Source organism: Bilifractor sp. HCP3S3_D3, assembly GCF_052063915.1.
Taxonomy (GTDB): Bacteria; Bacillota; Clostridia; order Lachnospirales; family Lachnospiraceae; genus Bilifractor.
This window is the reverse complement of the sequence record NZ_JBQHWP010000008.1, coordinates 1-57671: the sequence shown is the minus strand read 5'-3', so window position 1 is coordinate 57671 and position 57671 is coordinate 1. Positions and strand designations below refer to the sequence as shown.

The window sequence follows — 57671 nt, the reverse complement described above, 5'->3', positions numbered from 1 at the left end:
CATAAACAACACGCTGTTCATCGATCATGACAAATTCTTTATTGCCCTTAATCATAGAAGCAATAGAATCCTGAAGGCTTTTTGATGGTCTTATCGTTCCGCGATCAACAAGATAAAGAACTTTTTCTTTGTCTCCTGTTTTTACGCACTTTTTTATAAATGCTCTTAAATCAGGCACCTGTCCCTTTGTAAAAACCGGTGCTTCAGACGTATATGCAGCATACTGTCTATCATCGACGGGATCGTCATCCTTTCGGATATAATTATGAAGATAGGCACATGGTATAAGATGTACATTTTGATCCTGCACTGCAGAATTATAATCCGCTATTAATCGGGCATAGGACCAAGCCTGATACGAAGGATGAACCACCTTCCGTTCCGCATTTCCGGTATAAGTCTCAACAAGAGCATTACTATTGTGCACTTTATTCAGCTTGCTCCATTGTTTTAATTCGATTATGACCATTCCAGGCCTTTTATTGATATCATATCCGGAAATCATGAAGTCAACTCGCTTTGCTGTCTGCGGGATATTATACTCAATGGCAATTCCTGCATCAGATGGAATTTCAGGATCATTCATGACCTTATACATGTATTCCATCGAGTTAACCCATGACATCCTTTCATTGGCCACCGTATGTCTTCCCATCTTCTGTAAGATTAATTGTTCAATCTTGTCAGCGATGGTGTCATCCTCAACATTTTCCAGAAAGTCACTCTTTATGCCCTCGTAAACGATCATACTTTTCCCTTTCCAGACGATAAATATGCCGTATATTTATCCGATTTTCCATATGCTTTATCCACCGGATATTTTCTTTTGTTTGTATCAATCTTTTGTTCTACGATCTCAGATATATCAAATCCAAGATCATGCCCCATGAGCAGAGAATAAATCAGCACATCCGCAAGTTCTTCTTTAATCTTAGATACTTTATTCTCTGTATCAGCCTCAACATCTTCTCCAGACCATTGAAAGACCTCTAAAAGTTCTGCGGCTTCAAGAGATATTGAAATTGCCATATCTTTAGAATTGTGAAACTTTTTCCAGTCTCTGGCATCTCTGAATGCTACGATTTCATCTGTTAGTTCTTTTATCGAATCGTTCATTTCGCTTTACCCATTCTGTTATGATCATATCTGAAATTTTTACCTTACGAAGTTCTTTAATCATATTATAATACCAGTTTTAATCCTTCAACAGTTGATGAACCTTCTTTTACCGTCACCAGAGAGAATCCTAATACTGATACAATCGCAGCAATGAATGAGTATTATAAGATGAAGGCTCATCCTGAGAAATATAAAAAATACTCTTCGTTTCGCAGTGCAATGAACGATGTGCTGGAGGACAACGATGCTTGATGTTATTCTCTCCAACCGCTTCAAAAAAGACCTGAAAGTGATCTCTAAGCGAGGCTATGATCTTGATCTTTTAGACGATGTCGTAAACAAATTAGCCAGGATGGAACCGCTTCCGGCAAAGAATCTCGAGGTATCAAGGCCGGACATCTCCACCGCACCCATGAACCCAGCGGCCTGCTCGGCAGAAAACCCCATCGACTGGAACTGGATTCTTTTAATGCGATCTGCCATGTGTTCTCACCTCCTGAAAAACGGCATGAAAAAAGCACTGGCCATATTGGTCAGTGCTTGCAACTAAATGACTTTTTTCTTCTATTGCAAAACCATTTCTGGAATTCCCATTCGTATTGCATATCCCATTCGGGTATTCCTTCCTAGAAATCAGAGAGATCAATAGCAGCGGAAACCTTCCCTTTTTTAAAGTTTGCGATTGCCCTGTCCATGTCTCTCATGGTCTCTTGCGAAATACCTTCTGGAACAGTCAGTTCCCGCGGCTCCAAAATGATGCATCCATTCTGGTATTCCTTGACATTATAATATTGGTACTGTGCACCTCTAAGCGTAACTCTCTTCTTGCTATCGATATGCACCGTATAATCTTTGGTCGCCTCCATAGTATTCATCTCCAAGCAATATGTGGGATATCCCACCTATCTCTATACTACTCTCAGCAAACCATCTTGTCAACATGACCTCTTTATTATCTCTGTTTGATACTTACATCTGCTGGAAGATGAGCTAACAAACGTTCAATCCGCTTAAAACGAATCGAAATCCTGTTGTGTCGCCACCTGCCGGTATTCATCATCACAGAGGTCGTTTCCAGACTCGATTTAAATAATTTAGTCATCCATATATTCATTTAAGGCATCTGTATCAATTGCCTTTACTTCAAATGTTTTTCTTACGGATACACAGAAATTATATTCGATCATCAGCTTTGCTCTGTCAGAGTTCCTCCGTATCATCACTATTGAGAATGAGGCCGGACAAACCTCTCAGATAGGCATTTGGCTCACGGCTGGACGGATCCGTATAGGAAGCCCTGATGACAATACTGCAATTGCCGCTCCACTGACCTGCCTGCCGCAAAGACTCTATGGCTGTCCGGATCTTTCTGGCAATGTTTCTGACTTCTTCCTTGCTGGTAAATCTCATGATCAGGTAAAAATAACTTTCCTGGGTTCTGCCAATGACACAATTCCTGCCAGCGCAGTCTTTCAGAATACAGCCAACTTTCTGCAGAAGACGATCGCCAGAGCTGTCTCCATAAAGCTTTTTTACTTCCCGGTATTCCGGCACATACACCTCGATCATCGCAACATTCATGCCTGTCCGCCAGCGCTCAATGAGGAAGGAATAGACACCATCCGAAACACCACGGGCATTGGCAAGTCCGGTCACTGGATCAACAGATGAAAGCCTCCTGCTTTCTGCAATGGACTGCTGCTCTTCTGCAGCATCAATCACCGTTCCCAGAATTCCTATGATTCTGCCATCACGATAGACCGGAACCTTACTGACAACAATATGCTGATTAGAGCCATTGATAATACAGTCCCCATTGCGCAGATAAAACTTCCTGCCCTTCCTGAGAACTTCTTCCTCATCCCTTCTGAATGGCCCCGGATGAATATGCCATCCCATATCCTCATCGGTTTTGCCAATGATCTCTTTTTCAGACTGAATGCCAAAATATTGAAGAAAGCTCTTGCTTGCCCCAACGAACCTGCGCCTGTCATCCTTCCAGAAATACATGCGTTTTGCATTCATGATCAAATTCTTCCAGAGAATATCCCCGCTCATCTCCACATGCGTATGATCCTTGTATTCCTGGTGATACAAAGCCACAATCTCCTGAATATCTGCCTCTGGCAGGACGGCACTTACCGTCACGTGCAATACTTTATTAAAATCTGATCTCTGCACGGGAATCAGGATATGCAGAAACCATTGATATTCTCCCGATGCCGTCATACTCCGGAAAAAATCCATCAGTGCATGATTCCTGCTTTTCTCCAGACGTGCTTTCATAGTAGTGACATCCAGAAAATCTGCCAGCCGCTCCTGATCAGGCAGATAGCAGTAATTCATCCTCCAGGCATGAATCACCGCATCAATATGATGAAGCTCTGTGCCAACCCCCATCGGCTGATCCGACAGAGAAGACTTAATGCCCAGAACCGTATCATTTTCAAGGTCATAGATTGCAATATCATTGCACAAATAGTACAGATCGCTCATCGCGCCAAGCGATGCCTGCTGGAGATCCGCAACATTTACCTTCACATACTGTATATGAACGGTATACAGATAATGACTGCCCTGTCTGGCCACCACAGATGCTGTCAATTGCATATAGTGATCACCGGAAGGATAGGCTGCTGTCTGCGGTCCTTCTTTCCTTCTGAGCTGCTGATCCACAAACTGCCGATGAAAGATGTGGATCGGATCACCGGGCATATTGATCCTGTGCTCCCATTCAGTCAGATTATGCACATTATCCCTTGCCAGGATCTCTTTGTAAGCCTTATTCGCAAAGAGAATCTTCAGTGTTTCACCATCATCATCCACAACACACAAAGACTCATCCGTCAGATAGTCAATGCGGCTCAGTCTGGTCAGATAAGATCTCCAGATCGCCTTTTCAGGCTCCAGACCGCGCTGCTGAAAATACGATTTCAGTTTCTCTTCCGGCATCGGAGGCGCAAAGAAATACCCCTGTATGTTTTCACATCCGATTTCCCGCAAAAAGAGAAACTGTTCTTCTGTTTCAACTCCTTCGGCCAGAGTAGAAATATCCAGCTTCTTTGCCATGCGCACAATAGCCGTAATAATCTGCCGGGACTTCTCATCAAAATCCCTCAGGAAAGACATATCAAGCTTCAGCTTGTCAAAAGAATAGTTTTTCAATACCCCCAGCGATGAGTATCCGGATCCAAAATCATCCATCCACACCTTGTAGCCCATCTGATGAAAGCGCTGAATGAACCGGTCCACTTTATCAACATTTTTGATAAAAAAGCTTTCTGTAACTTCCAGATTGGTGAACTCTCTGGGCACCCCATACTTCTTTGAAATCCGGTCAATCGCATCCGGAAGGTCATCATGCAGAAAGTCATTTCTGGACAGATTCACAGATGCCGGAATCGGAATGATTCCTTCTTTCATAGCCTCTGCATAGTCTTTGCAAACCTGTTCAAACACATAAAGATCCAGCTGACAGATCTGACCGCTTTCCTCCAGAATCGGAATAAACTGAGCCGGAGAAATCATGCCATAAACAGGATCAATCCACCGTGTCAGTGCCTCACAATTGCACACTGTTCTGGTCATGGTGCGAATGATCGGCTGATAATAGATATGAATCCAGCCATTTTCCAATGCCTTGTCAAAATTCCGCATAATATGGAATTTCATCGCATTGTTTTTCTGAATATCGGCATCAAACCATGCATATGCAGAGACCGTTGTCCGGGAAAGGGATTCACAGGCCAGTCTGGCTTTGTCACAGGCATCTGTCAGTCTGGTATCAGGATTATCATACTTAAAGATGCCGGTCTTCACCGTCAGATTATTGCCATCACCAAGCTCATTCATCCTGGCAAACAAGTCATGCAGCTTTTCTTCAATCCGGTCATTTTCTGCATAGACGGCAAAGTGGTCACTTTCAAACCGAGAAGCCCTCTCCCTGCCAAAATACGTTTTGATCAGTTCACCAAGAGCCCTGATCTGCCGGTCCCCAACCTCAAGGCCATACCTGCTGTTATATTCCTTCAATCCACTCAGATCAAAATACATGATGACAGGTACCTGATTCTTTGCCCGGATCTTCGCAATGCCGGATACGGCATCATCGAAAAAATGCGTCATATTCTGCAGTCCGGTCAGACTGTCATAATGCTTTGCAAATTCTGTACTTTCAGAAGGCGTATACTTGTCAGACAGAGATGTCAGCACTGCCGTAAGCAACTGATCACTGCCCGTATCTGCCGTCTCATCTGCATACGTGATAAAAGCAATATCAGCACCATCTACCGTAATATGTCTGCCTGTCGCATGAATCAGATGATAGTCCTCCTGATCCTGGCGGCGGTTTCTGAACACAACATCATAGTCATGCTTATGCATGGCAAAGTCGTAAGCACACTTCTCCATCCGTGCAATATCATCCGGATGCACATCCCGGTAGAGATCTCTGCCAAGACCATACACCGCTTCCTCACTGCTGCTGTATCCAAAAAGATCTAGATATGCCCTGGAAACAAGAAGAGGCCTGATCTGTTCATCAATGTACTGATACACCGCAATCGGAATCGGTACATTCTCAATAAATGCACGTGTATCATCAGAAAACGCATAGGCTTTCATAACCTCTTCCTCCCTTCTCATTTCCTGCTTTCCGGCAGACTGATAACTGACACACTTCTTTTTCAGAATACAACATCATAAGGAATACAGGGACTCTACCCCCCCCCGCAAATTTTCAACACCGTACCAGTCACTGTAAAACACCTCCTTGCGCACATCATTTACACCCTTGTCTGATCCTTTTCATCACAATGTTCTTCCGCACTCTGACTGATCTGGCCATCCACGGCAAAGATCTGATTTCTTCCGTTTTTCTTTGCCGCATACAACGCATCATCCGCACATTTATAGATTGCCCCCGCGCTCTCGCTTTCCCTGATCTGCACACATCCAATCGAACAGGTAATCCCGCTGCCGTCAGGAAGCCTGACCGTACGAATCGCTTCGGCGGCAAGCCTCACTCTCGCCATCGGATCACGGCCTGAAAGAAGAATGGCAAACTCATCGCCGCCAATCCGTCCTGTCGCAACCTTAGCTTTATCAAAACCATTATTTGTCAATTTATAATCGCACTCATAGGAAGCACCGGGATTATCAATAAATGCCTGTTTTCCTGCCGGGAATAAATCATTGACAACATCCGTGCACGATTCCGGAGCACTCTGCAGCAAAGACCACAGCATATTTGTAGCAACCGCACGAATACAATAATCGCCAACCTGATGCCCGAACCGGTCATTGATCTCCTTGAAGTGATCAATGTCGATCACCGCAAAGACATACTCCGCATCAGGCATGCCGGAAAGAATCCGATCCGCTTCGGCAAAGAAATACTGATGATTTAGCAGACCGGTCAGGCTGTCAATATTTGCCATGAAGTGATAGTGATTACTGATGAGATAGTGATGAATCCTCTCCCTGTGAAAGAAATAGGCAATAAAACCGCAAACCAGGAAGAAGGAAAAGGCATTGAGCACATCCCCGGAAGCAATGGCAGGAGCCTTGACAAGATAAGAGCTGATATCAAAAATCAGCATGCAGCCAAGCTCAAAGAGCATCAGATAACCAAGTGAATAATTCAGAAACAGAGCTACCAGGGTCTGCATTACCAGGAAGGATGTTGCTACCTGATGAGGATCCACAATGGACGCAACAATCCCGAAAAACATCAGGCCGGCACAGGCAGAACCAATATCGATACGCGCTGCCCGGACATTGCCAGCCTTCCTGTGATGCGGCATCGCGAACTGTACCTCCACAAGGATTGTATAGACCAGGCAGAGCTCATAGCAAGGCGCAAAAGAACGATTGATCACGCCAGACAAAGACAGAATGGCATAAACAAACATCATGACCATCAGAATATGATTAAGAATCCGCGCCGATTTCCAGTTCTCCGCCGCAATCTGTTCTTTGCAGGAGTCATACTGATCTGACTCAAATCCATAGCAATTGAATCGACGTATACACTTTCCAACCATAGGCCCCCCACTTCTCATATATCATGAGACTGCTTTTCCCTTTCAGTCATCCCATGAATTGAAAAACGCTTTATTTTGGTGGAATTTCTATCAACATATGCACATGGTCTGGACACACTTCGGCTTCCAATATATTCACTCCCTTCCACTTACATAGCTGCCTTATTATTGATCCAATTTCCACTCTCTTTTCCCCATAGAATATCTTTCTTCTATATTTCGGTGCGAAGACAACATGGTACTTACAATTCCATGTTGCCACGGAGATTGATCCGTCCATCCGTAATCCTCGTCTCCATGGTGATGTTGACGCCATTCACCCACCCACTCCGGTTGATGGCAGGCGTGATGTAATTGAGCTTGATATCCTCCTCGGTCATCTGTTTTTTATCATCAAGAATCATAGCAGCAGTCCCCCGCGTGTAAAAAATGATTGAATAAAATCAGTATACCATGAACGCCGGTCGTTGAGCTCTGAAAAATGAACATGTGTAAGGAAATCTGATGATACAGAAAAAGCGATGCAGTCATTCATCCTGCACCGCTCTTCTCCATGCATTCAATCATCGTGTGCTCTGCTAAGGCACTCTATAGATAGTCTTCCCTTTCAGCGCAGAATTACTGGTTGTATCCACCCGACTATTATTTCCATTCTTAAGACTGACTTTCTTGTTATTATCATCCAGATAATACCAGTTTCCTTCAATATAGAACTTCAACCCGTCCTGATCCGGAAGCACTACTTCTTTCAGTTTTGTCACTCCATATTTTGATAAATTCAGCAGATCAATCTGGCCGATGGTGATTCCGGAAAAATCAATTTTTTCAAGATTTGTATAATCCCTCAATGGAGTTTTGTCATCTCTTTCAAAGAGAATTCCCTTATTTGTATCGCCATTGTTCAGTGGATTGTCCTCATTTTGAAAAAGATTATTCTTACCAAACACAATGGATGTAATTTTATTTTTATCCTTTACGCTCTTCAATATTGCGCCATCTTTAATATTGACGTATGAAAGCCTTCCCGGTTTAAACTGCAGGCTGTATGTGCCGTCCTCGTTCTTGACCACATAATCATTTACATTGTCTGCATTAACTTCTACCCATCCCTGAAACTCCCATTCTGCCGACTGAGTTCCATCTGCTTTGATCGTAACAGCAACAACGCCGCTGGCCTTTCCGGTATTGGGCCGACCTGATGCACCGTCTTTATCTTGGGCAAAAGGATGATGTGATTTTCCGTAGCCTTTGATGTTACCTCTTGCTGCTTGAAGATTCATCACTGTGCCCGTAGCAGCATCATAATAATACGTTCTGCTCTCCGTCATGTCGGTATTCATATACTCAGCCGCCGCAGCAGCCTTGGCGCTTCTCACATTTGCCAAATCAACCGCTTTTCTGCTCTTTTCCAGCTGACTGCTGAAAATCGGAATGGATATCGCAACGAGCACAGCAATGATGGCAACAATGATCAAAAGTTCCGCCAGTGTGAAGCCTTTCTTGTTCTTTGTCCACATGAGATCACACCTCCTATGATTACTGAAAAACCCGAAACAAGCGGGCTGGATTGTCCGTTTATTCCGGGTCTCATAGGTGTCATTGGTACAGGTAGAGTCTCTGCACCGCTCATTCAGTATCGTGATACGGCATCCATTACTTGATATTGTGCTTGTTCATCTTCTCTTTGAAGATATCCGTGATGATCGTTCGAAGCTCTTCACGCTCTTTTTCCGGCAGTTCTCCTGGGTTCTTTGCGACTGCATACAGCTCAGGATATTGATTGGCGATCCGCTCGATGGTTTTCGTCGTTGCGTGCTTTCTCACGAAGAAGGGGATCTTCTTGATCCACTCCTGTGGGACGAGAGCAAGGATCTTGTCAGCTGCCTCTTTATCACTGATCTCAGCGGTGGAAAGGCCGGCGTTGATTTGTTTCTGTTCTTTATCTGTAAAATCGTTGAGTTCCATTATTTTGTAATTCCTTTATGTATTTATTCTGATGAACATCGTGTTTATCCTTCAAATATAACAATACGTTCTGGAACATCTTGCATCTGTTGGTTGAAAAAACATTTGTGAATATCCGTTCAAATTGCTAGTTCCAATTGATATATAGAAGTTAAAAAAACACAGTATTTACGTCCAGAGTATCGAAGCAGCACTATATAAAATAGTAAGCGCAGTCAATGAATGATTATTACTGATTCCAGTGATCCATCTCCATCACTATATGAAAAAGTGACATGTGCTGTACTAGCTACACCCGTATCACTCCCTGGACTGTTATTACCAGTTATCTTAGAATAAAAAGGAAGATTGTTCCCCAATTCACTCCAGTTATTTCTCTTCTTGCTTTTAAGCACCACGCCGTAGACTGTTACACTCTTCACGCTTCCATCGGGATAGAACACCAATGCAATGTGATGAGTGCTATCAGTATAGCCGCCTTTGCTCGCGCTTGGACTCAGCACCTCGGTCTGAGCTTCCGCATAAGCAGATCTCAAATTTGCCACCGATGTTGCATCCCTTGCCTTCTCCAGTTGCTTACTGAAGATCGGGATGGATATTGCAACGAGTACTCCAATTATGGCTACCACGATTAAAAGTTCCGCAAGAGTGAATCCTTTGTTGTCTTCTCTTCTCATGTTGTGTTCACCTCCGATCGCTATCTTGTTATAATCTTGCTTCTATATACTCTCCCCCTATTTTCATTCTTGCTTTCCTAGACTGATTATTGAAAATCAGGATGCTGATAACGGCAAGCATTTCGATGATGGCGACCACGATGAGGAGCTCTGCAAGGGTGAAGCCTTTCCTATTCTGTTTCATTGGGCATCACTCCCCTCTCATAATAACGCCCACAGGTTCTTAAAATTGCGGAAAACGGCATCATTATGCGCAAATGTGCACGTTGAAAATTGCAGGTCAGGTGGTCCATCCCGGTCGTCTCCCTATGGGCTGATAAACTACATTCTTATATTACGCCCGCAGGTTCTGAAATCTGCGGAAAATGGCCTTATTCTGCGCAATAGTCTAGGACCATAACAAGCGATGGACAGGCGCGCGTAATAGTGCAGAGCAGGTCACGAATACATGCCTCAGGGGTGTTCTGGTGGCGATCTCCATTCCGATCTTCACATCACAGCTCGAGAAAGCGAGAGAGGCTGTCGATATGGCTAACATCCGGTCTGCGTATGCAGAAGTATCCGCCGCAATTCTTACAGATGACAAGAAGGATTCTGCAGACAGAATTGTGAAGTACAAAGAAGGAACCTATTCAGCAACAGTAAGTACAACCGGAAAACCAGCCGGCTGGTCTAGTGCTATCGCAGCAACGGAGTCCATCAATATTGGCGGGTTACAGGTGAAACCTTCACAGAACGGATGGACTATTAGCAGATCAGTAGCCACTGAAAAGGTCACGATTGAGCCAGCGGCTTGAAATTAATAATGCACGTTTTTGAGCCATGTTATTGTCGTCTCTCATCCTCGTGATGAGGAATTTTCCATATGATAAAACCCTCCAGATTGCTCCGGAGGGCATTCATAAGATTGTTATTTAGCTGAATTCTGTTTCAATGTTACTGTATTTTGATTGATGCATCTCCAGTAGCCTTCACAGTTATAGTTGCTGTGCCAGTATTAAAGTCAGCGCTCTTGATTTCAACACCACCAATTGTAACACTCGTTCCATTCGAAAGGCCATTAACTTTCTGCGTCATGGTATAGGTTGCAGTTGCGTCTGTGACCTCACCAGAAGCATCCTTGTTGACTGTGATCTTTGTATCATCACTGGATCCTGTCAACACGGCTGCAGAGCACTCTGCATACAAAGATCGGATATTTGCCTCATCCGTCGCCTCTCTAGCCTTCTCCAGCTGTGCTGTGAAGATCGGAATCGAGATAGCCACCAGAACACCAATGATTGCTACAACAATGAGCAGCTCAGCAAGTGTGAATCCCTTCTTGCTGTTTTTTAATTTTTTCAACATTTTTCAGGTCCTCCTCTTAAATATCATTTCCTCTTAACTAAGGAAATAAAAATTATTACTGATATTATAATATATGCTTTTTCGTCATTTGACAAGTCTAGTCATGTGAATTACTGCCCAAATTTTGCCGATTATTTTAATCAATCTAGACGAAATTAGAGAATCGGCGGAATTTTATGGGCTTCATTCAGTATGATGCAGCGGAACTTGAAGTGGTGTCGTCTGTCTGGCTTTCGTCGGATGAACTATCGACGATGATGCCGCTGGTGTCTGTCGCTCCCTGGAGTGTCTCAAAGAAGGTCACCTTCATGGACACGCTGACCGGTCCGCTCTGCAGAACGCCGCTGTCGCTGCCGGCTGCGATGTCGAGATCGCTGATCAGGCAGCGGTATCTGCAGGAGTACAGGCTGCTGATGATTTTTTCCGCCTCCGCATAGCTGTTGGAGGTGAAGGTGATGTTGATATTTCTGCGAACCGTATTGTCTGTCGCCTCCGGCTCCGCGAAATCGAAGTTGTAGACGGAGGTTCCGGAGAAGATGTTGTTCAGCTCCGTCATCTCATTGCTGAGGTTGTTGTAAGTGGCAACCTCGCCGGAATATGCCACTGTGCCGTTGGCGATGTCCTGCTTCATCTGGCTGATCATTGCCGCTCTCTTCTGCTCCAGTGTGATCTGGCTGTCAAGATCCGCGGTGTCATAACTGCGGAGCTGTGACTCGAGGTAATCATAGGTGAAAAAATAATAGATGAATCCCAGCAGGGCAAAGGTCAGTATCAGGATGAGGACAGTTTCTTTTTTGGAAAATTTACGATTGAGTTTCATTGATTTTCCATTCCCTCGCTTTCTGCTTCCTGCTTCTTGGCCGCAAGCTGATCCGTCAGCGATGGCTCCCCGTCACCGGACGAACTGGATACGGCACCGGTCGGGGAGGTAAAGGTGATGGTGATCTCCGCCGTCACAACGCCTGTGTCTGTGCTGTCATCTCCTGTGGATGCGGTAGAAGGCGAGACATACTGTACGATATCGCTGCTCTGGAGTGCCTGGACTACGTCGGAGACTTCCGACAGTGTAGTCCGCTCGATGGTCAGCGTCGCAGTGTTGCCGGTAATCGATATGCTCTTGATTCCGCTGTCGACCTGAACATCCTGGTCAATCACCTGCATCATTTTTGCCCGGTCCTGCATGGCCAGCTCATCGGAATTCATGTATCCGGTTCCGTAGTGGCTGTACTGACCGCTCACATCGTCATAGACGCTGTTAGACGATACAAGTTCCTTGAGCTGTTCCTGCTTCGCGCCGTATTCCGCCTGTGCGGTATTGATCTCGTTCAGCTTGTCCAGCACCATGAACTTGGTGAAGATCCCGAGTGCCACGAGAAAAATGCCAAAGACCACCAGATCGAAGGCGATGCGTTTTCCGTTGTTCTCGTGGAAGACCAGATTGATGCTTGTCTTTGTCGGGTATTTTCCTTTTCCCCGTGCGCCGGTGCTGCTCTTCTGCGGCTTTTTGCCGCTGCCGGAAGCGCCGGGGCCGATTTCCATACTTAACAGATCCTTCAGGCTCAATGCTTATTCCTCCCCTTAGAGCATGGTGATTTCAGGCTCAATGCTTATTCCGCCCTCAGAGCATGGTGATTCCGAGCGACTGCGGCCCGAGGATCATGCTCTCGTCAAACTCCGGTTTCGTCTCGATGAGGTCGGCGATGCTGATCTGAGGCAGCTCGACGTTCTCCGCAATTTCCTTCATGAGGCCGTCAATTCTCGACCCGCCACCGCAGTAGTACAGCTTGTCGATGTTGTTGTTCGGATTATTGAAGCTGTAAAAATTGAGCACACGCATGATCTGAACAGCCATGCTGTTGTACAGATCCTGAATCTGCTGGTCATCCTGGATGATGTCCTTCTGATCGTCCAGACTGCTCATATCGATATTTTTCACCGTTTTCTCATTCAGGCCGACCGCTTCCGCGTAAGCTTTCGCCAGTTCGTGACATCCCGGCTCCATGCTTCGTGTGATTTCGTACTCTCCCTTCGGAAAAAAATGAAGATTGATGGTACGGTCGCCGGCGTCGAGGATGACATAGTCTCTGCTTCCTTTTTCGATGCTGTGCCGTTTCTCGAAATCCTGAATAATCGTGCGGAAGGCGATTACCTCCGGAGCGATGATTTCGAGTCTGAGGCCGGCTCTTCTGCACATGGCGGTGTAGTTCTGAATCAGATCTTTACTGGCAGCCACCGCAAGGAGCTCCATTTTCTTCTCGTTTCGACCAATTACCGCATAATCGTAGATATATTTGTCGAGATCCTCTGTGATGTAATCGTGAAATTCAAAGGGTAGGTTAACCTTCAGCTGACTGATCGTCATCAGCGGAAGTTCCATCCGCCGGATATAGGCTGTGTTCTCCGGCATCGCGACAGCCGCTGTCCGGCAGCTGATGCCGTTTGCCTTCATCAGTTCCTTGATGAAATCTCCTGCCGCGTCCCAGGACGTGACGCGTCCGTCCTTTACGAGGTGCTCTGGCACCCGCTCGCTCACAAATCGGACCGGGACATTGTTCTGGCACAGCGTCATCTTGATCCGGTAATTCCCGATATCGATTCCCAGTATCTTATTCTTTGGCATAGCACGCCCTCATTCCCGTTATGTTTTTTTGCCTCGTGATACAGACTATTCTCTATTATAGCAGACAAGATCAAGTTCATATACCCTTCTGTTTGTCATATCGCACAGATCAGGTACTTCCTATTGTGGAACGATTCGAAAAACGTTTATGAATTTCTTCTGTAAATCTTACCGCACGGATCAGGTACTTCCTGTCAGAACAGGCTCAGGTACCACCCGGTTACGGCTTGGCCGAACAGGATGCTGATCCAGCTTGCGATGGAGATTGCCGGGCCGAAGGGGATTCTGTGTTCTCTGCGGATCACGGCAAAAATGAGTCCAATGATGCAGGACAGGATCAGATTGAACAGTCCGGTTACCGGTCCGGTGAAGAGCCCTACCATAAAGAAAAGCTTGATGTCTCCGCCTCCGAGTCCTTCCTTGCCGGTGACCCTGTCAAAGAGAAGGGAAAGCAGAAGCAATGCCCCTGCAATGACGGCTCCGCCCAGAAGGCCCGAGATCAGCTGGTCTTTGATTTTTTCCCCGGTGAAGGGAAGGGTAACCGCCCACAGCACAATACCTGCCATGATGAACCCGTTCGGAATTTCAAAGGTATCCAGGTCGGTCAGGGAAAGTCCGAGAAGGATACAGGACAGGATCATGTACCGAATCGTGAGAATGCTGATCCCGTATCGGAGATATACACCTGTGAAGGCGCAGGCGAGAATTAGCTCCGCGATCATGTACCGCGGGGAAATCTTCTTATGGCAGTACCGGCATCTGCCCTTCAGGAACAGGTAGCTGAAGATCGGCACCAGGTCCGCCGCGGACAGCGGATGGCCGCAGACCGCACAGTGGCTTCTGCCCTTCAGCACGCTCTCGCCGTGCACAATCCGCCACGCAAGGCAGTTGATAAAGCTGCCGAAGACGGCACCGAAGACGAAGCTGACGACTCCGCCGTATATTGTCAGAAATAGAGTTGGTTCCACCTCGATTCCCCTTCTTATCAAATGCACAGTTCAAATACACAGCTCAAATGCACAGCTCAACTTCATGAAGATGCAGTCACGCTGAGACCGGCGATTTTCGTCCCGGTTTTCGCGGCATCTTTCTCGATCTGATCCTTCTGCTCTGTGTTCAGCCGGCGTCTTTCACTGACGGTCATGAGGGTGTAGTCGTAGGCGGTCAGTGTATGTCCCTGCCATCTTGGGTGAACCACCGTCCCGCTGTCCTCCACGGATAGCGCGAGAAGCTGCCCGCCGTTCTTTCCTCCGAGGTTCGGAATACCGAGCGCTCCTGTCTCCCCGTTCGCGTTGTGCCTGCGGTCGGAGCGCCCGTAACCCTCGATCTGACTGATCTCATCCCAACCGAGCATCCGGCTGTTGACAGAGTCGAAATAGTAGGTGACATCACCGCCAAACCCGTCTTCCATGTACTGGACCTTTGCTGCCTTGATGGCATTCTCGACCTGGTTCCGGTCGAAGGTCATCTTCGCGTCGTTCAGGTGGCGGATATACATTCGGACCGCAAACATGCCGCAGAAAAAAATCACCGCGATCAGAAGAACTGCGGTCAGGTTCGCGATTCCCCGCTTATTTCTGATTATCGATCGATTTCGCTTCCCCATTCTTGCCGTTCCTCTGTTTCAGTTCATTCTCTGATCTGCCGTTCCTCTCTTACATCAGGTTGTACATCGTGAACATCGGCAGGTAGACGGAGATGACGATAAACCCGGCAAAGAAGGCAAGGAAAATCAGAAGCGTCGGCTCCAGCTTTGCCAGTGCCTGTTTTATCCGATAGTCTGCTTCGTTGTTGTAGTACTCGCCGATTGTCTGCAGGGTATCCTCCAGCGAACCGGTTTCCTCTCCGATCGCGGTCATCTGTTTCAGGTTGTCCGGAAAATAGGCGCTCGCCTCGATGCATTTGCCGAGGGGCTGTCCTTCCTCAATCTTCGGCTGCATGGCCGCTACATCGCGCCGGAACAGCTCATTGTCCATGACCTTTGCCGTTACCGCCACGGCATTGTTGACCGTAAGGCCGGATGCCAGAAGCACAGACATTGTATCCGCGAACTGAGCAGCACTGTTGGCTGTGTTGATTTTTCCCATGACAGGCATCCGAAGCTGAAGTTTTCCCTTCACAAGCGCGCCTTTATCGGTCCGGAAGTATACGGACAGTCCGATCACGGCTCCCAGAATGACAATCACAAAAAGCGCCCACCACCTTGCGAAGAAATTCGAAATCGCGATAGTGATCTGTGTCATCATGGGAAGATTGCCGCCGAGTGACTCAAAGGTGCTCGTAAGCGTCGGGATAACCTTCGCCATGATGATGATCAGGACAATGATCGCTACGATGACGACAAAGATCGGATAGGTCATTGCCGCCTTGATCTTCTCCTGATTTTTGCTTGCGTTTTCATAATAGATCTGCATTTTGGAGAAGGAATTCTCGATGGTACCTGACTGCTCACCTGCCCGGATTGTTTCAATAAAGGTCGATGGAAAAACGCCTTTCCCGTTTCGTTCGAGGCTTGACGCAAGGCTGCTTCCATCCTCAACATCAGCAGCGACCTCCTGCAGCATCTTCTTCATTTTTTTGTCCTCGGTCTGTTCGGCGATCATTGAGATGCACCGCCCGACCGGCATACCCGATCTCAGCATTACGGCGAACTGGGAGCAGAGAACGGAAAGAATCTTGACGTTTACCTTTGGTTTCCCGCCGAACTCCATGGACAGCACATTACGGGATTCTTTCACCGCGGAAATTTCAGTGATGATCGGGCAGCTCTGCCGGATCTTCTGCACCGCTGAATACTCATCCGGCGCCTGCACGACACCACGGATTGATTTGCCATCGGTATCAATGGCGCGGTACTGGTATGTAGTCATATGCTATTTCCCTCTCAGAACATGAATTTCTTCTTCATATAGTCGGCATCGTTGCACGCCTCCAGTGCGGTCTCCGGCGTGATCTTGCGGTCCGCGGCGAGCTCGAGGAGGAAGTTGTCCATCGTAACGCTGCCCTCCGCTGCGGATGTGAGCATCGCGGAATGCATCTGCGGTGTTTTGCCCTCGCGGATCAGATTTCGTATGGAAGTCGTAACGATCATGACTTCCGCCGCAAGAATCCGGCCCTTGCCGCCTGCTCTGGGCAGAAGCTGCTGCGAGAGAACCGCGTTCAATGTGGTTGACAGCTCCATACGGATCTGAGGCTGTCTCTCTTCCGGAAAAACGCCGACCATGCGGTCGATGGAATCGACGGCTGAGTTCGTGTGCAGCGTCGCGAAGACGAGGTGACCGGTCTCTGCTGCCGTCAGTGCTGTCTCGATTGTGGTCAGATCACGCATCTCGCCGATCAGAATGACATCGGGGTCTTCCCGCAGTACCGCCCGGAGGCCGTCCTCGTAGCTTCTGGTGTCTGTTCCGATCTCTCTCTGATTGATGATGCTCTTCTTCGGCTCGTACAGATACTCGATCGGATCCTCCAGCGTTACAATATGCTCGGCACGGGTCTCGTTGATCCGGTTCAACAGAGCCGCGAGTGTTGTGGATTTTCCGGAACCGGTCTCGCCGGTGACGAGCACGATGCCTTTCCGGTAATTGGCGAACTTCTCTGCCGCCTTCGGAAGCCCCAGCTCCTCGACCTCCGGGATATGATTGCTCAGGATACGCAGTGCTGCTGAGATATGGCCTCTCTGGTGAAACAGGTTGATACGGACACGCTCGCCGCCGATGGACGCCGCCATGTCCAGTTCTCCGATATCACGAATGGAATCGTAATGCTCTCCCGCCAGCTTTTCGGCTATTTTTTTGCAGTCATCATCGGTCAGAATATCACTTGTCAGATCCTGAAGTATTCCGTCCACACGAATTTTCGGCGGAAGTCCGCAGATCAGGTGGATATCTGATGCGCGCATCGCTGCTGCTGTCATAACCATTTGGTCGACCTTCATAAATTAAATCCTTTCGTTTGTCATAGGCGGAAACCCACTACCTTCAGGTGGTGGGAGGAGCCTGGTTGTGGTATAATTGACACTGAGCCACCTATACAAGAGAAAACCGTTAGTTCCGGCTCAGAACGAGGCACTCTTTGTTCCTTGAAAAGTATATATGAGGTTTTAATGTGAAATCCTAGCATTATGTAAAATATACTAAGGTTTAACATGTTTGTACTGCACGGGAAGTTTTAGTACCTGATACAGACAGTAACTACGAAATCGTAGTTACGGCAGAGCAAGCTCTGCCGTAAAGGGTGCTGTCAATCACCCCATGATGTAACACCACTCTAGATAGCAGTATCTATTGGGGTTAAAGGTCGGAGACGTAAGTCGTTAGTACGACTGGGCAGTTACAAGCCCATGACCTTTAGGTCGTGGGTAGTTGACCATTTCTTTATGCCTCTCATTTTCCGAACCGCTCTTTTCATGTCAACTGTCCCTGCAATCATAAATAGATCCCGGATTTCAAATAAGCTTATGAACTCCTGGGTTGCTGCAAAGCAGACCGTCTTCACATCCATTACTTAATCTGTAATACTTATCGTACGAATGATTTCATCGACTGTTGTGATTCCGTCTTCTACCAGTTTATCTGCATGTTCCAGCATTGTCACGTAGTTTGTTTTTTCTGCCAGCTTCGTGAACTCCTGTTTGTCACCGCCGGAGGTGATGCAGTGACGGAGCTCGTCGTTCATCATCAGGATCTCGAATACGCCGATTCGCCCGCGGTAGCCGGAATGGTAGCAGTTATCGCAGCCTTTTCCGTGGTAGAACTTTCTTCCGGGGTAATTGTGGATTCTGGCCAGGGAAAGCGACGCCGCCTCGGGCGTGTATTCTTCCTTGCAGGCGGGGCAGATTCTCCGCAGAAGTCTCTGAGAGATGATGCCTCGAAGGCCGGCGGAAATCAGGTACGGAGCGACGCCCATATCCTTCAGACGGTCAATGGCCGATACCGCGTCCTCGGTATGAATGGTCGTGATCACGAGATGGCCGGTCATCGCGGCGCGCATCGCAATCTCTGCAGTCTCGCCGTCACGGATCTCGCCGACACAGATGATGTCGGGGTCCTGTCGCAGAATCGAACGAAGTCCGCTGGCGAATGTCAGTCCGACTTTTTCGTTGATCTGCACCTGAGTGGCGCCCTCGATGTGATACTCCACCGGATCCTCCAGCGTGATCAGGTTCGTGTACTCACTTAACAGCTCCTGCATCAGGGCGTACATCGTCGAGGATTTACCACTTCCGGTTGGCCCTACGATCATAATTACCCCGCTGGTATTCTTGAGCAGCCGGTCTATCTTTGCATTCTCGTCCTGCGGAATTCCGATTCCCTCGCGGGTCAGCATGGAGCCCTCTGTACCGAGAATTCGGATTACGATTTTTTCTCCATAGATCGTCGGAAGCGTGGACATACGCATATCGACATCGTTCTGTTTTAGTTTCAGAACCGCCCGGCCGTCCTGCGGGATTCTTTTCTCAACGATATTCAGATGTGCCATGACCTTCAGTCTTGATGTTACCGATCCCATCAGGTCGCCGGGGATCGTCATGATCCTGTGAAGCCGCCCGTCCACACGAAGGCGGATAACCATTTCCGTCTCGGTCGGCTCAAAGTGAATATCGGATGCCTTCTCATTGTAGGCGCGCTCGATGATAGAATTCACCAGACGGATCGTCGGAGCGTCCTCGACGTCCTCTTCCTCCGGCGTCTTGATCTCGTCCTTTGTCAGCCCGGCATCCGCCATCATCTGCGCCATTGCCTCGGCGGCGCCCTCGTTGCTGTAGAGTACATTGATCGCATGCTCCACGGCAGCCTGCGAAGCGATCATCGGAATGATCTTCTTCTTCGATGTATCATGCGCCTCCTCCAGCGCCATGAAGTTCAGCGGATCCGCCATCGCGAGGAACAGCGAGTCCTTGGAAACGGAAACCGGAACGATCAACGCTTTCTTCGCCAGCGACTTCGGAATATATTTTGACATCGTCGGATCAATATCGGCCTTGCCCAGATCGATGTAATCGATACCAAGCTGAATACGAAGGGTATCGATCAGCTGTGCCTCCGTAATGAATCCGTTATCGATGAGAACCTGTCCGAGCCGCTTCTTCTGCTCCTTTTGCATCCGAAGCGCCTGATTCAGCTGATCCTCAGTAATTACATGCGACGAGACGAGCATATCTCCCAGTCGTTTATTCTTCATAAACAAAGTCCTTTCGTTTGCTGCAGGCGGAAAACTACTACCTTCAGGTGTTGGGCAGTTGACTCCACATTTCCTCTATCGCCAATACTCTTTATCTCATATATTCATCATACCAAAAACTAAACCCAAATATACAACAAACCCAAAATACTGTCAATTTCAGCGGACGCCACGATCCCCCCACGATGACCTGTGCCACGATGAGATGCGCGTTAATAAGCTGCGCGACAATGAGCTGTACCACGATGGCCTGTGCCACGATGAGATGCGCGTTAATAGGCTGCGCGACAATGAGCTGCGTCACGATGAGCTGCACGACAGGTCGCTATTGCTCTGTTTTGCCGCAGGGGATTCCGAGCGTCTCCAGCAGAGCCTTGAAAGTATCCTGACCGTCAAGGCAAGTGTCTGTCAACCATCCTTTTTCCTGTTTCCAGTTCGCCAAGCCGCGATAGTAGAAAGCTTTTTTGCTGTTCTCAATGAGAAATGGCACAATGTTGTAACGAAGGCACTCTTTTAATGCCACAAGTCTTCCAACTCTTCCGTTCCCGTCCTGAAACGGGTGAATGTATTCAAACTCCGCATGGAAGGCAATTATGTCATCCATCGTTACCCGCCTTACCTGTTCGATTCCGTTATAACGGTGAAGAAGATCGCTGATCCGTTTATGCACCTCCTCCGGTCTTGCCGTCTCGTGTCCTCCGACCATATTGGGGCGTTTCTTGTAATCCCCGACAGCAAACCAGTTCAGCGCGGCGTCCCTTGTATCATATTTCAGAATATAATGCAGTTGTCGGATAATCTCCTCTGTCAGTTTTTCCTCTGAATGATCAATCACATAATTAATTGCCCGAAAGTGATGTATGGTTTCCATAATATCATCCACAAGTACGCCTTCACCCGCATCAATCGTATTCGTCTCGAAAATCAGCCTTGTCTGATCTTCCGTCAGCCTGCTGCCCTCGATATGGTTGGAGTTATAAGTCATGCGAACCTGAAGCTCGTGGTAGAGACCGCCGGAAATCTTCGCCTCTTTCTCATCCCTGAGTGTCTGAAGAATGATGTTATCAGAAACCTCCCGCATAAGTTCTGCCGAATCACATCGGAGATAATCCGCAATTCTCTGCAGGGTTCTCCCTGAAAGTTTCTCCCCCTTCCCGATCTTTGCAATCGTCCGGCTGGAGAGACCGATGCGCGCTCTCAGATCAGTTTTTGTAACTCCCTTCTCTTTCAGTTTTCGGTTCAGTCCATCATAATTGAACACCGGAAATTCGAACCTCCTTTTAAATGCTTTACTTATTTTAGCATGATCCCGGAATATTAGTAAAGTTTTCTGGCCGTTCGATGTTCCAAAAGTAAAGCATCGGCCACTATTCTGCCTGCACTGTACGTAATCCGTGTGCTTCCTATTATATGGCATATGGCCTTCGCGCCATATCATCACTCACAAGCAAGGCCGGTGAAATGGATGCAAGGATGATAAGCTATAGTAAAAAAACAATATCTGGCTGCAGATAAAAGAAATGCCGCCGCCCGAAACCGGGCGACGGCATTTCAATTACATTCAGAGTCAAGTTCTCAGGCTATTCAGTTGTTATTCTTATTATGTCTCTTCTTTTCAAATGCCAGAAGTCCAAGACTCATCGATGTAATCAACATGAGTACCCATCCGGCCATCGGCGTATTGTCGCCACTCTGAACGGGCTTACTATTGCTTGTTGAAACCGAATGAATCACCGGTGCTGTACTTGTATTTGACGTTGGATTATTGTTCGGCGTTGCTGTATTATTCGGTGCCGAATTATTATTTGGTATCGAATTATTGTCTGATGACGAATTATCGTTCGGCGTTGAATTATGATTCGTCGTCGAGTGATCGTCCGGTTTATCGTTTGGTTTCGGTTTATCGTTTGGTTTCGGTTTATCGCCCGGCGTTGGCTTGTTGTTCGGTGTTTCATTTGTTTCGGGTTTGGAATACGTATTCTTGATCGTAAGGCTGTCTGCGCCGTCATACTTCACTGACGCAACAGAAAGCGCATTCGTCGTCTCGTCTTTGATTACCGTTACCTCTACCTCGTGACTTGTGGAATCGTAGGTGATATGACTGATTCCGCCGTTTTCCTCCGTGATGGTATAGCGGTATGTTCCTGCCTTATCAAATTGAATTTCACCAAACTCAGCTGTTCTATGATCTTGCGTTGCTTCTGCTACAGCTCCGGCTTCATCCTCCGGCATCGGGGAATCTCCCTCTGCCTTCAAGTCGAACTTAAATCCGGAAGCCTTGCTCCAGTCATTGAAATCCTTGGTAACCTTGAGCACAGCTTTTGCAGAAGTGAATGTATTCGTGATCTCCAAATTTTTCTGCCCATCGTAGGTGATCGAAGCGGAGAGCGCGTTTGTCTTGTCATCTGTCTTGGTCACAGTAACAACCACCTTGTGAACCTTCGGATTTCCTGTGCTGTTGGTATCATAGTCGACGCCATCCAGGCCGCCGTTTACTTCCTGAAGTGTATATTCATAAGTTCCGGCTCTGTCAAAGGTCATCTCCGGGAATGCCGGTGAAGGATTCTCTTTCGTCGCTGTTATAACCGCCTCTGTTACCGAAGTATTGTCTTTCGAAGCATCCGCCTTCGATGTGTCTGATTTTGCAGTTTCCGGCATCGGTGCGTCCTTCGTAACAGGTTTCAGCACAAAATCGAACGAAGCTTTGTCGAAGAAATCTCCGTACTTTGCAGAATCTGTCCATCCATTGAAGTTCTTGTGAATTCCATCAGCCGCAATCCTTACCGGAGTAAAGGTGTTCTGAATAGTAAGTGAACTCTTGTCTTCCGGTACGGTGTCATTCTTGTCCGCCGCCTCATAGGTAACCGTCGCTGTCAGTTTGTTCGTTGCATCAGATGCTTTCTTTACGGTCACGGTTACCTTATGCTTGTTGCTGTCATAGCTTACGCCATCCCTGCCGTCGTTCTTCTCTGTAATTACATAATTGTAAACACCTGCGTACTCGAAGGTCATATCATCGAAGACTGCTGTCTGTTTTTTCTCCGTTACGCTCTGTTCTGTCACCTCTCTTCCATCTTTATTCTTCGGCATCGGATTTACAACCGGATTACCATCTATGTCTTTTGCCGTATTGCCGTCAGCTGCAATTTCGAAGGTAAAGCTGTCCGCTTTCGACCAGTCATTGAAGTCCTTTGTAACCTCTGCGTGAGCGGTCACTGGAGTATACGTATTCTTCACCGTCAGGCTGTCCACGGACTTTACCGAGAGCTGATTCGTATCCTTATCTTTTTCAATTACAACTTTCACTTCATGAGCTGCCGGTTTCTGATACTTGCTGTTCTCGGTGTAATCGACACCATCCTCGCCGCCATTTTGTTCGGTAATCGTATACGTGTAAGTACCTGCTTTGTCGAACTCAATCTTACCGAATGTGGCGGTCGGTCTGCCGTTTTCATCCTTCTCACTGTCGCTGCTGATTTCTACAGTCGTTCCATCCGCCGGCATCGGAGCGTTATCCTTTGCCGCCAGGTTAAAGATAAAACTCTTTGCCTTCGTCCAGTCGTTGAAATCCTTGGAGACACTGAGGCTCTGGTAAACAGGGGTAAATGTATTCGTGATCATAAGACCTGTCTTGTCATCCTCTGCCACCTTTACGCCGTCAAACAGAACCTCTGAGCTCAGCCTGTTTGTCGCATCGTTTGACTTAGTAACCTTTATAACAGCCTTATGCGCATTTGTGTCATAGGCGATGCCATCGATTCCATCATTAACTTCTGTAATTTCATACTCATAAGTGCCTTTGCCTACTTCCCAGAATTCGATGTTCTTAAACGAAGCCGTTCTTTCCTTCTCTGTTGCCTTTGCGGTCAGATTCGTCGGCATCGGCGCACCCTCTGTAATAGCCTTTATCCGGAAGGTGAAGCTGTCGGCCTTACTCCAGTCATTGAAGTTCTTTGTCACATGCAGCGGCGGGTCTGCCGGAGTGAAGGTATTCGTGATCTCCAAATTTTTCTGCCCATCGTAGGTGATCGAAGCGGAGAGCGCGTTTGTCTCGTCATCTGTCTTGGTCACAGTAACAACCACCTTGTGAACCTTCGGATTTCCTGTGCTGTCGGTATCGTAGTCGACGCCATCCAGTCCGCCGTTTACTTCCTGAAGTGTATACTCATAAGTTTCGGCTCTGTCAAAGGTCATCTCCGGGAATGCCGGTGAAGGATTCTCCTTCGTCGCTGTTATAATCGCCTCTGTTACCGGAGTATTGTCTTTCGAAGCATCCGCCTTCGATGTGTCTGCTTTCACAGTTTCCGGCATCGGTGCGTCCTTCGTAACAGGTTTCAGCACAAAATCGAACGAAGCTTTGTCGAAGAAATCTCCATACTTCTCAGAATCTGTCCATCCATTGAAGTTCTTGTGGATTCCATCCGCCGCAATCTTTACCGGAGTAAAGGTGTTCTGAATAATAAGTGAACTCTTGTCTTCCGGTACGGTGTCATTCTTGTCCGCCGCCTCATAGGTAACCGTCGCTGTCAGTTTGTTCGTTGCATCAGATGCTTTCTTTACGGTCACGGTTACCTTATGCTTGTTGCTGTCATAGCTTACGCCATCCCTGCCGTCGTTCTTCTCTGTAATTACATAGTTGTAAACACCTGCGTACTCGAAGGTCATATCATCGAAGACTGCTGTCTGTTTTTTCTCCGTTACGCTCTGTTCTGTCACCTCTCTTCCATCTTTATTCTTCGGCATCGGATTGACAACCAGATTACCATCTGCGTCTTTTGCCGTATTGCCTTCAGCTGCAATTTCGAAGGTAAAGCTGTCCGCTTTCGACCAATCATTGAAGTCCTTTGTAACCTCTGCGTGAGCGGTCACTGGAGTATACGTATTCTTCACCGTCAGGCTGTCCACGGACTTTACCGAGAGCTGATTCGTATCCTTATCTTTTTCAATGACAACTTTCACTTCATGCGCTGCCGGTTTCTTATCCTTGCTGTTCTCGGTGTAATCGACACCATCCTCGCCGCCATTTTGTTCGGTAATCGTATACGTGTAAGTACCTGCTCTGTCGAACTCAATGTTACCGAATGCGGCGGTCGGTCTGCCGTTTGCATCCTTCTCGCTGTCTCTGCTGATTTCTACAGTCGTTCCATCCGCAGGTACCGGAGCGTTATCCTTTGCCGCCAGGTCAAAGGTAAATCCCTTCGCCTTCGTCCAGTCGTTGAAATCCTTGGAGACACTGAGTCTCTGGTGCACCGGAATGAAGGTATTCGTTATGGTAAGAGAAGTCTTGCCGTCATACTTCACAACCGCGCTTAGTGTATTTGTATTATTCTCCGGCGTTACAGAAACCAGTACGTTATGACTTGTCGTATCGTAGGAAACACCATCCAGATGATCATTTCTCTCTGTGATCTGATACTCGTAGGTTCCTGCCTTCGTGTAGGTAATCTCACCAAAGACTGCCTCCGGGGACTTCTTTGAAGCCGTTGCCTTGTCGCCGTTTTCTCCTGCCGGCATCGGTGCACCCGCTGATACCGGTGTCAGCGTGAATGTAAACTTGTCATCATTGAAAAGATCCCAGTCATTCCATCCGTTGAAGGATTTCTTCACCTTCAGCGTCTGTTTCAGCGGCGTGTAGGTGTTGCTGATGGTAAGAGATGTCTTGGCATCCTTCGGTACTGTCCCCTCATCATTCTTTGTTACATCATAGTAAACTTTTGCAGACAGCGCATTGTTGTTCGAATCTTTCGAGACAACTACCGCCACCGTGTGTCGAGCAGCGTCATAGCTGACCCCGTCAACCTGGCCGTTGCGTTCCGTCACCGTATAGTAATACGTTCCGGCCTTGCTGAAGGTGATATCGCCAAAGCTTACTTCCGGCTGATCCTTTGTTGCCGTGAGTGCTGTAACCTCCGGCATCGGATTCTTCGCAACACCTGCTGTGTTCGAATCCGCCTTAAGATCGAACGTGAAGCTCGTATCTACCGGCCAGTTTTCCTTCGTCTCCGGATTCGTGAAGCTCTTGGTAAGACCGATATCTGCCTTTGTTGCTGTGAATGTATTCTGAATGGTCAGACTGTCCTGAATGTTGTCATATTTCACATCCGCGGTCAGTGCATTCTTCCGGTCTGTCCCTTTGGTCACTGTTACGGTTACCTTGTGCTTTGTTGTGTCGTAGCTTACGCCGTCCTTACCATCATTTCTTTCAGTAATTGTGTAGTGATACGTTCCTGCCTTCTTGTACGTGATGGCGCCGAAATCTACATTCGGTGCACCAGAAGTTGCTGTTCCGGAAATGGCTCCGTCTTTTGCGCCTTCCGGCATCGGAACCGCCAGATCATTACTCGGCTCCGTTTCACCAGGTTTGCAATAATTCTCCGCCTTCAGTGTAAACGTAAAATTGCTCGCTGAATGGTTCCAGTCGTTGAAGTCTTTCTTGACCTGGATGTGCGCCGTTTCAGAGTCAACTGCATTGGTGATTGTCAGGCTCTTCTGGCCATCGTAGGTGACTTCCGCTGTTAGAGCATTTGTTTCTGAATCCTTCGTTGAATCCTTCGTTACCTCAACGATAACCTGATGTTCCTTGGCCTTCGTTGAATCATTGTCCGCTGTATCATAGGTAATTCCGTCTTCGCCGCCATTTTCCTCTGTAATCGTGTAATTATACCTGCCAGCCTTCTTATAGGTGATCGTTCCGAAGACAGCAGTTGCGTTTTTTGCATTTTCAGCTTTTGCTGTCATCGAACTCTTTCCATCTGCTTCGGCTGGCATCGGTGTGGCAATGGCCTGTCCATCCTCACCGTTTCCTGCATTGTTGTCTTTTGCCGTCAGCGTAAAGGTAAAGCCCTTTTCCGTTCTGGTCCAGTCGCTGAAGCTCTTGGTTACCTGAATTGGAGCAGTAGTCACAGCCGGTGTATAGGTGTTGGTGATCGTCAGACTGTTATGCGTATCGTCGTTTGTCGCATCGCTATTCGTAGCATCGTACTTGATTGATGTAACTTTCAGCGCATTATTATTACTGTCCTTTGATACTTGAACCGTCACCGTATGCGTGTTTCCATCGTAGCTGATGCCGTCCTTGTGATCGTTCTTCTCGGTTATGTTGTAAGTATAGGTCCCTTCCTGCACAAATGTGATCGGTTTGAATGCCGCCGTCTGTGTCGTCTTGCTTGCTTCTGCAGTCTGAACATTCTTTCCGTCTTCTGCTGGAAGCGGAGCGCCTTCTGTCACTGGCGAGATGTTGAACGTAAACTTTGTATTGTCAAAGTAATTGCCATACGCCGAATCCGTCCAGCCATTGAAGACCTTGGTGACCGCAATGTGAGCCTGAACCGATTTAAATGTATTGGTAATTACAAGCGCATCCTTTGTCTCATCGTCATATGTGATTCCAGTGACAAAAAGCTTATTATTCTTTGTATCCTTCTCTACTTTTACAACTGCCTTGTGCGTCTGAGTGTCATACTGAACACCGGACGCCGTACCCCTTTCCTCAGTAATATGGTAGGTATAGGTACCTGCCTTCTCAAACGTAATGTTGCCAAAGCCTGCTGCCGAACCATTTGTTACAGTTACAGACTTCTTTCCATCCTTTGTATCTGCCGGCATCGGTGCATTCTCTACCGGTGTCAGGTCAAATGTAAAGCTGCCTGCCTTTGTCCAGTCGTTGAAGTTCTTCTGAACCTTCAGTTCGCCAATGGTCGAAGTAAAGGTATTGGTCACAGTAAGGCCATCATTTAGTTCCTCCCCGTCCTTCCCGTAATACTTTACTGCCGCGCTAAGCTTGTTGGAGGCGTTTTCAGCCTTTGTTACAACAACCTCAACTTTGTAAGGTGTCGCATCGTAGGTGATGCCATCCTCGTCGCCTGCAGTTTCCTGAACCGTATAGGTGTATGTACCGGTCTTCTCGTAGTTGATACTGCCAAAATCTACCGTCCTCTGTTCAGACGTTGCTGTCCTTAAAACAGCTCCATTAACAGCACCCGCCGGCATCGGAGTGACAATATCCTGCCCATCCGCGCTCTTTCCGGCCGTGTTGCTTCCTGCCGTTAATGTAAAGGTAAATCCCTTTTGTGCCTTCGACCAGTCAGCAAACTTCTTCGTCACTTTGATGTTGGCTTGAACAGGATTGAAAGTATTCTTCACAATAAGACTATCTTGACCATCATATTTCACAGAAGCTGCCAGCGTATTATCGCTGTTCGGGCTTACTGTCACTATAACGCTGTGCGTCCGCTGTAAATTATTACTGTCATCCCAGTCATAGGCAACACCGTCCACACCTCCGTTGTTCTCGGTCAGTGTGTAATGATATTCGCCAATATGAGTATATTGTATTTCTCCAAAATTAGCAGTCGGATTCTCCTGCGTTGCAATTGCGGTTGTTCTACCAGGCATTGGAACCTTAACTGCAGTACTGGCAACTTTCTCCCCAAGTTTGTAGTAATTGCCCGCTTGCAGCGTAAAGCTGAATCCATTCGGAGCCTTCGCCTTCCAGTCATTATTCCCAAAATCCTTGGTTACGCTGATGGAAGCTGTTACCGGGGTCAGCCTGTTCGTGATGGTCGTCCCGCTTACATACTTCGTGTAACCGCTTGGAACGTTCATTTCATCTACCGTGTATGTATAGTTTCTCCCCAGAGCATCCTGTCTCGGAAGGTTCTGGAACGTATAAGTAGACGTTTCAGCAGTCGTACCACTCGTCTTCAGTTCAATCAGCGCTTTTTCCTGATACAGAACCTCATCCTTTATTGCAGTTCCGTTCTGATACAGCTGAACCTCAATGTTCTGGCGCTGTCCGTTGAAGTTGTTGTCATCCACCCACTTCTTCGTTACCGTAACTGAAGTCGTGTTGAGGGTGTTTTCAAGAGACACGGTAGAGTTCTTGACAACACCTTTTTCATCGGTCCCGGTAACAGCCGAAGTGGCTTTCGTCCCATCATTGTTGTAATCGAGAACCTTGCTCTCTAGTACACGATATTGCAGAGCCACCCGACGATATTGCAGAGCCCCCCGCTGGTCTTTTACTCGTGCATATACCGGAAGGTTATGCCAGGTAGCAGCAGCCGCATTGACAGATCCATCAGTAGTGTTTACATCCAGCGTCTTTCCAGCTGCATCGGTCGAATAACCGGCCGTCACGTCCTCCGCGTAGGCTTTCGCGTAATCCTTATTCTCAACACTGGTTGGTCTCTTGACCGGATTCCAGTTGCTTCCGTCCGTGCTGTACTGAAGCGTTACCGTGATATTGTTCGGACGTTCGTTGTAGAAGTTGTTAAAATCATTCCAAGTCTTCTCCAACGTCAGATCAAATACGGAGATGTCATGTTTATTGGTGATCACGACATTATCAGCTTCAACGGATTCCGCATTATCCGCATTATCCGCATTATTCGAAGAAAGACTTACCGTTGCTGCATTCTCCGTTTTTGAAAAATTATAATTTTCTTTGTATTTGTCCTTGTTTGTAAATTCCCCCTCTGAAATCTTGTAGGCCAGCTTATTTCTATTGCTATCATACTGGTCAACGATAAAGCTGTACGAGTACTCGTCTTCCTCCGAGCTGATAGTTTTCGTCGAGGATGTCGGATCATTATTATTGCTATCTGTCCGGGTATGTTTATCCGCATCTTTATTGCCCGATACGCAGGAAATCGTCAGTTCGTCCGGTCTGTAAGCCTCACGGTTAGCGCCGTCCTGGAACTTTTTGGTTACATTGACGGTGGTACGTTTGATGTTTGTAACCGTTTCCGTTATCCCTTTATTATCGTTAGAAAATTTATACACTGCCCGGAACATGCCTGTAGAAAGATTGAAGTCCCGAACTCCATCTGTCGAAGAAACAGCCGTTCCATTATCCGTCAAGTCTATAGCATTTCCGTCCCTGTCAAGCTCTACGGCTCTATAATAACGTTCGGAACCATCCTTCCCTCGTTTCGGTAGATTACTGATAGTTGCTTCCCAATTATTATCCGTATCCAGGGTTATTATCTCATTCTTGAACGGTGTCCATTTATTCTTTGTCGTCAGGTCCTGATACTCAATCTGGAACTTAACAGTTGTCTTACCATCATCCGAAAACCAATTCTTTTTAACCGTCAGAGAAGTTGAATTCTGTTCAGAATTCGGATCCAGTGTATTGGTGATGACTGTATTTGATCGATAGTCGCCGCCAATCGATTCTGTTGTCTCCGTACCGGTATAGGAGATATTTCCATTATCTGCATGTACTGTAACACCGCTGACATTGTCCTCTGTTCCATCTGCTCCTTCTGCCTTTTCCGTAAAACGATAGGTATACTGCTTGCCATTTGCATCTTGTCTCGGAAGTGTATCTGGCTCATTGTGCAACCAGTTGTCTGCAGCTGTGATAGTAACGGTATATAGCGAGTCGTGTGATGTGTGTTTAACATATTGCCATGTTCCATCCTTGATTCTTCTCTGCAGATATAAGGTCAGGCTGTCCGGACGTGCGAGATATTTATTGTCCTCATCTTTCCATATTTTCTGGACACTCACAGATGCCGGAAGAAGATTGTTGCGAACTGTAGAGATCGTTACATTACTGTCTGGATAATAATGATCTGTTGAACTGTCTTCATCATATTTATATGAAGCCGCGACATTATTATCCATGGCATCTTCGCCGATGGCGGTTTCAACGACCCTGTAGTAACACATCTCACCCTTCTCATACAGCGGCAGATTAATGAATGTCAGACAGTTTGTCCATGCTTTGTTCTGGTCCTGTACTCCCTCCTTTAATGTGTATGTGACACCACCTGGCTCATTTTCTGTGATTTCTCCTCTGCCGGTGTCACAGCCCACATCGTATGTACTTCTTCGCAAAAAATTAGCGTTTACATCATACCACTGCTTACTGTCTGTACTGTACTGCAGCTTAACTGTGATGCTTCTCGGACGCATATCATTCTTATTCGCGTTATCGCCCCACTGCTTGGTGACAACCAGAGATGTACGGCCATAAACATTCTGGATCGTGCCAAGATTCAGTGAATTCTCCTGAGAAGCAGCGCTGGACCAAGCCTGAACATAATGTCCGCCGGTTGCACAGTTGAAGTTCTCCAATGCGCCCCCTACTTTCCAGATAGGCGTGCTGGTATCTTCCGTAATGCGATACAGATATGGCTCACCCTGGGACGTGTAGCGACGGAACTTCATCGGATTTCCATCATTATCATAAATGGTAAACCCACTATCATCCTTCGCATTATCCCATTTGATCTTAAAGTCGGTTCCCTGCGCGTAGCTTACGTTATCAACATTGTTTCCTGAGGCATTGACATATCCATCTACATGGAACGTAAGTTCGCTGTTTTTCACCGTACTTTTCAGTGAAGTAAGGATATTTTCTGGAGACCACGTCTTGTTCGCGCCGATGGTGATGAAGTTTTCTTCTTGATAGTCATTTTTAAAGGTGACTTGATCGTAAACCTTATTCCCATCCTTGCTCTGCATAGCAGCCGTATCCGTCTGTTCCCATTCCGAGCCTGTATCACTTGTGTCAGAACTTCCTATAGAACAGCTTGTGGTATATCCATTGATCGGTTTTTCAACCACATAGTAAGCAAAGCGCTGCCCACTCGGTGTCAGATCATAGAGGTTATCAAAGGTGATGGTAGCAGTACCTTTGCCGGCCTCGAACTGAGTCCCGGATATCGTCGTTGTCTTCAGTTTCTGGCTGTCAGCTTTTGTATATGTGTCTCCAGGCTTCACCCGGTAAAGCGTGAACTCGACATCCGGATATCGTCCTGCCTTTTTCTCATCTTCCGTCCAGCCTGTCGTATCGAAGGTCTTGGTCACCTGAATGTTGCGTCTCTTTGCAATGTACTTGTTCGTCACCTGAAGATCTCTGGAGACATGTGTCATCTCAAAGACCTGATCAAACGAAGTCGCCGCATCATCCGGGAAGGACTCTGTTACGCTGTAGGTATATGGATCGCCCTCTTCGTCATACTTCGGAAGCCGCAGGGTCTTGCCGGCATGATCCTTGAATGTGAAGGTGAAGGAGCTGCCCTTTACCTCCAGCTCCGCCGTCGCCTGCTGCTTTCCGTCAACCAGATACGGCTGTCCGTTCTGCGTCAGCTTAAAGATGATGGAACCGTTTTTCGGCATGACAATCGGATCTCTTTCCATGTCATACGGTACGCTGCTGAATACCTTCGTGCCGCTGGCCACCATCGTCGCATGCATGGTATTGGTGAAAGTAGAGCCGTTTGCGAGGTAGGTCTTCTCTCCGGATGTAACGGCTGTGGTTCCATCTGCCGGCGTGTCTTTCTCCTTATATTTGTCCGCACCGTCACCGGTCATCGTCTCGGAAGCATAATAGGTAACCTCGGCACCGATATCGTCATCTGTCAGCGCATCGTTCGAGGCATTGACCAGATCCTTCGTGACATACTTCGGCATACTCTGTGCAAAGGTATATCTATAAGTATTCGTTTTTCCGGATACGGCTTCCGTGTAGGTATCGCCGGAAATCGGGATCAGGTCAAGCTTGTCCTCCTCTCCACCTGCCTTCTGAATCTGACTTGCACTCTTCACCCTGGCTGCCAGGTTCAGCGTGACCTCCGGACGGATGTTTTCGCTGTTGCTGTTATCCTTCCAGATCTTTGTGTAGGAAATCTTCTCAGACTGGTCCACGCGACGGTTTCTGAAGCTTGTCGTGATCTTCAGGTTCTCCTTATTTTTGCCGGCAGCACCAGTTGTTGTCCTCGGGAATCCGGGATCAAGCGGGCTGTTATTGATGTAGCCGCTCTCAGAAGGCAGACTTTCCGTGCAGGCATACTCATACCTTGTCCCCGCATCCACGTTATACAGCGGGAAATTATCGAAGGTAAGCGTATAATCATTGAAACTTTCGCCCTGCCCAAGCTTAAAGGTATAATCTTTCTCTTCTACGGCATCCTTCCCGTCGATGGTGACCTTCGTCGAGACCTTGCCATCATCGTCTACAGTCACCACGCAAGTCGCATAAGGATTTCCGTCTCGGGTAATGTTGAAGGTTACATCCGGGCGTCCCTTCAGGTAGTGGCCGTCATACCATTTCGAATTGATCTCGTAGACAACACTGCCCTGCTTGACGTTCTTCACTTCGCTGTCGTTCTTGCCGGTGTAGGTAACCTTATATTTCTGTGTGACCTCAATACCGTTTCCAGCGCTCAGCCTGGTGGTATAGCTGTCATAGCTGCAGTTTTCGCCTTCAAGAACATCCGTATCTCCGACCTTCACCTCGCGGTAAACAATATCGTTCTGAAGAAGGTTGTCAAATGTGCGTGTGTTTCCATTTTCGTCAGTAAGGGTTCTTACCCCATTCTTTTCGCTGCCGAAATAGGTTGTCAACTGTTTTTCACTGAAGCCAAACAGGTTGGTGACATGCCAACCATTATCGGCAGAGAGCGTGTAGACGCCAATATTCTCCTTATCCCATTCTGCCGGACGGTCTATCTTTCCGGCTTTATCTTTGCGGAAGACCTTGATCACCACCGGACGGCGCGTGGAAGTATCACCGCCGTCGACCCAGGTCTTATAAAGATCCACATCCATGTTCTGGCCATCGCCGCTAGCGTTGGCATTGTTGTTCGTCATCGCAACGGATTCAACGAGGTCTGCCCTGCCGGTATCATCCTTCGTAAGAGTATAGTCAAAGTAATGGCGGGATTTATCATTCACCTCGTCGACAAAATAGGTATAACGAGACGAATTCTCATCATACAGTGGCAGAACAATGTTTGTATCCGTGGTGCCCCAGTCTCTCTTGTCTGCGGCGCCCTTCAGCTCACCCGTATAAATCTCTTTTGCGTTTGCCAGGGCAACCCATGTTTTACCGTCATGATCCAGAACCTCTTCTTTTCCATACGGATCCACACGGTGAATCGCATACTGAACCGAAGATTTATTCGGCGCAACAGCCCACTTTTTGCTCAATACAAACCGGATCGTGCCGCCCAGCGTATTCGTGATCTCCGCGACTCTGGTTGTTTTCATTGGTCTGGAGCAATCCGCGGAAGTAACATTTGTGACCTGATACGTGTCATATTCACCGTTGCTGTCCTTGATGGTAAAGGCATCTCCTTGATCCAGCGTACCATCCTCAGCTCCTGTGGCGATATAGCTGCTTTCGCTGACTTCGTACGGCACATAGGTGTAGAAGTTGCCGTCTTTGTCGGTCATCGGCAGATCACTGAAGGTCGTGCCTGAAGTCAGATCATTATAATCAGCAAATCCGGAGATATTTTTCACAACCGGATTCCCGTTGACATCTTTTACAATTTCTGCGTTTTCCGGATTATTATTCGTGTATCGTTTCAGTCCGACACGCACGGTATAGCCTGCGACTTTTAAGGTTGTACCTTTGGCAACCCAATGTTTCCTGACATAAATGCTGGTTGTATTTTTTACATTTTTATTCAGAATTATACCACCATTCGGGCAGCCAACTGCGCTTTCCTTTCCAGTAGCATCCTGATAAATTGCCTTATAATTTCCATTATCCGACGCAGGAATAGTCTCCTTTACAACGTAAGTATACTGGTTTCCGTTTTTGTCATAGGCATCCAGATTCTGAAATCTAACCGGGTAATCATTTTTTCCTTCAATCCCTTCATTTGGCGTAGCTGTTACAGACACCAGCTCCATGTTCTGTGGGTTCGAGGTATACCGGTACAGTCCAAGCTGTGCCTTCGGACGCAGAGTCGGGAAGAGATCCTCCCATATCTTCTTCGCTGAAAAATCCATCTTCTTGGATATGGTACAGGTGATCGTTGCGCCGTTCCAGGCATCCAGGCTGTTCTCGTGAACGCCGGATTTATTGGAAATCACCGTTGAATATTGAACATTCTGACCAGAAGACGCCTCCTTAATATCAAACGCCTTGATATAGTAGGTGTTCGGGCTGTCCATGGAACCGTTATAGGATGGCAGACCATGAACAGAGACGGTATACGTTCCATCCTTATTGTCAGTAACGACGATATTATTTAGGCCTACTGAAACAGGTTCTTGAGTTGAGTTTTCTCCATTACAAACTTGTATGAGTTTCTGGATCTCATCTGCAGCTGGTCTTACACCTTCCGCGTTATTGGAATCCTTCCAATTGATCGTGGCCTGCAGCGTATATTCCTTCGTGTTGACAAGGTTTTGCCCCTTGTTCTCCTTGCTGTAACCAGACGGAACACGACTCTCATCAATTCGATAAGATATCTTCTGCTCCGTGTAGTTACCATTGTCATCCTTTACTGCCAGATATTCCGGCAGTCCTGTATAGCTGAATGTATAGACGCTCTGATTGCCATTTGCTTTTGGAGTCTTCGCGATTGAACCTGACGGAACCTTTAAAGCCGATTCGCTGACATCTTTCCATTCACCGCCATCACTGTCAACCTTATACTGAAGCTTCACAAGGTTCGGGGTATTCTCATGGGTTGCTGTATCCGTCCCATCGTCCAGCCAAGTCTTGGTGAAGGTCGATTCCTCATCGGCTGCCTTCTTTACCCAGACGAAATCATAAGAAACGTTATTTTCTATTGTTGTATCTGGCACAGAGCCCTTATTGGTCCCTTTATCCGTCCGCGTAATTTCAGAGGAAGACAGGGTAGAAAGAATATACCCATCCCGTTCAGCGTTGATTGCGAACGATGCTCCCTTTGGCATTCTCAACGGATTCGGTTTTCCATACCCCCAGAAGGCGATATTCCTGTAATATTTGTGCCCGTGTCCATCATCCATCGTACAGGATCCGTTATTATACAGTGTATTTCCTGTGTCTCCCAGGGCAACATCATTGACTGTTACCGAAACTTCATCGATGCTCAGCGTCAGCTTGCCCGCATCCCATTTTCCGTCTTTCACCGTAGATGTGGTTTCTGTCGAGTTAAATCCATAGCCACTGATCGACGAATTCGGAACACATGTAACCGATACCTTATCTGTGTCTTCAAGTGAAATTCCTGTGATTGTAAAATTATAATCAAAATCGACAGATGCATGACAGTCCTGGCTGGAAAGAGAGGTCGTATACTCTTTCGTTGTTCCATCTGCCTTTGTCACTGTAACCTTGAACTGGAAAAAGTCCGTATCATTGACCGTGTCAAAAAGAACGTTTTTGGCCAGGTCATCTTCCCAGTAAATGGAACCCGTAATGCTTTGATCCGAAGCGGGAGCGGGTGCTTTCATTGCAAGAGCTGCCGACTTCGCTTTTTCCGCTGCCGGCTCTTCGGTTTTCTCACCTTCAGAAGTCGTTTCTGTCTTCTGATCGGAAACAGCTGCCTCGTCACCCAGGAATCCCTGCAATATTTTATATGCGCTTTTTACATCGTTGTCTTCTTTCTGCTCATCTGATAATGTCTCGTAGATAGCCTTCAGGCTATTAAGATCAGCCTGATACGATGCGGAGTCCTTATCGGCTTCCGAGTTTGCATTCTCCTCAGATTTTGAAAAAGCCTTAACCCGTTTCTTGAAATACTCCTTTTCAAACGTACTAAGTTTTTCGGTAATGCTATTCAGCGTCTCTTCCGCATTCTGCACAGATTCATCTGCACGGTCTGTGTCAGATAAAGCCTGATACGTATTTTGGAGTGCAGTCAGCTTGTCCTGAACCTGCTTCATGTTGCTGTCCGCACTCTCTGCCGCACTCTGTGCCTCTGCATCTTCAGAATTGTGAATAAGCGCAGAATCAGCTTCGAACTTATCCTCACGGGTCTTTTGAATCTCATCCCAGTTCAGCGAAGCAACATCCTTTGTAAACTGTATTCCTGCCTCAGACAATGCTGCTTCCGTCTGATCTTCCGCAGGAACCTGCGAAACACTTTGAGTCTCTGTCTGTATTTCATTTTGTGCGGAAGCATCTGATACAGGATTCGTATCATCCTGCGCGTCTTTCTGCGATTCATCCACTGACTCAACCTGCGTATCTGACTGTGCCGCAGCCTCGGAATTCTGATCTGCGAAGGCTGTTACAGGCGACGCTATCTGGACCGAGCCGAACAGCAGAACAACCGCACAAATCAGCGAAACGATGCGGTTAAATTTCTTTCGTAAATTTTCTTCTTGTCTTTTCCTGTTCATAAAGTATCCCCTCTCATTTCACATTTACCGGCAAAATCTTCTGTCCTTGGAAATATAAGGTTTCCGGGGCATCCACTGAGACTTCTGCCTATGATTAATTGGTGTATTTTTCTAGAAATGGTTTGTGATATTTCTCCACCCCCTCCTGTCGAGCTTCTACTGCCTGTTCCAGGCTCGGATATGTCCCTAAGTAATGCCGTACCTTATTCAGCGTTATACTTGCCATGTAGGTTCCATGTTTGGTTCGGTATACACCGGTATGACCGGTCGTGTTGTCCACACGCTTTTTTCTTTTCAGAAATTCGATGCAGCTGTTTTCGGCATAATGTAATCTTTCGTGGAGCTTTTTCCCATTTTCTATACGGATGTGTCCGCAGCTGACAATACTGCCGCTAAGCAGTTCCCCGGCAGAATAATCCTTTTCTTTTCCGCAGGAACAACGGCAGTGCCACATAATACAGCCCTTTGGATCCCTTTGGCTTGTCTGGTATAAGACTGTCAATTCGCCAAATTTTCGATTGCTTAAATCAATGAAGTGTCCTTCCCGTTTTTTGTTCGGATCTGTGCCGCATCCGCATCCACAGTCACGACGATATCCTCGTATCAGATATCTTCCATTTATCTCAAATTTTCTGCCGCACCCACATTGACACATCCAGATAATTGACCCATCCTTGCTCCTCTTTTCTGTCGGCCGAAGAGCCAGAATCTGTCCGAATTGTCTGCCAGTTAAATCTTTATGCTTCATCCTGTTCTGTTTCATCAGACAGCCGCAGCTTTTCGTTCTTCCACTGATGAGATTGTTGTAATAGACGGTTGTATCCCTTCCACAATCGCAATGACAGCGACACATCCGATACCCTTTTTCTGAACAAAAAGTACCTATTACCGTAAGCCGCCCGAATTTCTTTCCAAGAATCTTCTCGTATCCAGCCACTCGCCTCATCCCCTTGCATCTGCACCTAAGGGTTCTTTTGAATATCAGAACGCTGACCATAAAAGCAGACTTTTTTTAACAACGCAGAATCGGGAAACTAATGAGCTTTTACAGGCATTAGTTTCCTATTTTTTTACTTTTTTCATTCTAACACAGCCGAAAAATAAAGTCTACGTTTTTTAACAAGTTCTATAGTATTCGTTATTATTATCGATGTTTTCCTGTTCTTTTATCCATTTTTTCAACGTTGTATGACTCACGCCAAGTACTTTTGCCCCCTCCCGGAGACTCATTTTTTGTTTTCTGACCTTGTCTGCTACCGCATAAAATCCCTCCGGTATCGGAATGGACGGTCTCCCCAGATGTACGCCTCTTTTTCTGGCTTCCCTGATCCCCTCCATCTGCCGCTGATGAATATTCTCTCTCTCAACCTGTGCAACATATGAAAGAATCTGCAGCACAAGGTCGGCAATAAATTCTCCGGTAACACCTCCTGCAGAACATCTCGTATCCAGAAGCGGAAAATCCAGAACAATAATATTGATCTTCTTGACCTTCGTTAAATACCGCCATTGCTCGAGTATCTCATCATAATTTCGGCCCAGACGGTCTATGGACTTTATATACAGCTCATCTTTTTCATGGATGTCGCAAATCAGTTTTTTATAACTCGGCCTGTCGAAATCCTTCCCCGACCACTTATCGCTATAGATATAATTTTCCTCGATTCCTGCCTCTTTCAATGCCGAAATCTGCCTGGCCAGATTCTGGTCTTTGCTTGAAACCCGTGCGTATCCAAATTTTCGATTGGTTCTGTCGCTCAACGATACTGCCCTCCAAATAATTATCCAAAATTATATCCAAAATTATCTTGATTATGAATCCTGAAAATATCATTGGCTCTCGTAATATCATTGCCAGCAATCGCTCTCATCACATTAACGCCCTGCAAATGTGTGAAGCAGAAAACCGATGCCCTCACCCCAAAAAGAAAAGCGTCCCTGAAACCACCTTGTTGAATGTGTTCAATAACAGAACACACCATATAGTAGTTTCAGGAACGCCTTATATATACGGACGGACCATGCTATCGATGATACTGCAAGCAATTATTCACTTGGAAAAATGAACGAGAGAAACTGTATCAAAAGTTCCCCCACACGACTTCTTTCACGATACCGAGACACTCCCTGAGGATGTTATTCGGAAGATACAGCGGTGTGGAGCCCGCCGCAATCCCCCGGCAGTTCCGGTATCCGTTTTTCTTCGCGAGCTTCAGGCTGCGGAACACATGAAAATTGTTCGTCACGATTCCCACGGAATCCTCCTTCCGGTTCAGAAACCGGCTGCTGAATTCCAGATTCTCCACAGTTGTCGTGGATTTGTCCTCCTCCAGGATCTGGTTCTCCGGGATGCCTTTCCGGACAAGATACTCTTTCATTGCCTCCGCTTCCGTGCAGGGCTCATTCGGTCCCTGCCCTCCGCTGACGATGCATACCGTATCCGGGTTCTCCGCCAGATACGCCGCCGCTGCATTCAGCCTGCTTCTCAGCACCCGGCTCGGCCCTGACTCTCTGACCTGCGCGCCGAGAACGATAATCTCGTCAAGTCCGTCCGGCGCCCTGTCGTGGAAATGAGTCATGATGCATGCCGTTCCTGCTGCCACGATAACCACAGCGGCAGTGACCAGAACCGCCAGAGCGATCCGGACGGCAAGAGGAACGGCGCGCCAGTGATTCCCATTCGTCATATATCCCACCCAGATAAAAAATGCCCCGATCAGAAACCATATCGCAAAAAATTTCGTACCCGACGCCGCGGCAAGGATCAGAAAGCCGTAACCTATGGCAGCCGCTCCGATAATAAATAACAAAATGCCCACTTTCCTCACCTCATGCTCACCTCAATATCAGACTTCCGGTTTGTTTTAAATTGTACCATATTCTGTGTAAGCTACACAGCATTTAATACGGAGTGCTTTCAAGTCGGAAGCATGACGCCATATATTGTATGCGCTACGGATTGTTTTATGCTCCGCGCTCCCGCAATCCTTCTGGCATTCGCATTCATTTCCTTACGTGTGCCCCGCGGCAGGCAGCCGGTCTGTGTTTTCAACGGGTTAACGCAAAAAAAGAGGACCTCCAAACGGAGATCCTCAAACAGATCGGGGTAACAAGATTCGAACTTGCGACCTCACGGCCCCCAGCCGTGCGCTCTAGCCAAACTGAGCCATACCCCGGTAATCAGATGCTGTAGATGAACATTGATCATAGTACCCTTGCTCACAACACTTGATCATTATAACGCAAAGATCACACAATGTAAATCTATTTTTTCAATTGCTGACCTGGAATATTTTTTCAATTGCTGACCTGGAATTGCTGACCTGGAAGTAAGTGCACTTTAATATTCTGACGCAAAAGTGCTGCGGGATTTTCCCACAGCACTTTTTGTCAGACGGCAGCCGAAGCCTTCGGCTGCTCCTCAGTTCTCCTCGTTGATGTAGTTGACGAGGCCGCCGGCGGAAATGATCTTCTGCATAAACGGCGGGAAGGGCTGTCCCTGATACTCTGTGCCCTTTGTCAGGTCGTAGATTTTTCCGGAGTCGAAATCCACCTTCACCTTATCTCCGTTCTCGATCGCCTTTGCCGCCTCCGGACATTCAATGATCGGCAGTCCGATATTGATCGAGTTGCGGTAAAAAATTCGCGCAAAGGTCTCGGCGATGACGCAGCTTGCGCCTGCGGCCTTGATGGCCAGCGGCGCGTGCTCACGGGAGGAGCCGCAGCCGAAATTCTTGTTCGCCACGATGATATCGCCCTTCTGGAATTTGTGCACAAATTCCCTATCGATATCCTCCATGCAGTGTGTCGCGAGCTCCGCCGGATCTGAAGAGTTCAGATATCTGGCGGGAATGATTACGTCGGTATCTACATTGTCACCATATTTGAATACTGTTCCCTGTGCCTGCATCTTACATCCTCCTTATAAGCCGAGCTCTGCCGGAGAGCTGATCTTTCCAGTGACCGCGCTTGCCGCCGCTACCGCCGGGCTTGCGAGGTAAACCTCAGATTTCACGTGTCCCATCCGTCCTACAAAGTTACGGTTTGTCGTGGAGATGCATCTCTCACCCTCTGCAAGGATTCCCATGTATCCGCCGAGGCAGGGTCCGCAGGTCGGTGTGCTTACGACAGCGCCGGCCTCAATAAAGGTCTCGATCAGTCCTTCCTTCAGTGCCTGCAGATAAATCGCCTGTGTCGCCGGAATAATGATGCAGCGAATGTTCTTCGCCACCTTGCGGCCCTTCAGAATTTTCGCAGCCTCACGAAGGTCCTGAATTCTTCCGTTCGTACAGGAGCCGATGACGCTCTGATCAATCCGGATCTCTCCGCAGTCATCGATGGTATGGGTATTCTCCGGCAGATGCGGGAAGGAAACCGTAGACTTCAGTGTGGAGAGATCAATCGTCACCGTTCTCTCGTACTCCGCGTCCGGATCCGCTTCATAGACAGTCCAGCTCTTTGTGGAATGCTCCTTCATATACGCGATGGTCTTGTCGTCTACCGGGAAGATTCCGTTCTTGCCGCCCGCCTCGATCGCCATATTTGAGATCGTCAGACGGTCGTCCATCGTCAGATCCGCAACTCCGTCTCCGGTGAACTCCAGGGACTTGTAGAGTGCTCCGTCTACACCGATCTCTCCGATCAGGTGAAGGATGACATCCTTGCCGCTGATCCATTTATTTTTCCTGCCGGTCAGAACGACCTTGATGGCGGAAGGCACCTTGAACCATGCCCTGCCGGTGGCCATTCCCGCAGCCATGTCCGTGCTTCCAACGCCGGTGGAAAATGCTCCTAACGCACCGTAGGTGCAGGTATGGGAATCTGCTCCGATGACAACGTCGCCGGCAACCACGAGTCCCTTCTCCGGAAGAAGCGCATGCTCGATGCCCATCTGTCCGACGTCAAAATAATTCGTGATGTCATACTTCTGTGAAAATTCACGCACCTGCTTGCAGTGCTCCGCGGATTTGATATCCTTGTTCGGGATAAAATGATCCATTACCAGTGCGATCTTGTCCTTGTCAAAAACCTGCTGCTTTTTGAAACCGTCCATGACGTCGATGGCTACCGGTGTGGTAATGTCATTTCCAAGTACGAGATCCAGCTTCGCCTCAATCAGCTGACCGGCAGTTACACTGTCCAGTCCGGCTGCGTGCGCGAGGATCTTCTGCGTCATCGTCATTCCCATCTGTTTGTCCTCCATAAACATTCATGTAAAAAAATGCAGTAACTGCCATGCTCCGCCCTGCTGCATAACGAGATACGGGCCGACTCTTATTCCGGCATCCTGTTCCGGGTATCGATATACGGTATCATCCAATGCCATACAATATATCATGCAGTGCCATACTGGCTGCATCACAAATACGGCCACGACACTGTGCATAACGCCAGATCTTGTATATTTTACAACAATTCGCGGATTCCGGCAACGAGATAAAACACGCTGCGCGAGTTTTATCTCGCTATCGCGACGCTCGCCGCACACGAATACTTCGCATTCGGCTGCGGCTTACTGTTCGCGTAAACTAAAACAAGCCAGGGGCATTCTCAGCCCCCGGCTTATATGGATACTTTTGTATATGTGGAAATGGGGATTAGTTGTTGATCAGCTTGTCCTCATCGTTCCAGCTGTACAGCTTGCGGATCTCAGCTCCGACCTTCTCTGACGGATGCTCGGAAGCGAGCTTACGAAGCGCCTTGAAGTGTGCCTGGCCGCCTGCCGGGCTCATGTCAAGCAGGAAGTCCTTCGCGAAGGTGCCATCCTGAATGTCGGACAGGACTTTCTTCATTGCCTTCTTTGTCTCAGCGGTAACGATCTTCGGTCCGGTGATGTAATCGCCGTACTCAGCAGTGTTGGAGATGGAATATCTCATTCCTGCGAAGCCTGACTGATAGATCAGGTCTACGATCAGCTTCATCTCATGGATGCACTCGAAGTATGCGTTTCTCGGATCATATCCGGCCTCGCACAGAGTCTCGAATCCAGCCTGCATCAGAGCTACAACGCCGCCGCAAAGAACAGCCTGCTCACCGAACAGGTCAGTCTCTGTCTCGGTTCTGAAGTCGGTCTCCAGAAGTCCTGCACGAGCTCCGCCGATTCCTGCGCCATATGCAAGGGCAAGATCCTGTGCATGTCCTGTGTAATCCTGCTCAACAGCGATCAGGCAGGGAGTTCCACGTCCTCTGAGGTACTCGGAACGAACTGTATGGCCTGGTGCCTTCGGTGCGATCATGGTGACATCGACATTCTTCGGCGGGATGATCTGGTTGAAATGGATGTTGAAGCCATGAGCGAACATCAGCATATCTCCCTCTTTCAGGTTTGGCTCGATGTCTTTCTTGTACATAGCTGCCTGCAGCTCATCGTTGATCAGGATCATGATGATATCTGCCTGCTTTGCAGCCTCAGCCGCTGTATAAACCTTGAAGCCCTGCTCCTCGGCTCTCTTCCAGGATTTGCTGCCCTCATACAGGCCGACAATGACGTCGCATCCGGAATCCTTCAGGTTCAGTGCATGTGCATGACCCTGGCTGCCGTAACCGATGATGGCGATTTTCTTGCCGTCAAGCAGAGACAGATCGCAATCTTCCTGATAAAACATTTTCCATGCCATAATACAAGTTCCTCCATATAATTTTAGATTTTGCCGTATACAGTGGCTTATTCTGCCGTATACAGCGGCTTATATATGTTAAAGAGTTAACTCTTTAGCTAACTGATTCTATCGGGTGTACCGCAAGTGCCGCAGCAAATCTTCCGGTCCCTGCGAAAGAGCGACACTGCAGGAACGTTTGCTGCCAGACCGCACGCCGATCAGCCAGTCCTGACGAACGGGTGATATTGTACTGCCGTTCAGTCCAGATACGTGACATCGTCCATTCCTCTGGACAGTGCCGTTATTCCGGTACGCGCGAGCTCCAGCGTCTCGTATTCCTTGGTAAGCTCGAAGAATGCCTCAAGCTTGCTCTGGGATCCGGTCAGCTCAATGATGATGGAATTCAGTCCCACATCTACGATCTTCGCGCGGAAAATATTCGCAACCGCGAGAACCTTGTCTCTCTCCGCCTCGCTGACCCGCAGCTTCAGCAGTGCCAGCTCGCGGATAACGCTTGTGTCCGCGTCCAGGATCTTGATGTCTCTGACATCTACCTGCTTCTGCACCTGGTTCTTGATCTGCTCAAGAACGAGCTCGTCTCCGCTGGTCACAATTGTGATTCTGGTGAACCGCGGATCCGCGGTCACACCTGCGGTGATGCTGTCAATGTTATAGCCGCGTCTCGCGAAAAGTCCCGCGATTCTCGTAAGGACTCCCGATGTATTGTCAACCAGGATCGATAAAATTCGCTTTTCCATAACTGCCATTCCCTCTATTACTTCAAACTCTTTGTATTCTACTATGTGGAATTTCATTTGTCAACAAGTTGAATGATTTTCATCTTGCTGAAGTCTGTATTATCTCTCCAGCTGCAGACGTCTTCATTTTTCCCTGTCTGTCATGAAATCCTGCAGGAATGCATTTGAAATTTTTTCGCTCCCTGAAGACGATATTAGAATACATTTTCCCGGGTACGTCTGCAAGTCAAAAATTTTCTGTATCTGGACAAGTCTTGCTGAATTGTGCTCATGTTCAACATGAATACAATTATTCACGACCAACAAAGCTTCCGGCTCATTATGTGATCTCTGCCATGCGTGCAAACCGACAAAAGGGGACCTCACTTTCGATCCGGTTCTGTCTCCCTGATGTATGTTATATTTTCACAAAGCTTAAGCTTCCTCCGACCCGGTCACAGGCTCCGCGGGGATGAAGACACGGCTGTCGCCGCTGTTCTTCTGCTGCTTCGCCATCTCCGTTGCCTCCCGGCAGAAATAATCCTGCGCGATGATCCGTTCCTTGCCTTCCAGATCCTGCTTCTTGTAGGTTCCGTCCGGCTGGAGGATACTGGCCTTTACGGTATCCGCAAGCTGAATCTCCAGGATGTGCATTGCCTGCTTCTTCGTTTCCGGCTGCAGGAGCGGGAAGACGATCTCGACACGTTTGTCCAAGTTACGGGGCATCCAGTCCGCGCTGCCCATGTAGACATCCTCGCTGCCGTTATTATAGAAATAGAAGATTCTGGCGTGCTCCAGGAAGTTTCCGACAATGGAGCGGACGGTGATGTTCTCGCTGATGCCCGGGATCCCGACCTTCAGACAGCAGATTCCGCGGACGATCAGATCGATCCGTACGCCTGCAGCGGAGGCCTTATAAAGGGCCGCGATAATTTCCGGATCGCACAGGGAGTTCATCTTCGCCACGATTCTTGCCTGCTGTCCCTCGCGCGCATGTTTTTCCTCCATACGAATCAGATGCAGGAAGCGGTCACGCATCCAGATCGGCGCAACGATAAGATCATTCCAGCGGTCCGGCTCGGAGTATCCGGAAATCATATTGAAGACCGCGGTGGCATCCTCGCCGATGTTCTCGTCACAGGTCAAAATGCCGCAGTCCGTGTACAGCTTCGCGGTGGAATCGTTGTAGTTTCCGGTTCCGAGATGAACATATCTGCGGATGCCGTCTTCCTCCTTCCGCACAATCAGCGTGATCTTGCTGTGTGTCTTCAGTCCGACCAGTCCGTAGATGACATGGCAGCCGGCTTTTTCCAGCTTCTGCGCCCAGACGATGTTGTTCTCCTCGTCGAACCGTGCCTTCAGCTCGACCAGAGCCGTCACCTGTTTGCCGTTTTCCGCCGCCTGCGCGAGCGCAGCGATGATCGGGGAATGGCCGCTGACACGGTAGAGCGTCTGCTTGATGGCGAGTACATTCGGATCGGACGCTGCCTGCTTTACAAAATCAACTACCGGCTGGAAGCTCATGTAGGGATGATGCAGGAATATATCGCCCTTTCGGATGTTGGTGAAAATATCATCATCATTCTGAAGCGCCGGCACATCCGCCGGGGTATACTTCGGAACCTTGTACTGATCGAATCCATCAATGCCGTATACCTTCATCAGGAACGTCAGGTCGATGGGCCCCGGAATGTAGAAAATATCCGGCTCCCGCACCTGGAACTCCTCTTTCAGGATCTGCAGAAGCTCCGCCTCGATGCCCTCTTCCACCTCAAGACGGATGACCTCGCCCCACTGTCTCTTCCGGAGCGACTTCTGAATCTCAACCAGAAGGTCTGCGGCCTCATCCTCATCGATGCCAAGCTCCGCATTTCTCATGATCCGGTAAGGGTGCGCGCATACAACCTCGTAGCCGAGGAACAGGCGGGAGATATTTCTCTCGATGATCTCGTCCATCAGAATGATGGCGCGCTCAGACGCGTCCTTCTCCGGCAGCTCGATGAATCTCGGCAGAACAGACGGCACCTGCACAGTGGCAAAAAGCGTCCGCCCGTCGTCGCTTCCTTTCTTGCGGATCAAGGCTCCGATGTTTAGTGTCTTGTTCCGGATCAGCGGGAAGGGTCTGGAGGAATCCATCGCCATCGGCGTCAGTACCGGGTAGACATTCTCGTTAAAATAATCATCAATGTACGAAGCCTGCTCCGGAGTCAGCTCCTCATGACTGTTGAACACATGAAGTCCCACTTCTCTCAGCTTCGGAACCAGCTCGTTGTTGTAGTTGTCGTACTGATCCTTTACCATTGCGTGCGTGGCGTCAAGGATCGCGTCGATCTGCTCTCCCGGCGTCATGCCCGCGATATCCGGCTTGTTGTAATCGCTGTGCATCTGGTCCTTCAGGGACGCTACGCGGACCATGAAGAATTCATCCAGGTTTGAGGAGGTGATGCTCTCAAACTTCAGTCTCTCAAACAACGGGATGGTACTGTCCTTTGCCTCGTGCAGAATCCGCTCATCAAAACGGATCCAGGAAAGCTCCCTGTTCCAGTAATATTCCGGCTTTGCATATTCTTCGTACTCAGCTTTCATTTTCATAACTATATTCCTTTCGATTGTCACAGGCGGAAACCCACCGCCTTGAGGCCGTGGGCAGCTGACCAAAGTCTCCCATGCCTGTGCCTTCTGCACCCTGCTGTACATTCTGCACATTCCTATGCTTGCTGCACCTTGCTGTGCGTTATGCACCCACGCTGCGCTTTCTGCACCTTGCTGCGCTTTCTGCATCTTGCTGTACATTCTGCACATTCCTGTGCTTTCTGCGCTTTGCTGTACATTCTGCACATTCCTGTGCTCAGACGATCCGTTTCAGCTTGATCACCGGGCGGACGCCAAATACTTCGTTGAAGAAGTCAATCTCCGGCTGGAGCATGCCCTCTTCAAGGGCAAAGCTCTCGCGGACCTCAACGCGGATGACAATCTTCTGTTTCTTCATCTCTGTGCTGATGTTCAGGATCTTCTGTCTGTGGCTCCGGTCAAGTCCGTTTGCCAAACGGATGATTGCGACAAAGGCAGCGACCTTCAGATACCGCTCCGTATCCAGACTGGATTCCATGACGATATCCTCGTGCTGTGGAAAATCCTCCTGGACATACCGGGCTGACAGAGCGATGATCTCCCGCTCCGCGTGAGAGAGACCGATGATTTCATTGCTCATGATGATGTTCCTGGAATTCTCTCCGATCTGGTTGAAACCGATGAACTTTCCGACATCATGAAGCATGACAGCGACCCGGAGCATCAGCCGGTCCCGGCTGGTCATGCCCGTCAGAGGAAGCGTCGCGTCAAAAAGGCTCATGGCCGTTACATCCATATTGTTGATGTGCGGCGCGCTGACCGCGTAGCGGATGGCGATATTCTTCGCGCAGGTTACGATGTCATTCTCAAAATCATGCTTTGCCTTGAAGATATCGTGTGCCTCCGCGAACTCATAGGCGAGGCCCCGCTGCAGATGCGTGCCCGGCGTCCAGATGTTCACGGGATCCAGATCCGTCACAATTTTGTGATAGATGATTGCGGACGGCCGGAGCAGGGACGCGTACTCCACTGCGATATTATTCTCCATCGCAAGGTCGGCCACCGATTTTCCGCCGATCCTCCTGTACCACTTCTCGAACTTATCCCTGGTCAGAATGCGCGTCGAGCGGTCTCTGTGCTTCGGATCCTGGAAAATCATCTCTGTGATGAAGTCGCCGTTCAGAATAATGTTCTCAATCTTCAGATCCCGGATATACATGCTGCGGAACAGATTGAGATCATGCTGAATCAGCTGCTCGACCAGATCCTCATAATTGTCTGTCCTGCCCATGGCATTCTGCAGTTTTTCCCGGACACGGAGATTTCCGATCTTCATGTTCTGTGTGACGATCAGCTCGGATTTGTTAAAAATCGAGATCTGAATACTTCCTCCATCCAGATCGACGACAGCGGTTCCCTCGCGGATCATGTCCTCGAAGCATCCCGCAATGGAGGCAATCGCCTTGTAGCTTAAAAACCGCTGCTCCGAGTTGCTCAGAATCCGGACATTCAGTCCTGTCGTCTGACGGATCTTGCCCAGAATGAACAGATCATTTTCCGCCTCTCGAATCGCACTCGTCGCGATCGCACTGTAGCCATCCACCTTGTAGGTGTCCATGATCTTCCGAAAATCCGTCAGGACATCACAGAGCTCATCGACCATTGCAAAACCGATTCTTCCGGTGGAAAAAGAATCATGGCCAAGCTCAATCTTGTGCGCGACCTTATCAATACAGTGAATGCCGTTCTTCCTGGAGATTTCAAAAATCTCAAGAGAAACCTCATAGCTTCCGATGTGGATTGCGCCGAATGTTAAAAATGCCATTTTATATGACCCCCAAATGACTAGAATAAACCTGTTACAGTATAGGCAATATCTGCCGGAATGGACATATTTTGTATTCTAAATTCCTGTTAACTCTGTGTAACAATTTTAATTTGCCGCTTTCGCGTCTCTCCATGCTCAGACCTGTTGCCTTCGAAATCGCAGTCAGTAGTTTCCGAGGAGGCGAAGTCCGACTGCTTCGGCTTCGAGCCCGCGGAGTGCGTTCTTTACCGCGGGATCGCTGAGGTTTCCTTCAAAGTCGATGAAGAATCGGTATTCAAAGGGCTTCTCCGGAATCGGCCGGGATTCGATCTTGTACATGTTCAGTCCGTTGTAGATGAAATGGGAAAGCATGTTGTAAAGGGTTCCGCAGGCGTGCGGTACGCCGAAGCATACGCTCATCTTCTGCGCAGTACGGACAAAGCGGCGGCTGTGAGAGATGATGATGAATCGGGTGGAGTTCTTCTCCTTCGAGAGCCCCCCTTCCTTCAGGATCTGAAGGCCGAAATACTCTGCCGCGGAACGGCTGGCGATGGCTGCCTGGTTCTTCAGTCCCTCGCGGGCCACCTTCTCGGCTGCCATCGCGGTGTTCAGCACATTCTGCTGCTTCCAGTCCGGGTGCTCGCTCTGCAGATACTCCCTGCACTGCGCAAGTCCCTGCGGGTGCGAATAGACAACGTCGATGTCATCGATCGTTGCTCCGGGAAGTCCCATCAGCATATGATCGATCTTCAGCACCTGCTCTCCGACAATATAGTTGTTGTATTCCAGGAGAAGATCATAGATGTCCGATACACTTCCTGCCGTCGAGTTCTCGATCGGCAGCACCGCGAAATCCGCCTCTCCGTTTGTCACAAGCTCCATCGCCTCTTTCCAGGTTTTTACATGGGTGCTCTCGATCGTATCATCAAAGAATTCCTTCATCGCCTCGAAGCTGTACGCTCCGTAGACACCCTGAAAGACAACCCGGGCATTGTGAAAATACAGATGATCCATCAGCGCGTAATCCGCCGGAAGGGTAATCCCGTTCTCAGTCAGAAGCTGATACTGACGTTTCCGGCTGATTGCCATCAGCTGCTCGAAAAGTTCCCGCACACCCCTCCTGTTGAATTCCGAATGAGCCAGACCGGACAGATTTTGCAGTTTTTCCTGTTCTCTCTTACCGTCAAAGACTTCCTTTCCGCTCTTGATCTTGTAGTCCGCGACGCCTTCCACAAGCTTCATGCGCTCCTCAAAGAGGCGGACAATCTCCTTGTCCGTCTTGTCGATTTCCTCGCGATAATGATCCAGTTCTGACATGCTGATAATTCTCCCGTTTGTTCTTAGTCAAAATATTCTGATTCGATTTATCCGATCGTCAGATATGCGCCTGCTGTATTGCCTCTTTCTCAATTTCCGGATCCCCCAGCAGATAATTGATGTACTGCTGTGCGGTTCTACCGGAGATTCCGCCATGGGTGAGTTCCCACTTGTTGGCGCCGGCCTTCAGCTCTTCGTCCGACAGCCTGATGCCGTTCCTTCTCGCCAGGCCGATGACAATCTTGAAGAAATCCTGCTGACCCGGTTTTGTGAATCCGATGGTGACACCGAAGCGGTGAACCAGCGACAGCTTTTCCTCCATGGTATCCGACTTGTGGATACCGTTGTCGTTTACGACATCATCGCGGTCACTCCAGGTTTCCTTGATCAGATGTCTCCGGTTCGATGTCGCGTAGATCAGAACATTTGCCGGTTTTGTCTCGACGCCGCCCTCGATGACTGCCTTCAGGAATTTGTACTCGATCTCGAATTCCTCGAAGGACAGATCATCCATGTAGATGATGAACTTGTAGTTCCGGTTCTTGATCTTCGCGATCACATTCGACAGATCCTTGAACTGATGCTTGTAAATCTCGATCATGCGCAGACCGTCCGGATAGAACTCATTGACAATTGCCTTGATACAGGTGGATTTTCCGGTCCCGGAATCGCCGTAGAGCAGGCAGTTGTTTGCTTTTCTTCCCTCTACGAAGGCCTTCGTGTTGTCCACCAGCTTCTTCTTCTGGATCTCATAGCCGATCAGATCATCCAGCATCACCTTCTCCATGTTGTTGATGGCGTGGAAGGTAACATCGTTGTTCTCATCGGAAGCAATGCGGAACGCCTTGTTCAGGCCGAACATTCCGACTCCGTAATCCCGGTAAAATCCGGTCACCGCGTCAAAGAACTCATTTTCGTCCCCGGCCTGCTCCAGCTTCTCACTGAGCGTCCTGACCTTTTCGCTGACGTTCTTGTTGTACATCAATTCCGGCTTTACGATGGCCTTGTAGTCCAGAATTCTCGAGAAGCAGTCAATACCGAGCTCCTCTTCCAGCCAGCTGAAATCATAATCGAAGAGTTCCTTATAAGCCTTGAAGTCATTTCTCGCAAAATAATTAACGCTTCCGTCGCTTGCGCCGACCTTCTCACAGGTCAGACTGAAGGAGTTCTCATCCGTGATCAGCCGGAAGGTCAGATAATTGTGCCAGAGGTTCTTGTCAAAAGCGTAGTCCGTCGCGATATTGAGAATCCTCTTCACCTCATGAAAGCAGCGTGTGCGAAGCACATCCTTCGACTGCGTTTTCTCCCGCGCGTTCCGGCAGATATCACCCATCTGCGCGAGAATACAATCCTCCGGGATGCTTCCATATATCAGTAATTTTGAAATAATGTGGTCCATAGTCTCCTCCCCAGAATAATCTTCCGTTCTCAACTGCTGTCTTCGGAAAGCGCTCTTTACTATCAGTCTCTCCGATGTCCGTGATACTTCTCCTCGCAGTACTTGCAGCGGTATACCGCATGCTCCGGATCCGTCAGGATGAACACCTGATCCAGCCCCTGTTCGATGGATGTGATGCATCTGGGGTTCTTGCATTTGATGACGTTGCGGATCTCCTTCGGAAGACCGAGTGCCTTCTTCTCGACGATCTCTCCATGCTCAATGACATTGATGGTGATGTTCGGATCGATGAATCCGACAATGTTCAGATCCAGCTGATCAACGGGGCACTCCACCTTGATGATGTCTTTTCTGCCCATCTTACTGCTTCTGGCATTCATGATCATCGCGACACAGCAGTCCAGCTGATCCAGTCTCAGGTCATGATAGATGGTCATCGCCTTGCCGGCTTTGATGTGATCCAGTACAAATCCCTGCTCGATAGAACCTACATTCAGCATTTATTTTACCTCCAGCTCAAGAAGCGTGAACATCAGTGCCATTCTCATATACATGCCCCAGTACACCTGTTTGAAATAAGCGGCTCTCGGGTCGTCATCGACATCGACCGAGATCTCATTCACACGCGGAAGCGGATGAAGCACATACATATCCTTCGGCGCGAGCTTCATTTTTTCCTCATTCAGGATGTAGAAATCCTTCATGCGGATGTAGTCGTCCTCGTTAAAGAAACGCTCCTTCTGCACCCGGGTCATGTAGAGGATATCGAGCTCCGGAAGCGCATCCTCCAGTCGGATCACTTCCTTATATTCAATGTGGTTCGGATCCAGATGTTCCTCCTTGACATACGACGGAAGCTTCAGCTCCTCCGGCGAGATCAGCACAAAGCGGATGCCGGGATAACGCACCAGAGCGCTGATCAGCGAATGGACGGTGCGGCCGAATTTCAGGTCGCCGCAGATGCCGACAGTCATGTTGCCAAGTCTTCCCTTGGTCTGGCGAATCGTCATGAGATCCGCGAGCGTCTGCGTCGGGTGCTGATGGCCTCCGTCGCCGGCATTGATGACCGGAATCGAGGACTTGGCCGCGGCCACCATGGGAGCCCCCTCCTTCGGATGACGCATCGCGCAGATATCTGCAAAACAGCTTACAACGCGGATGGTATCCGCCACGCTCTCTCCCTTTGTAGCGGAACTGGTATTGCCCGAGTGAAATCCGATGACGTTTCCGCCCATATTCAGCATGGCCGTCTCAAAACTGAGCCTTGTTCGCGTGCTGGGCTCGTAGAAAAGAGTCGCCAGCTTCATACCATCGCAGACATGCGCGTACTTCTCCGGATTCTTCTCCATATCCGCCGCGAGCTTCATGATATGCTCGAGCTCCTCAACAGAAAGATCCAGCGGTGACATGACATGTCTCAGATTCTTCAACTGTCTGTGCATTATAAGCCTCCTTAAACGTAAGCTAAATAAATGACAATGGCTACTATGGCACCACAGCCTGATAAGCTGCGGATTGCATTCGAGTTATTTTACCGCAAATGCATAGGCAGAATCAAGGGACACGGAGCAAAAACCCGCAGTCGCTTCTCCCCATTCCGGGGAAAAACGCTGCGGGTTGTTCTTACTTCCGATCATCGACGTCTTCCTCCGTCGCTGTCCCGTCGATGATTTCCTGACCATTCTCGTCATAATGCGGGCGCCCGGTCATCTCATCCTCAAATTCGTCCTCCGCACGGCGGAACTCCTCCGCCGCGTCGTGCACTCTGGAGGCAAAATCCGCGGCACGCTTATGAAAGACGAAGCCGCAGATCGCCGCGTAAATCATCGCCGCCCCGGCAACCTGAACCAGTACGGAGGTCAGCCGCATCGGATGGAACAGGAATACCACACCGAGAATAAGCGTCACGATTCCGCCGATCAGACAGAGATACCATCTGTCGTCATGAAAGGTCCGGAGCGTGCTCATCTCCACAAACTGACCGCAGGCATACGAAATCAGGATCACGGCAAATAGAATTCCAGCAAAGGCAGCAATCACATCCGGTCTCGCCACAATAAAAATTCCGAAAGCCGCAAGGATGACACCGCCGGCCAGTGCGCCAGCCGCCACAGGTTCACCGCGCATATTGATATAGCTGGCGATCAGCAGCGCTCCGATCACGATCATCGCCACGCCAAGCAGTCTGCAGATCACAAACAGCGTGCTCTCCGGCCGCACCAGCAGAAAAATTCCGACGATGAGCAGAATCAGCGACCAGATATTGACCGCGAGCAGCTTCTTCTTGATATTTTCTCCAAGGTTCCTGAACATGTTTTCTTCCTCCTGCAGTATCAAATGTGCGTTTTAAGTTCAATTTCCGTCTGCACTATGCCGCGTCACAAAACCTGAAACATCGCGCTGATATTATTCCCGCGAAATGCCCCACTCTTCAAGCTTATGGTAGACGGCTGAAACGGGAAGTCCAACCACATTATAATAATCGCCTTCAATTTTTTCTATATACCTGGCGAAAATGCCCTGGATCCCATAGCTGCCTGCCTTGTCCATCGGATCCCCCGTCTCGACATATTCCCGGATTTCTCTGTCTGTGAGCTCACAGACATATACTCTGGTCCGCACGGAAAAGGTTTCCTCTCGCTGTATTTCACCCTTCTCCACCTTCACAAGAGTGACGCCTGTATAAACGTCGTGGCTTCTACCGGAGAGACTTCGCAGCGTCTCCACTGCCTCCTCCGGACTCGACGGCTTCCCGAGGATATCCGCGTCACGCGCCACAATCGTATCGGCGCCAAGTATGATACATGCAGACAGTTGTGATTTGTCGGGATTTAGTATTTCGCCGGCGACATCCTCTGCCTTTCGTCTTGAGAGACAGCGCACCACCTCGTCCGGCGTTCCGCTGCTTACCTTCTCGTCCGCGTGGCTCGGAATCACCTCGACCGAAAAGCCCGCCTGATGCATCAGTTCCAGGCGCCGCGGAGATCCTGAGGCAAGGATAATCCGGGGCATAACTCCCTTACTCTCTGATCTGATATCATTTTCCCTCATTTCATCCCTCACTTCAATTCTCACAAAAACACGCTCTGGAAAAAGGCATTGTTTCCATGGATTCAAAATCAGCCGCCAATTCAAAAACAGCAAAAAATCTCTGAAAATAAAAAAGCCTTGTTTCCATGAATTAAAAAAACAAAAGTCTCTCTGAAAATAAAAAAGACTTTGTTTCTATGGATAAAAAATAGTGTGATCATCTCTCACTATTCTTCATCCATTATGAAACAAAGCCTCTGAAATCTCAACCACAATTGACTGCAAGCAGGACGATAAGCCGGGTTATGTCGCGTACGGTCATCTATCTGTGTCCTGCCGTTGCCGGCAGGCTCAAGCGACCTACCTGAAGACGTGACGGGCAGCCACATTGCCTTCTGTTCGGTCTTGCTTCGGATGGGGTTTACATGGCATCCCCTGTCACCAGGGGATCGGTAGTCTCTTACACTGCCTTTTCACCCTTGCCCTTGTATCCTTACGGAGCCATGGGCGGTATATCTCTGTTGCACTTTCCCTGAGGTCACCCTCGCCGGACGTTATCCGACACCCTGCCCTGTGAAGCCCGGACTTTCCTCAGCCGGCACCTTTCGGCCCGCCGGCCGCGACCGTATGTCCTACTTGCAGCCAATCTTGATTATCTTACCACAAACTTCCGAAATATACACGGATTTTTAACAATCCATAATATAATTTGAGCCTGTATTATAATTCCGTATATTTTGAGCATTCTTATTCTAAGGTTTTCAGGCTTCTGCTTAACAATAGGTTTCCCCTTCCCTTTTCATTCAAGCTTCTGCTGTTCATCTGGGTTTTCTTCTGCTTCGTACGGTCATGAACAGAAGGATCACAAGAAGGATTGCTGATGCAGTGAGTGAAACCTTCCAAATACGGGTATTCGAGTTGTCACCAGTTAAAACTCCACCGGTTTTCCCTGTTCCTGCAGATCCCTTAGAGTTATTATCTCTGCTTCCCGGCATTGTCGACACTGATGGAGCACCAGGTGTATTCGAGGGAGTTAACAATACTGTCGATGCAGGTGTTACTGTCGGTGTCGTTGACGGCGTAGATGTCGCTGTCGGTGTCGTTGACGGAGTTGGCGTTTCTGTCGGATCCGTTGACGGCGCAGGTGTTTCCGTCGGTGTCGTTGACGGAGTTGGTGCTTCCGTCGGTGTCGTTGACGGCGCAGGTGTTTCCGTCGGTGTCGTTGACGGAGTTGGTGTTTCCGTCGGTGTCGTTGACGGAGTTGGCGTTTCCGTCGGATCCGTTGACGGAGTTGGCGTTTCTGTCGGATCCGTTGGCGGAGTTGGCGTTTCTGTCGGATCCGTTGGCGGTGTATACGAATTTGTGATCACGTAACCACCTTCAGCGCTTCCCGTTACAGAAGATGTATAACCATCCGGAAGTTTAGAAGTTTCCTGAACTGTATATTGAATTTTTGTTCCTCCGTCCTCATACATAGGAAGTCCGGTCCAAGTGTAAAGCCAGTTGCCTGATTCCGTCAGGGTCACCGGTTTACCGCTCGCCTCGCCATCCGCATAGAGCTGAACAGTAACCGAGTTCGGGCGTTTGCCGTCCTGATTCTCACTGTCATACCATCTCTTCAAAACGCTCAGACTGGTCTTCTCCGGTGTATAACTGTTCGTGATATCGAATCCGTTGATTGTAGTCGAATAATTCTCAACAGCGCTCTCAGCAATAGCATACGTAATCTTCTGACCATTCTTATAAACCGGGAGATCCTCAAATGAATACTTCCAGCCATCTTCCGCTTTCACTGTCTTCTCAGCAACCTTGTCTCCGTCCGCCAGCAGTTTCACCGTGATACTATCCGGACGCTTCCCATCCTGATCGTTGTTATCGTCCCAGGTCTTCGTCCCGGAAATCGTTGTCTTCTCCGGCGTATAGCTGTTCGTGATCACGTAACCGCCCTCGGCACTTCCTGTGACAGAAGATGTATAACCACTCGGAAGCTCTGACACTTCTTTAACTGTATACGCGATCTTTGTTCCGCCATTTTTATACATCGGAAGTTCGGTCCACGTGTAAAGCCAGCCGCTTGATTCTGTCAGGGTAACCGGTTCACCGCTCGTCTTGCCATCCGCATAGAGCTGAACAGTAACCGAGTTTGGGCGTTTGCCGTCCTGATTCTCAGTGTCATACCATCTCTTCAGAACGCTCAGACTGGTCTTCTCCGGTGTGTAACTGTTCGTGATATCGAATCCGTTGATTGTAGTCGAATAATTCTCAACAGCGCTCTCAGCAATAGTATACGTAATCTTCTGACCATTCTTGTAAACCGGGAGATCCTCAAATGAGTACTTCCAGCCATCTTTTGCCGTCACTGTCTTCTCAGCAACCTTGTCTCCGTCCGCCAGCAATTTCACCGTGATACTGTTCGGACGCTTGCCGTCCTGATTGTTATTATCGTCCCAGGTCTTCGTCCCGGAAATCGTTGTCTTCTCCGGCGTATAGCTGTTCGTGATCACGTAACCGCCCTCGGCACTTCCTGTGACAGAAGATGTATAACCACTCGGAAGATCTGACACTTCTTTAACTGTATACGCGATCTTTGTTCCGCCATTTTTATACATCGGAAGTTCGGTCCACGTGTAAAGCCAGTTGTTTGACTTCGTCAGGGTCACCGTTTTACCGCTCGCCTCGCCGTCCGCATAGAGCTGCACATTAACTGAGTTCGGGCGTTTGCCGTCCTGATTCTCAGTGTCATTCCATCTCTTCAGAACGCTCAGACTGGTCTTTTCCGGTGTATAACTGTTCGTGATATTGTATCCTTCGATGGTAGTCGAATAATTCTTAACCGCACTCTCAGCAATAGAATACTTAATCTTCTGACCATTCTTGTAAACCGGGAGATCCTCAAATGAGTACTTCCAGCCATCTTCTGCCGTCACTGTCTTCTCAGCAGCCTTTGTTCCGTCCGCCAGCAGTTTCACCGTGATACTGCCCGGACGCTTGCCGTCCTGATTGTTATTATCGTCCCAGGTCTTTGTCCCGGAAATCGTAGTCTTCTCCGGCGTGTAGCTGTTCGTAATCACGTAACCGCCCTCGGCACTTCCTGTGACAGAAGATGTATAACCACTCGGAAGATCTGACACTTCTTTAACTGTATACGCGATCTTTGTTCCGCCATTTTTATACATC

The 57671-nt window shown here is 48.4% G+C and carries 39 protein-coding genes, 1 tRNA gene, 1 other RNA gene and 1 pseudogene (1 of these 42 running past the window's edge); 2 read left to right on the top strand and 40 right to left on the bottom strand.

The annotated features are described in order from the left end of the window. Both ACTNDI_RS06410 and ACTNDI_RS06405 read right to left on the bottom strand, forming a co-directional pair. Window positions 1-748 carry the start of a DNA/RNA helicase domain-containing protein gene (locus ACTNDI_RS06410; protein ID WP_441100012.1) on the bottom strand. It extends 1130 nt beyond the left edge of the window, so 748 of the gene's 1878 nt are visible here — the first part of the coding sequence; the start codon lies at window positions 746-748; its stop codon lies beyond the left edge, outside the window. Then, window positions 745-1116 (bottom strand): nucleotide pyrophosphohydrolase, encoded by a 372-nt coding sequence (locus ACTNDI_RS06405; RefSeq protein WP_441100010.1) that lies wholly within the window; start codon window positions 1114-1116, stop codon window positions 745-747. The genes ACTNDI_RS06410 and ACTNDI_RS06405 overlap by 4 nt, the downstream gene beginning before the upstream one ends. 247 nt (window positions 1117-1363) lie before the next feature. Here ACTNDI_RS06405 and ACTNDI_RS06400 point away from each other — a divergent pair, with 247 nt between their 5' ends. Further along, window positions 1364-1669: a type II toxin-antitoxin system RelE/ParE family toxin gene (locus ACTNDI_RS06400; RefSeq protein WP_441100008.1), complete on the top strand. Its 306-nt coding sequence runs from the start codon at window positions 1364-1366 to the stop codon at window positions 1667-1669. Between the two features lie 76 nt (window positions 1670-1745). Here ACTNDI_RS06400 and ACTNDI_RS06395 read toward each other — a convergent pair whose 3' ends face one another. The 9 genes and pseudogenes from ACTNDI_RS06395 to ACTNDI_RS06355 all read right to left on the bottom strand — a co-directional run bounded on the left by ACTNDI_RS06395 (window position 1746) and on the right by ACTNDI_RS06355 (window position 9989). After that, window positions 1746-1985 (bottom strand): hypothetical protein, encoded by a 240-nt coding sequence (locus tag ACTNDI_RS06395; protein ID WP_441100006.1) that lies wholly within the window; start codon window positions 1983-1985, stop codon window positions 1746-1748. 334 nt (window positions 1986-2319) lie between these two features. Further along, window positions 2320-5742: an EAL domain-containing protein gene (locus ACTNDI_RS06390; RefSeq protein ID WP_441100004.1), complete on the bottom strand. Its 3423-nt coding sequence runs from the start codon at window positions 5740-5742 to the stop codon at window positions 2320-2322. A gap of 161 nt (window positions 5743-5903) precedes the next feature. After that, window positions 5904-7163, bottom strand: a complete 1260-nt coding sequence (locus ACTNDI_RS06385; RefSeq protein WP_441100002.1) for a GGDEF domain-containing protein — start codon at window positions 7161-7163, stop codon at window positions 5904-5906. Window positions 7164-7212: 49 nt separating this feature from the next. Beyond that, window positions 7213-7443: pseudogene (gene tnpA, locus ACTNDI_RS06380) on the bottom strand (IS200/IS605 family transposase); the annotation flags it as partial. Beyond that, a complete protein-coding gene (locus ACTNDI_RS06375) occupies window positions 7406-7567 on the bottom strand; it encodes a hypothetical protein (RefSeq protein WP_441100121.1) in 162 nt (53 codons plus the stop codon). The gene ACTNDI_RS06375 and the pseudogene tnpA, both read right to left, overlap by 38 nt. Window positions 7568-7741: 174 nt before the next feature. Beyond that, window positions 7742-8680: a type IV pilin protein gene (locus tag ACTNDI_RS06370; RefSeq protein WP_441100000.1), complete on the bottom strand. Its 939-nt coding sequence runs from the start codon at window positions 8678-8680 to the stop codon at window positions 7742-7744. A 136-nt stretch (window positions 8681-8816) separates the two neighbouring features. Then, the gene (locus tag ACTNDI_RS06365; protein ID WP_441099999.1) at window positions 8817-9128 is read right to left on the bottom strand and encodes a hypothetical protein; all 312 of its coding nucleotides are present in this window, start codon (window positions 9126-9128) and stop codon (window positions 8817-8819) included. 215 nt (window positions 9129-9343) lie between these two features. Then, a complete protein-coding gene (locus tag ACTNDI_RS06360) occupies window positions 9344-9805 on the bottom strand; it encodes a type IV pilin protein (RefSeq protein WP_441099997.1) in 462 nt (153 codons plus the stop codon). A gap of 28 nt (window positions 9806-9833) precedes the next feature. Continuing rightward, the gene (locus ACTNDI_RS06355) at window positions 9834-9989 is read right to left on the bottom strand and encodes a pilin (RefSeq protein ID WP_441099995.1); all 156 of its coding nucleotides are present in this window, start codon (window positions 9987-9989) and stop codon (window positions 9834-9836) included. 343 nt (window positions 9990-10332) lie between these two features. Here ACTNDI_RS06355 and ACTNDI_RS06350 point away from each other — a divergent pair, with 343 nt between their 5' ends. Then, entirely contained in the window at window positions 10333-10602 is a 270-nt protein-coding gene (locus ACTNDI_RS06350) for a hypothetical protein (RefSeq protein ID WP_441099993.1), read from the top strand. A gap of 139 nt (window positions 10603-10741) precedes the next feature. Here ACTNDI_RS06350 and ACTNDI_RS06345 read toward each other — a convergent pair whose 3' ends face one another. The 29 genes from ACTNDI_RS06345 to ACTNDI_RS06205 form a co-directional block, all read right to left on the bottom strand. Next, window positions 10742-11152 carry a type IV pilin protein gene (locus ACTNDI_RS06345; protein ID WP_441099992.1) on the bottom strand — a complete coding sequence of 137 codons (411 nt, stop codon included), beginning with the start codon at window positions 11150-11152 and terminating at the stop codon, window positions 10742-10744. A gap of 187 nt (window positions 11153-11339) precedes the next feature. Further along, entirely contained in the window at window positions 11340-11972 is a 633-nt protein-coding gene (locus ACTNDI_RS06340) for a hypothetical protein (protein ID WP_441099990.1), read from the bottom strand. Next, window positions 11969-12715: a hypothetical protein gene (locus ACTNDI_RS06335; RefSeq protein WP_441099988.1), complete on the bottom strand. Its 747-nt coding sequence runs from the start codon at window positions 12713-12715 to the stop codon at window positions 11969-11971. Before ACTNDI_RS06335 ends, ACTNDI_RS06340 begins: the two co-directional genes overlap by 4 nt. A 55-nt stretch (window positions 12716-12770) precedes the next feature. Continuing rightward, complete coding sequence (gene pilM / locus ACTNDI_RS06330; RefSeq protein WP_441099986.1) at window positions 12771-13772, bottom strand: pilus assembly protein PilM; 1002 nt, start codon at window positions 13770-13772, stop codon at window positions 12771-12773. 194 nt (window positions 13773-13966) lie between these two features. Then, entirely contained in the window at window positions 13967-14740 is a 774-nt protein-coding gene (locus ACTNDI_RS06325; protein WP_441099985.1) for a prepilin peptidase, read from the bottom strand. Window positions 14741-14802: 62 nt separating this feature from the next. Next, entirely contained in the window at window positions 14803-15378 is a 576-nt protein-coding gene (locus ACTNDI_RS06320; RefSeq protein WP_441099983.1) for a hypothetical protein, read from the bottom strand. A gap of 49 nt (window positions 15379-15427) precedes the next feature. Beyond that, window positions 15428-16642, bottom strand: coding sequence for a type II secretion system F family protein (locus tag ACTNDI_RS06315; RefSeq protein ID WP_441099982.1), 1215 nt, complete (start codon window positions 16640-16642; stop codon window positions 15428-15430). Between the two features lie 14 nt (window positions 16643-16656). Beyond that, window positions 16657-17706, bottom strand: coding sequence for a type IV pilus twitching motility protein PilT (locus tag ACTNDI_RS06310; protein ID WP_441099980.1), 1050 nt, complete (start codon window positions 17704-17706; stop codon window positions 16657-16659). A 569-nt stretch (window positions 17707-18275) separates the two neighbouring features. Beyond that, the gene (locus ACTNDI_RS06305) at window positions 18276-19952 is read right to left on the bottom strand and encodes a GspE/PulE family protein (RefSeq protein WP_441099979.1); all 1677 of its coding nucleotides are present in this window, start codon (window positions 19950-19952) and stop codon (window positions 18276-18278) included. A 325-nt stretch (window positions 19953-20277) separates the two neighbouring features. Next, window positions 20278-21213, bottom strand: coding sequence for a Fic family protein (locus ACTNDI_RS06300; RefSeq protein WP_441099978.1), 936 nt, complete (start codon window positions 21211-21213; stop codon window positions 20278-20280). Window positions 21214-21536: 323 nt separating this feature from the next. Then, window positions 21537-37034, bottom strand: a complete 15498-nt coding sequence (locus ACTNDI_RS06295; protein WP_441099976.1) for a Spy0128 family protein — start codon at window positions 37032-37034, stop codon at window positions 21537-21539. Window positions 37035-37128: 94 nt separating this feature from the next. After that, the gene (locus ACTNDI_RS06290) at window positions 37129-37488 is read right to left on the bottom strand and encodes a hypothetical protein (protein ID WP_441099974.1); all 360 of its coding nucleotides are present in this window, start codon (window positions 37486-37488) and stop codon (window positions 37129-37131) included. A gap of 662 nt (window positions 37489-38150) precedes the next feature. Next, window positions 38151-38795 (bottom strand): recombinase family protein, encoded by a 645-nt coding sequence (locus ACTNDI_RS06285; protein ID WP_441099973.1) that lies wholly within the window; start codon window positions 38793-38795, stop codon window positions 38151-38153. Window positions 38796-39115: 320 nt separating this feature from the next. Beyond that, window positions 39116-39853: a YdcF family protein gene (locus ACTNDI_RS06280; RefSeq protein ID WP_441099971.1), complete on the bottom strand. Its 738-nt coding sequence runs from the start codon at window positions 39851-39853 to the stop codon at window positions 39116-39118. A gap of 282 nt (window positions 39854-40135) precedes the next feature. Continuing rightward, window positions 40136-40210, bottom strand: a tRNA-Pro gene (locus ACTNDI_RS06275). 245 nt (window positions 40211-40455) lie between these two features. Next, window positions 40456-40944: a 3-isopropylmalate dehydratase small subunit gene (gene leuD, locus ACTNDI_RS06270; RefSeq protein ID WP_441099969.1), complete on the bottom strand. Its 489-nt coding sequence runs from the start codon at window positions 40942-40944 to the stop codon at window positions 40456-40458. 12 nt (window positions 40945-40956) lie between these two features. Beyond that, the gene (gene leuC, locus ACTNDI_RS06265; protein WP_441099968.1) at window positions 40957-42222 is read right to left on the bottom strand and encodes a 3-isopropylmalate dehydratase large subunit; all 1266 of its coding nucleotides are present in this window, start codon (window positions 42220-42222) and stop codon (window positions 40957-40959) included. Between the two features lie 409 nt (window positions 42223-42631). Further along, on the bottom strand, window positions 42632-43651 hold the full coding sequence (gene ilvC / locus ACTNDI_RS06260) for a ketol-acid reductoisomerase (protein WP_441099967.1): 1020 nt from the start codon (window positions 43649-43651) through the stop codon (window positions 42632-42634). 239 nt (window positions 43652-43890) lie between these two features. Beyond that, window positions 43891-44391: an acetolactate synthase small subunit gene (ilvN, locus tag ACTNDI_RS06255; RefSeq protein ID WP_441099966.1), complete on the bottom strand. Its 501-nt coding sequence runs from the start codon at window positions 44389-44391 to the stop codon at window positions 43891-43893. A 414-nt stretch (window positions 44392-44805) separates the two neighbouring features. Then, complete coding sequence (locus ACTNDI_RS06250) at window positions 44806-46962, bottom strand: RNA degradosome polyphosphate kinase (protein WP_441099965.1); 2157 nt, start codon at window positions 46960-46962, stop codon at window positions 44806-44808. Between the two features lie 256 nt (window positions 46963-47218). After that, window positions 47219-48766, bottom strand: a complete 1548-nt coding sequence (locus ACTNDI_RS06245; protein WP_441099964.1) for a Ppx/GppA phosphatase family protein — start codon at window positions 48764-48766, stop codon at window positions 47219-47221. Between the two features lie 165 nt (window positions 48767-48931). After that, on the bottom strand, window positions 48932-50065 hold the full coding sequence (gene pheA, locus ACTNDI_RS06240) for a prephenate dehydratase (protein WP_441099963.1): 1134 nt from the start codon (window positions 50063-50065) through the stop codon (window positions 48932-48934). A gap of 58 nt (window positions 50066-50123) precedes the next feature. Beyond that, on the bottom strand, window positions 50124-51464 hold the full coding sequence (locus tag ACTNDI_RS06235) for an ATP-binding protein (RefSeq protein ID WP_441099961.1): 1341 nt from the start codon (window positions 51462-51464) through the stop codon (window positions 50124-50126). 62 nt (window positions 51465-51526) lie between these two features. Next, window positions 51527-51964, bottom strand: a complete 438-nt coding sequence (locus ACTNDI_RS06230) for an aspartate carbamoyltransferase regulatory subunit (protein ID WP_441099959.1) — start codon at window positions 51962-51964, stop codon at window positions 51527-51529. Further along, complete coding sequence (gene pyrB / locus ACTNDI_RS06225) at window positions 51965-52885, bottom strand: aspartate carbamoyltransferase (RefSeq protein WP_441100114.1); 921 nt, start codon at window positions 52883-52885, stop codon at window positions 51965-51967. A 202-nt stretch (window positions 52886-53087) separates the two neighbouring features. Further along, window positions 53088-53777: an HdeD family acid-resistance protein gene (locus ACTNDI_RS06220; RefSeq protein ID WP_441099957.1), complete on the bottom strand. Its 690-nt coding sequence runs from the start codon at window positions 53775-53777 to the stop codon at window positions 53088-53090. Between the two features lie 93 nt (window positions 53778-53870). Further along, a complete protein-coding gene (locus ACTNDI_RS06215) occupies window positions 53871-54515 on the bottom strand; it encodes a Maf family protein (RefSeq protein WP_441099955.1) in 645 nt (214 codons plus the stop codon). A 257-nt stretch (window positions 54516-54772) separates the two neighbouring features. Further along, an RNA gene (gene rnpB / locus ACTNDI_RS06210) (RNase P RNA component class A) lies at window positions 54773-55133 on the bottom strand. 179 nt (window positions 55134-55312) lie between these two features. Continuing rightward, window positions 55313-57671: Cna B-type domain-containing protein (locus ACTNDI_RS06205; RefSeq protein WP_441099954.1), on the bottom strand; the 2359-nt coding region annotated here is incomplete at its 5' end.

Excerpts from the sequence above, each read along its gene's own strand:
- ACTNDI_RS06405 (WP_441100010.1), bottom strand. The coding sequence starts at position 1,116 with ATGAACGATTCGATAAAAGAACTAACAGATGAAATCGTAGCATTCAGA.
- ACTNDI_RS06400 (WP_441100008.1), top strand. The coding sequence starts at position 1,364 with ATGCTTGATGTTATTCTCTCCAACCGCTTCAAAAAAGACCTGAAAGTG.
- ACTNDI_RS06395 (WP_441100006.1), bottom strand. The coding sequence starts at position 1,985 with ATGGAGGCGACCAAAGATTATACGGTGCATATCGATAGCAAGAAGAGA.
- ACTNDI_RS06390 (WP_441100004.1), bottom strand. The coding sequence starts at position 5,742 with ATGAAAGCCTATGCGTTTTCTGATGATACACGTGCATTTATTGAGAAT.
- ACTNDI_RS06385 (WP_441100002.1), bottom strand. The coding sequence starts at position 7,163 with ATGGTTGGAAAGTGTATACGTCGATTCAATTGCTATGGATTTGAGTCA.
- ACTNDI_RS06375 (WP_441100121.1), bottom strand. The coding sequence starts at position 7,567 with ATGATTCTTGATGATAAAAAACAGATGACCGAGGAGGATATCAAGCTC.
- ACTNDI_RS06370 (WP_441100000.1), bottom strand. The coding sequence starts at position 8,680 with ATGTGGACAAAGAACAAGAAAGGCTTCACACTGGCGGAACTTTTGATC.
- ACTNDI_RS06365 (WP_441099999.1), bottom strand. The coding sequence starts at position 9,128 with ATGGAACTCAACGATTTTACAGATAAAGAACAGAAACAAATCAACGCC.
- ACTNDI_RS06360 (WP_441099997.1), bottom strand. The coding sequence starts at position 9,805 with ATGAGAAGAGAAGACAACAAAGGATTCACTCTTGCGGAACTTTTAATC.
- ACTNDI_RS06355 (WP_441099995.1), bottom strand. The coding sequence starts at position 9,989 with ATGAAACAGAATAGGAAAGGCTTCACCCTTGCAGAGCTCCTCATCGTG.
- ACTNDI_RS06350 (WP_441099993.1), top strand. The coding sequence starts at position 10,333 with ATGGCTAACATCCGGTCTGCGTATGCAGAAGTATCCGCCGCAATTCTT.
- ACTNDI_RS06345 (WP_441099992.1), bottom strand. The coding sequence starts at position 11,152 with ATGTTGAAAAAATTAAAAAACAGCAAGAAGGGATTCACACTTGCTGAG.
- ACTNDI_RS06340 (WP_441099990.1), bottom strand. The coding sequence starts at position 11,972 with ATGAAACTCAATCGTAAATTTTCCAAAAAAGAAACTGTCCTCATCCTG.
- pilM (WP_441099986.1), bottom strand. The coding sequence starts at position 13,772 with ATGCCAAAGAATAAGATACTGGGAATCGATATCGGGAATTACCGGATC.
- ACTNDI_RS06320 (WP_441099983.1), bottom strand. The coding sequence starts at position 15,378 with ATGGGGAAGCGAAATCGATCGATAATCAGAAATAAGCGGGGAATCGCG.
- ACTNDI_RS06315 (WP_441099982.1), bottom strand. The coding sequence starts at position 16,642 with ATGACTACATACCAGTACCGCGCCATTGATACCGATGGCAAATCAATC.
- ACTNDI_RS06310 (WP_441099980.1), bottom strand. The coding sequence starts at position 17,706 with ATGAAGGTCGACCAAATGGTTATGACAGCAGCAGCGATGCGCGCATCA.
- ACTNDI_RS06305 (WP_441099979.1), bottom strand. The coding sequence starts at position 19,952 with ATGAAGAATAAACGACTGGGAGATATGCTCGTCTCGTCGCATGTAATT.
- ACTNDI_RS06295 (WP_441099976.1), bottom strand. The coding sequence starts at position 37,034 with ATGAACAGGAAAAGACAAGAAGAAAATTTACGAAAGAAATTTAACCGC.
- ACTNDI_RS06290 (WP_441099974.1), bottom strand. The coding sequence starts at position 37,488 with ATGTGGCACTGCCGTTGTTCCTGCGGAAAAGAAAAGGATTATTCTGCC.
- leuD (WP_441099969.1), bottom strand. The coding sequence starts at position 40,944 with ATGCAGGCACAGGGAACAGTATTCAAATATGGTGACAATGTAGATACC.
- leuC (WP_441099968.1), bottom strand. The coding sequence starts at position 42,222 with ATGGGAATGACGATGACGCAGAAGATCCTCGCGCACGCAGCCGGACTG.
- ilvC (WP_441099967.1), bottom strand. The coding sequence starts at position 43,651 with ATGGCATGGAAAATGTTTTATCAGGAAGATTGCGATCTGTCTCTGCTT.
- ilvN (WP_441099966.1), bottom strand. The coding sequence starts at position 44,391 with ATGGAAAAGCGAATTTTATCGATCCTGGTTGACAATACATCGGGAGTC.
- ACTNDI_RS06250 (WP_441099965.1), bottom strand. The coding sequence starts at position 46,962 with ATGAAAATGAAAGCTGAGTACGAAGAATATGCAAAGCCGGAATATTAC.
- ACTNDI_RS06245 (WP_441099964.1), bottom strand. The coding sequence starts at position 48,766 with ATGGCATTTTTAACATTCGGCGCAATCCACATCGGAAGCTATGAGGTT.
- pheA (WP_441099963.1), bottom strand. The coding sequence starts at position 50,065 with ATGTCAGAACTGGATCATTATCGCGAGGAAATCGACAAGACGGACAAG.
- ACTNDI_RS06235 (WP_441099961.1), bottom strand. The coding sequence starts at position 51,464 with ATGGACCACATTATTTCAAAATTACTGATATATGGAAGCATCCCGGAG.
- ACTNDI_RS06230 (WP_441099959.1), bottom strand. The coding sequence starts at position 51,964 with ATGCTGAATGTAGGTTCTATCGAGCAGGGATTTGTACTGGATCACATC.
- ACTNDI_RS06220 (WP_441099957.1), bottom strand. The coding sequence starts at position 53,777 with ATGTTCAGGAACCTTGGAGAAAATATCAAGAAGAAGCTGCTCGCGGTC.
- ACTNDI_RS06215 (WP_441099955.1), bottom strand. The coding sequence starts at position 54,515 with ATGAGGGAAAATGATATCAGATCAGAGAGTAAGGGAGTTATGCCCCGG.